The organism is Microbacterium sp. P5_E9 (assembly GCF_054049175.1).
Map to the genome: position 1 here is coordinate 1 of NZ_JBFUMV010000016.1, position 55,133 is coordinate 55,133.

56 protein-coding genes (1 of these 56 running past the window's edge) are annotated in these 55,133 nt (G+C 70.9%); 31 read left to right on the plus strand and 25 right to left on the minus strand.

What is annotated here, in order from left to right:
- The first annotated feature begins 167 nt into the window (after positions 1 to 167).
- Positions 168 to 1,394: a pyridoxal phosphate-dependent aminotransferase gene (locus ACXJ3V_RS15990; RefSeq protein WP_457101327.1), complete on the plus strand. Its 1,227-nt coding sequence runs from the start codon at positions 168 to 170 to the stop codon at positions 1,392 to 1,394.
- A 70-nt stretch (positions 1,395 to 1,464) separates the two neighbouring features.
- A complete protein-coding gene (locus ACXJ3V_RS15995) occupies positions 1,465 to 1,821 on the plus strand; it encodes a hypothetical protein (protein WP_457101328.1) in 357 nt (118 codons plus the stop codon).
- A gap of 63 nt (positions 1,822 to 1,884) precedes the next feature.
- Here the strand turns inward: ACXJ3V_RS15995 and ACXJ3V_RS16000 are convergent, their stop codons facing one another.
- A complete protein-coding gene (locus ACXJ3V_RS16000) occupies positions 1,885 to 2,319 on the minus strand; it encodes an Rv3235 family protein (RefSeq protein WP_457101329.1) in 435 nt (144 codons plus the stop codon).
- 128 nt (positions 2,320 to 2,447) lie between these two features.
- On the opposite strand from ACXJ3V_RS16000, the gene ACXJ3V_RS16005 reads away from it, so the two are divergent.
- Positions 2,448 to 3,053 (plus strand): hypothetical protein, encoded by a 606-nt coding sequence (locus tag ACXJ3V_RS16005; RefSeq protein WP_457101330.1) that lies wholly within the window; start codon positions 2,448 to 2,450, stop codon positions 3,051 to 3,053.
- Positions 3,054 to 3,069: 16 nt separating this feature from the next.
- On the opposite strand, the gene ACXJ3V_RS16010 is transcribed toward ACXJ3V_RS16005, so the two are convergent.
- On the minus strand, positions 3,070 to 3,351 hold the full coding sequence (locus ACXJ3V_RS16010) for a helix-turn-helix domain-containing protein (RefSeq protein WP_457101331.1): 282 nt from the start codon (positions 3,349 to 3,351) through the stop codon (positions 3,070 to 3,072).
- Positions 3,352 to 3,449: 98 nt separating this feature from the next.
- Between ACXJ3V_RS16010 and ACXJ3V_RS16015 the strand changes: the two genes are divergently transcribed.
- Genes ACXJ3V_RS16015 through ACXJ3V_RS16025 form a run of 3 tightly spaced genes read left to right on the plus strand, consistent with a single transcriptional unit; the run spans position 3,450 to position 6,850 of the window.
- The gene (locus tag ACXJ3V_RS16015; protein ID WP_457101332.1) at positions 3,450 to 4,076 is read left to right on the plus strand and encodes an SAF domain-containing protein; all 627 of its coding nucleotides are present in this window, start codon (positions 3,450 to 3,452) and stop codon (positions 4,074 to 4,076) included.
- A complete protein-coding gene (locus tag ACXJ3V_RS16020) occupies positions 4,073 to 5,335 on the plus strand; it encodes an AAA family ATPase (RefSeq protein ID WP_457101333.1) in 1,263 nt (420 codons plus the stop codon). The genes ACXJ3V_RS16015 and ACXJ3V_RS16020 overlap by 4 nt, the downstream gene beginning before the upstream one ends.
- A gap of 24 nt (positions 5,336 to 5,359) precedes the next feature.
- Entirely contained in the window at positions 5,360 to 6,850 is a 1,491-nt protein-coding gene (locus ACXJ3V_RS16025) for a sensor histidine kinase (RefSeq protein WP_457101334.1), read from the plus strand.
- A 74-nt stretch (positions 6,851 to 6,924) separates the two neighbouring features.
- Here ACXJ3V_RS16025 and ACXJ3V_RS16030 read toward each other — a convergent pair whose 3' ends face one another.
- Positions 6,925 to 7,173, minus strand: coding sequence for a WhiB family transcriptional regulator (locus ACXJ3V_RS16030; protein ID WP_018171995.1), 249 nt, complete (start codon positions 7,171 to 7,173; stop codon positions 6,925 to 6,927).
- A gap of 252 nt (positions 7,174 to 7,425) precedes the next feature.
- Here ACXJ3V_RS16030 and ACXJ3V_RS16035 point away from each other — a divergent pair, with 252 nt between their 5' ends.
- Positions 7,426 to 7,827: a histidine kinase gene (locus tag ACXJ3V_RS16035; protein ID WP_457101335.1), complete on the plus strand. Its 402-nt coding sequence runs from the start codon at positions 7,426 to 7,428 to the stop codon at positions 7,825 to 7,827.
- 13 nt (positions 7,828 to 7,840) lie between these two features.
- Here the strand turns inward: ACXJ3V_RS16035 and bcp are convergent, their stop codons facing one another.
- Genes bcp through aroA form a run of 3 tightly spaced genes read right to left on the minus strand, consistent with a single transcriptional unit; the run spans position 7,841 to position 10,751 of the window.
- Positions 7,841 to 8,314 (minus strand): thioredoxin-dependent thiol peroxidase, encoded by a 474-nt coding sequence (bcp, locus tag ACXJ3V_RS16040; RefSeq protein WP_457101336.1) that lies wholly within the window; start codon positions 8,312 to 8,314, stop codon positions 7,841 to 7,843.
- Positions 8,311 to 9,381, minus strand: coding sequence for a ribosome small subunit-dependent GTPase A (gene rsgA, locus ACXJ3V_RS16045; protein ID WP_457101337.1), 1,071 nt, complete (start codon positions 9,379 to 9,381; stop codon positions 8,311 to 8,313). The genes bcp and rsgA overlap by 4 nt, the downstream gene beginning before the upstream one ends.
- Positions 9,378 to 10,751, minus strand: a complete 1,374-nt coding sequence (gene aroA / locus ACXJ3V_RS16050; protein ID WP_457101338.1) for a 3-phosphoshikimate 1-carboxyvinyltransferase — start codon at positions 10,749 to 10,751, stop codon at positions 9,378 to 9,380. Before aroA ends, rsgA begins: the two co-directional genes overlap by 4 nt.
- 52 nt (positions 10,752 to 10,803) lie before the next feature.
- Here aroA and ACXJ3V_RS16055 point away from each other — a divergent pair, with 52 nt between their 5' ends.
- A complete protein-coding gene (locus ACXJ3V_RS16055) occupies positions 10,804 to 11,478 on the plus strand; it encodes a sigma-70 family RNA polymerase sigma factor (RefSeq protein ID WP_457101339.1) in 675 nt (224 codons plus the stop codon).
- Positions 11,475 to 11,717 carry an alpha-ketoglutarate decarboxylase gene (locus tag ACXJ3V_RS16060; RefSeq protein ID WP_457101340.1) on the plus strand — a complete coding sequence of 81 codons (243 nt, stop codon included), beginning with the start codon at positions 11,475 to 11,477 and terminating at the stop codon, positions 11,715 to 11,717. The genes ACXJ3V_RS16055 and ACXJ3V_RS16060 overlap by 4 nt, the downstream gene beginning before the upstream one ends.
- On the opposite strand, the gene ACXJ3V_RS16065 is transcribed toward ACXJ3V_RS16060, so the two are convergent.
- On the minus strand, positions 11,714 to 12,619 hold the full coding sequence (locus tag ACXJ3V_RS16065) for a diacylglycerol kinase (protein WP_457101341.1): 906 nt from the start codon (positions 12,617 to 12,619) through the stop codon (positions 11,714 to 11,716). The genes ACXJ3V_RS16060 and ACXJ3V_RS16065 overlap by 4 nt on opposite strands.
- Positions 12,616 to 14,256, minus strand: coding sequence for an FAD-binding oxidoreductase (locus ACXJ3V_RS16070; RefSeq protein WP_457101342.1), 1,641 nt, complete (start codon positions 14,254 to 14,256; stop codon positions 12,616 to 12,618). Before ACXJ3V_RS16070 ends, ACXJ3V_RS16065 begins: the two co-directional genes overlap by 4 nt.
- A 35-nt stretch (positions 14,257 to 14,291) precedes the next feature.
- On the opposite strand from ACXJ3V_RS16070, the gene ACXJ3V_RS16075 reads away from it, so the two are divergent.
- The 3 genes from ACXJ3V_RS16075 (at position 14,292) to ACXJ3V_RS16085 (ending at position 17,874) form a co-directional block, all read left to right on the plus strand.
- Positions 14,292 to 14,912, plus strand: coding sequence for a TetR/AcrR family transcriptional regulator (locus ACXJ3V_RS16075; RefSeq protein ID WP_457101343.1), 621 nt, complete (start codon positions 14,292 to 14,294; stop codon positions 14,910 to 14,912).
- Positions 14,909 to 16,465: a glycerol-3-phosphate dehydrogenase/oxidase gene (locus tag ACXJ3V_RS16080; protein WP_457101344.1), complete on the plus strand. Its 1,557-nt coding sequence runs from the start codon at positions 14,909 to 14,911 to the stop codon at positions 16,463 to 16,465. The genes ACXJ3V_RS16075 and ACXJ3V_RS16080 overlap by 4 nt, the downstream gene beginning before the upstream one ends.
- Before the next feature lie 74 nt (positions 16,466 to 16,539).
- On the plus strand, positions 16,540 to 17,874 hold the full coding sequence (locus ACXJ3V_RS16085; RefSeq protein ID WP_457101345.1) for an APC family permease: 1,335 nt from the start codon (positions 16,540 to 16,542) through the stop codon (positions 17,872 to 17,874).
- Here ACXJ3V_RS16085 and ACXJ3V_RS16090 read toward each other — a convergent pair.
- Positions 17,849 to 21,598 (minus strand): multifunctional oxoglutarate decarboxylase/oxoglutarate dehydrogenase thiamine pyrophosphate-binding subunit/dihydrolipoyllysine-residue succinyltransferase subunit, encoded by a 3,750-nt coding sequence (locus ACXJ3V_RS16090; protein ID WP_457101346.1) that lies wholly within the window; start codon positions 21,596 to 21,598, stop codon positions 17,849 to 17,851. The two genes, ACXJ3V_RS16085 and ACXJ3V_RS16090, sit on opposite strands and share 26 nt — an antisense overlap.
- A gap of 177 nt (positions 21,599 to 21,775) precedes the next feature.
- Between ACXJ3V_RS16090 and guaB1 the strand changes: the two genes are divergently transcribed.
- A complete protein-coding gene (guaB1, locus tag ACXJ3V_RS16095; RefSeq protein ID WP_457101347.1) occupies positions 21,776 to 23,230 on the plus strand; it encodes a GMP reductase in 1,455 nt (484 codons plus the stop codon).
- A 212-nt stretch (positions 23,231 to 23,442) separates the two neighbouring features.
- Here guaB1 and ACXJ3V_RS16100 read toward each other — a convergent pair whose 3' ends face one another.
- On the minus strand, positions 23,443 to 24,408 hold the full coding sequence (locus ACXJ3V_RS16100) for a hypothetical protein (RefSeq protein WP_457101348.1): 966 nt from the start codon (positions 24,406 to 24,408) through the stop codon (positions 23,443 to 23,445).
- A 325-nt stretch (positions 24,409 to 24,733) separates the two neighbouring features.
- On the opposite strand from ACXJ3V_RS16100, the gene ACXJ3V_RS16105 reads away from it, so the two are divergent.
- A complete protein-coding gene (locus ACXJ3V_RS16105) occupies positions 24,734 to 26,059 on the plus strand; it encodes a hemolysin family protein (protein WP_457101424.1) in 1,326 nt (441 codons plus the stop codon).
- On the plus strand, positions 26,056 to 27,114 hold the full coding sequence (locus ACXJ3V_RS16110; protein ID WP_457101349.1) for a hemolysin family protein: 1,059 nt from the start codon (positions 26,056 to 26,058) through the stop codon (positions 27,112 to 27,114). Before ACXJ3V_RS16105 ends, ACXJ3V_RS16110 begins: the two co-directional genes overlap by 4 nt.
- Before the next feature lie 11 nt (positions 27,115 to 27,125).
- Here the strand turns inward: ACXJ3V_RS16110 and ACXJ3V_RS16115 are convergent, their stop codons facing one another.
- A complete protein-coding gene (locus ACXJ3V_RS16115) occupies positions 27,126 to 28,199 on the minus strand; it encodes an NADH:flavin oxidoreductase/NADH oxidase (RefSeq protein WP_457101350.1) in 1,074 nt (357 codons plus the stop codon).
- Between the two features lie 70 nt (positions 28,200 to 28,269).
- On the opposite strand from ACXJ3V_RS16115, the gene ACXJ3V_RS16120 reads away from it, so the two are divergent.
- From ACXJ3V_RS16120 to ACXJ3V_RS16140, 5 genes are all read left to right on the plus strand, one after another.
- Positions 28,270 to 29,097 (plus strand): ADP-dependent NAD(P)H-hydrate dehydratase, encoded by an 828-nt coding sequence (locus ACXJ3V_RS16120; protein WP_457101351.1) that lies wholly within the window; start codon positions 28,270 to 28,272, stop codon positions 29,095 to 29,097.
- Between the two features lie 54 nt (positions 29,098 to 29,151).
- Entirely contained in the window at positions 29,152 to 30,375 is a 1,224-nt protein-coding gene (locus tag ACXJ3V_RS16125; RefSeq protein ID WP_457101352.1) for a hypothetical protein, read from the plus strand.
- A gap of 17 nt (positions 30,376 to 30,392) precedes the next feature.
- Positions 30,393 to 30,734: a thiamine-binding protein gene (locus tag ACXJ3V_RS16130; protein ID WP_457101353.1), complete on the plus strand. Its 342-nt coding sequence runs from the start codon at positions 30,393 to 30,395 to the stop codon at positions 30,732 to 30,734.
- 85 nt (positions 30,735 to 30,819) lie between these two features.
- On the plus strand, positions 30,820 to 32,037 hold the full coding sequence (locus ACXJ3V_RS16135) for an MFS transporter (protein WP_457101354.1): 1,218 nt from the start codon (positions 30,820 to 30,822) through the stop codon (positions 32,035 to 32,037).
- A gap of 57 nt (positions 32,038 to 32,094) precedes the next feature.
- Positions 32,095 to 32,874, plus strand: a complete 780-nt coding sequence (locus tag ACXJ3V_RS16140) for an NUDIX hydrolase (protein ID WP_457101355.1) — start codon at positions 32,095 to 32,097, stop codon at positions 32,872 to 32,874.
- Positions 32,875 to 32,880: 6 nt separating this feature from the next.
- Here the strand turns inward: ACXJ3V_RS16140 and metX are convergent, their stop codons facing one another.
- Entirely contained in the window at positions 32,881 to 34,095 is a 1,215-nt protein-coding gene (gene metX, locus ACXJ3V_RS16145; RefSeq protein ID WP_457101356.1) for a homoserine O-acetyltransferase MetX, read from the minus strand.
- 117 nt (positions 34,096 to 34,212) lie between these two features.
- Here metX and ACXJ3V_RS16150 point away from each other — a divergent pair, with 117 nt between their 5' ends.
- On the plus strand, positions 34,213 to 35,151 hold the full coding sequence (locus ACXJ3V_RS16150; RefSeq protein ID WP_457101357.1) for a hypothetical protein: 939 nt from the start codon (positions 34,213 to 34,215) through the stop codon (positions 35,149 to 35,151).
- A gap of 70 nt (positions 35,152 to 35,221) precedes the next feature.
- Here the strand turns inward: ACXJ3V_RS16150 and ACXJ3V_RS16155 are convergent, their stop codons facing one another.
- Positions 35,222 to 36,544, minus strand: a complete 1,323-nt coding sequence (locus ACXJ3V_RS16155) for a bifunctional o-acetylhomoserine/o-acetylserine sulfhydrylase (RefSeq protein WP_457101358.1) — start codon at positions 36,542 to 36,544, stop codon at positions 35,222 to 35,224.
- A gap of 180 nt (positions 36,545 to 36,724) precedes the next feature.
- Between ACXJ3V_RS16155 and ACXJ3V_RS16160 the strand changes: the two genes are divergently transcribed.
- The 3 genes from ACXJ3V_RS16160 to ACXJ3V_RS16170 are packed head-to-tail and all read left to right on the plus strand — an operon-like array spanning position 36,725 to position 38,832.
- On the plus strand, positions 36,725 to 37,501 hold the full coding sequence (locus tag ACXJ3V_RS16160) for an SDR family oxidoreductase (protein ID WP_457101359.1): 777 nt from the start codon (positions 36,725 to 36,727) through the stop codon (positions 37,499 to 37,501).
- Positions 37,502 to 37,507: 6 nt separating this feature from the next.
- On the plus strand, positions 37,508 to 38,200 hold the full coding sequence (locus ACXJ3V_RS16165) for a uracil-DNA glycosylase (protein WP_457101360.1): 693 nt from the start codon (positions 37,508 to 37,510) through the stop codon (positions 38,198 to 38,200).
- A gap of 20 nt (positions 38,201 to 38,220) precedes the next feature.
- Positions 38,221 to 38,832, plus strand: coding sequence for an N-acetyltransferase family protein (locus ACXJ3V_RS16170; RefSeq protein ID WP_457101361.1), 612 nt, complete (start codon positions 38,221 to 38,223; stop codon positions 38,830 to 38,832).
- Positions 38,833 to 38,834: 2 nt separating this feature from the next.
- On the opposite strand, the gene ACXJ3V_RS16175 is transcribed toward ACXJ3V_RS16170, so the two are convergent.
- The 8 genes from ACXJ3V_RS16175 to ACXJ3V_RS16210 form a co-directional block, all read right to left on the minus strand.
- Positions 38,835 to 39,272 (minus strand): protealysin inhibitor emfourin, encoded by a 438-nt coding sequence (locus ACXJ3V_RS16175; RefSeq protein ID WP_457101362.1) that lies wholly within the window; start codon positions 39,270 to 39,272, stop codon positions 38,835 to 38,837.
- Between the two features lie 64 nt (positions 39,273 to 39,336).
- Entirely contained in the window at positions 39,337 to 40,392 is a 1,056-nt protein-coding gene (locus ACXJ3V_RS16180; protein ID WP_457101363.1) for a M4 family metallopeptidase, read from the minus strand.
- Positions 40,393 to 40,441: 49 nt separating this feature from the next.
- Positions 40,442 to 41,248 (minus strand): ATP-binding cassette domain-containing protein, encoded by an 807-nt coding sequence (locus ACXJ3V_RS16185; protein WP_457101364.1) that lies wholly within the window; start codon positions 41,246 to 41,248, stop codon positions 40,442 to 40,444.
- Positions 41,245 to 42,033 carry an ATP-binding cassette domain-containing protein gene (locus ACXJ3V_RS16190; RefSeq protein ID WP_457101365.1) on the minus strand — a complete coding sequence of 263 codons (789 nt, stop codon included), beginning with the start codon at positions 42,031 to 42,033 and terminating at the stop codon, positions 41,245 to 41,247. Before ACXJ3V_RS16190 ends, ACXJ3V_RS16185 begins: the two co-directional genes overlap by 4 nt.
- Positions 42,030 to 42,977, minus strand: coding sequence for an ABC transporter permease (locus ACXJ3V_RS16195; protein ID WP_457101366.1), 948 nt, complete (start codon positions 42,975 to 42,977; stop codon positions 42,030 to 42,032). Before ACXJ3V_RS16195 ends, ACXJ3V_RS16190 begins: the two co-directional genes overlap by 4 nt.
- On the minus strand, positions 42,974 to 43,927 hold the full coding sequence (locus tag ACXJ3V_RS16200; RefSeq protein WP_457101367.1) for an ABC transporter permease: 954 nt from the start codon (positions 43,925 to 43,927) through the stop codon (positions 42,974 to 42,976). Before ACXJ3V_RS16200 ends, ACXJ3V_RS16195 begins: the two co-directional genes overlap by 4 nt.
- Complete coding sequence (locus ACXJ3V_RS16205; RefSeq protein ID WP_457101368.1) at positions 43,924 to 45,441, minus strand: ABC transporter substrate-binding protein; 1,518 nt, start codon at positions 45,439 to 45,441, stop codon at positions 43,924 to 43,926. The genes ACXJ3V_RS16200 and ACXJ3V_RS16205 overlap by 4 nt, the downstream gene beginning before the upstream one ends.
- A gap of 129 nt (positions 45,442 to 45,570) precedes the next feature.
- Positions 45,571 to 46,524 carry an alpha/beta fold hydrolase gene (locus ACXJ3V_RS16210; protein ID WP_457101369.1) on the minus strand — a complete coding sequence of 318 codons (954 nt, stop codon included), beginning with the start codon at positions 46,522 to 46,524 and terminating at the stop codon, positions 45,571 to 45,573.
- Positions 46,525 to 46,585: 61 nt separating this feature from the next.
- Between ACXJ3V_RS16210 and ACXJ3V_RS16215 the strand changes: the two genes are divergently transcribed.
- The 4 genes from ACXJ3V_RS16215 to ACXJ3V_RS16230 all read left to right on the plus strand — a co-directional run bounded on the left by ACXJ3V_RS16215 (position 46,586) and on the right by ACXJ3V_RS16230 (position 48,727).
- The gene (locus ACXJ3V_RS16215) at positions 46,586 to 47,062 is read left to right on the plus strand and encodes a carboxymuconolactone decarboxylase family protein (RefSeq protein ID WP_457101370.1); all 477 of its coding nucleotides are present in this window, start codon (positions 46,586 to 46,588) and stop codon (positions 47,060 to 47,062) included.
- On the plus strand, positions 47,059 to 47,775 hold the full coding sequence (locus tag ACXJ3V_RS16220) for a tyrosine-protein phosphatase (RefSeq protein ID WP_457101371.1): 717 nt from the start codon (positions 47,059 to 47,061) through the stop codon (positions 47,773 to 47,775). The genes ACXJ3V_RS16215 and ACXJ3V_RS16220 overlap by 4 nt, the downstream gene beginning before the upstream one ends.
- A 78-nt stretch (positions 47,776 to 47,853) precedes the next feature.
- Positions 47,854 to 48,318 (plus strand): SIP domain-containing protein, encoded by a 465-nt coding sequence (locus tag ACXJ3V_RS16225; protein ID WP_457101372.1) that lies wholly within the window; start codon positions 47,854 to 47,856, stop codon positions 48,316 to 48,318.
- Between the two features lie 109 nt (positions 48,319 to 48,427).
- Complete coding sequence (locus ACXJ3V_RS16230; RefSeq protein ID WP_457101373.1) at positions 48,428 to 48,727, plus strand: hypothetical protein; 300 nt, start codon at positions 48,428 to 48,430, stop codon at positions 48,725 to 48,727.
- A 46-nt stretch (positions 48,728 to 48,773) separates the two neighbouring features.
- Here the strand turns inward: ACXJ3V_RS16230 and ACXJ3V_RS16235 are convergent, their stop codons facing one another.
- The 4 genes from ACXJ3V_RS16235 to ACXJ3V_RS16250 all read right to left on the minus strand — a co-directional run bounded on the left by ACXJ3V_RS16235 (position 48,774) and on the right by ACXJ3V_RS16250 (position 53,066).
- Entirely contained in the window at positions 48,774 to 49,235 is a 462-nt protein-coding gene (locus ACXJ3V_RS16235) for a Fe-S oxidoreductase (protein WP_457101374.1), read from the minus strand.
- A complete protein-coding gene (locus ACXJ3V_RS16240; RefSeq protein WP_457101375.1) occupies positions 49,232 to 50,053 on the minus strand; it encodes an arginase family protein in 822 nt (273 codons plus the stop codon). The genes ACXJ3V_RS16235 and ACXJ3V_RS16240 overlap by 4 nt, the downstream gene beginning before the upstream one ends.
- 106 nt (positions 50,054 to 50,159) lie before the next feature.
- Positions 50,160 to 50,921: a PspA/IM30 family protein gene (locus tag ACXJ3V_RS16245; protein ID WP_457101376.1), complete on the minus strand. Its 762-nt coding sequence runs from the start codon at positions 50,919 to 50,921 to the stop codon at positions 50,160 to 50,162.
- 78 nt (positions 50,922 to 50,999) lie between these two features.
- Positions 51,000 to 53,066 carry a TPM domain-containing protein gene (locus ACXJ3V_RS16250; protein WP_457101377.1) on the minus strand — a complete coding sequence of 689 codons (2,067 nt, stop codon included), beginning with the start codon at positions 53,064 to 53,066 and terminating at the stop codon, positions 51,000 to 51,002.
- Between the two features lie 162 nt (positions 53,067 to 53,228).
- Between ACXJ3V_RS16250 and ACXJ3V_RS16255 the strand changes: the two genes are divergently transcribed.
- The 3 genes in view from ACXJ3V_RS16255 to ACXJ3V_RS16265 are tightly spaced (at most 38 nt apart) and all read left to right on the plus strand, a layout consistent with a single transcriptional unit that may run on beyond the window.
- A complete protein-coding gene (locus ACXJ3V_RS16255) occupies positions 53,229 to 54,074 on the plus strand; it encodes a DUF3097 family protein (protein ID WP_457101378.1) in 846 nt (281 codons plus the stop codon).
- Between the two features lie 32 nt (positions 54,075 to 54,106).
- A complete protein-coding gene (gene trmB / locus ACXJ3V_RS16260) occupies positions 54,107 to 54,844 on the plus strand; it encodes a tRNA (guanosine(46)-N7)-methyltransferase TrmB (protein WP_457101379.1) in 738 nt (245 codons plus the stop codon).
- Positions 54,845 to 54,882: 38 nt separating this feature from the next.
- A protein-coding gene (locus ACXJ3V_RS16265; protein ID WP_457101380.1) for a CPBP family glutamic-type intramembrane protease crosses the window boundary here: on the plus strand, positions 54,883 to 55,133 show its beginning. It continues 646 nt past the right edge of the window; 251 of the gene's 897 nt are visible here — the first part of the coding sequence; its start codon is at positions 54,883 to 54,885; its stop codon lies off the right edge, out of view.

Here is a 55,133-nt window from a genome sequence, read left to right on the forward strand (position 1 = left end):
GGTTCGAGGCGCCCCGCGGCGCGTTCGGTCAGCGCACCGATGCGCCGCCGGCGGGGGAGCCGGCGCCGCAGAACCGCGCCCAGCGTCGCGCGGCCGAACGCAAGTAGCCGGACGTCCGGGCCAGGCGTGGGCCATTGGCCTCCCGCCGGCCCGGATATCCTGAACCGATGAGCCCGATCCGCACCCTCGACCAGTCGAGCAAGCTGAAGAACGTCCTGTACGAGATCCGCGGACAGGCGCTCGTCGAGGCCGACCGGCTCGAGTCCGAGGGTCACAAGATCCTCAAGCTGAACACCGGCAACCCTGCGGTGTTCGGGTTCGAGGCGCCCTTCCAGATCGTGCGCGACATGATCGAGGCGATCCCGCACGCCCATGGCTACAGCGACAGCCGAGGCATCATGTCGGCGCGCCGCGCCGTCGTGTACCGCTATGAGCAGGATCCGACGTTCCCGCCGTTCGGTCCCGACGACGTCTTCCTCGGCAACGGCGTGTCGGAGCTCATCACCATGACGATGCAGGCGCTGCTGGATGAGGGCGACGAGGTCCTCATCCCCTCGCCGGACTATCCGCTCTGGACGGCGATGACCAGCCTCGGCGGCGGCACGCCGGTGCACTACGTCTGCGACAACGACGACGGCTGGCAGCCCGACCTCGAGGACATCCGCTCGAAGATCACGCCGCGCACCAAGGCGATCGTCGTCATCAACCCGAACAATCCGACCGGCGCCGTCTACTCGCGCGAGGTGCTCGAGGGCATCGCCGACATCGCCCGCGAGCACTCGCTGCTGCTGCTCGCCGACGAGATCTACGACCGGATCCTGTTCGACGACGCGGTGCACATCCCGATGGCGTCGATCGCCCCCGACCTGCTCTGCCTCACCTTCAACGGCCTCTCGAAGACGTATCGTGTGGCGGGCTACCGCTCCGGCTGGCTCGTCATCACCGGACCGAAGGCGCACGCCTCGGGCTTCCTCGAGGGGATCAACCTCCTCGCCTCGACGCGCCTCTGCCCCAACGTGCCGGCGCAGCACGCCGTGCAGGCCGCCCTCTCCGGCGTGCAGTCGATCGACGCGCTGATCGGCCCGGTTGGGCGACTGCACGAGCAGCGGGATGCCGCGTGGGAGGGTCTTCTCGCAATTCCCGGGGTGACCTGCATGAAGCCGCAGGGCGCGCTGTACGCGTTCCCGCGGTTCGACCCGGACGTCTACGAAATCCGCGACGACCAACGGCTCGTGCTCGACTTCCTCCTCGCCGAGCACGTCCTGCTGGTTCCGGGCACAGGCTTCAACTGGCCGACGCCCGACCACGTGCGCATCGTGACGCTGCCGGAGGCCCGGGTGCTCACCGAGGCGATCGAGCGCCTCGGCAACTTCCTGTCGTCCTACCGCCAGTAGCGGCGAGGACGGTGCCACGGCATCCGTCAACCCCCTCGTCGCACGCGGCGGCGGTGCCTATCGTGGCCGCATGTCCATTGAACTGAACGAGCCCGCGCTGCGTCACGCGCGGGCGCTGGTGCACGCGGGCGACGTCGTCCGCGACGAGCGCGACGACTGGTCGGAGGCGGCGCCCACCCCCGACGAGGAGAACGCCTTCATCGAACGGGACGGCTGGACGGAGTACTCGCACTGGCATCTCGGCGTCGACAGGGCGGAGAACCGGGAGACGAAGCAGGCGTACTCGTTCCCGTTCGGCGACTTTCGGAAGGTGCACCGCGGCGGTGTCATCGCGGGGGAGAGCCGAGCCGGCCAATACGACCACACCGAGATCCGCGACGCGCTCAAGGCGCTGCTCGAGCTCATCGACGCCGACAAGGACTCCTGACAACGCGGCAAGGAGACGATCGGGCCGCCACGACGCTGGGGTCGGCCCGTCGTCGGTCGGGGGTCAGAGCAGCGCGAGCGATGTCGCGCGCCAGCGGCCGTCCATGCCTTCGAGGCGCACGGCGACGGCACGGGTGCGCGCCGCACCGGTCACCACCAGGACGGCCTCGACGACGCCGTCGGCCGGCTCGGAGCAGTGCACGGACATGATCGTGTGCACAGGTCGCCGGGCCGCGTCCCCGCGGGCGCTCCGCGCCCGGGCCGCCAGGTTGGATCTGACGACGAGCTTGCGGAAGGCGTCTTCGGTGACCCAGCGAGCAAGCTGCTCGACCTCGCGCACCCCGGCGAGCACCTCGAAGACGCCCCGCGTCAGGTTGCGCAGGAAGGTCTCGGGATCGGGCAGAGCGGAGGTCGCGGTGCGCTGCGGCGCGAAGAACTGCGAGAGCTCGTACGCGTCGGGCGCAGCGCGGCGGGGGTTGCCGGCGGGCATCGTTGCCATGGTGCCTACTTCATCGGGGGGACGGGTAGGAAAGTAGTAGAACACGACAGGAACTCACAGGAAGAATTCATATCGCCCCTGTGGATAACTATCCGGACACGGTTTCCCGGTTGCCCTAATCTCGCTGGGTGCGCTGGGACCGGTTCTTCGACGACCTCGAAGATCAGCTCGCCTCCGAGTGGGAGGCCGAGCGCGCTGCGCTGGACACCGAGGCGGAGCGGCTCCGGCTTTCCCGAGTCACGATTCGCGATCGGTTCGGGGCGCTGATCGACCGGGAACGGTCGACTCCGGCTCCCTCATTCGAGTTCGCCGACGGCACGGTGATCCCGGCCGAGGTCACCGGCGTGGGCGCGGACTGGATCGCCCTGGAGCCGGCCGAATCCCGCGGTGGTGCGCTGCTGGCACCGCTGTCAGCCGTCGCATGCGTCGGGATACCGCATCCGGATCTCCTCCGCAGTGCCCGACCCGCACCGCCCCGCACGGTCATGGCCGACCGGATGACCCTGGGCTTCGTGCTGCGCGACCTCGTGCGCCGGCGGGTCGGAGTCGCGCTGCATCTGCGCAGCGGACGTGCGCTCGCCGGCACGATCGATCGTGCCGGCGCGGACCACCTCGACCTCGCGCTGCACGATCCGGGCGCACCGCGACGCGCCGGCGAGGTGACGGGGCACCGCCTGGTGTCGTTCGACGCGCTCGCGTGGATTCGTCTGGACGGCACCACGACCCCGCGATGAGCGGGACCAGGGGATGTCAGTCGCCGTGACGGACGATGCCCGTGCCCCACAGTTCGGGGAAGCTCGCCTCGTTGGACTGTCGCCACAGGGCGGAGAGCCTGGCCTCTTCGATCCGGTCATCGAGATACCCGGAGACGCTTGCGGCGTCGATGCGCCACGCCCCCGCTGTTCCGACCCGCATACCCCGCAGGCGCGCGCTGTGCACGAGCGCCATGATGTCGTCGATCGAGACTCCGAGCACCTCGGCGGCCTGAGACGGAGTCAGGAGACGCACGTCGGACGGGGGGCTGTCGGGCATGTCCCCATTATCCCGGCCACGGAGGGGTGCGACGGGCCGCTGGAGGCACTGTGGATAACCGAGAGGTCTCATCCGGACCGTGAGCGACCATGGGTGGCATGACCGCACTCGAGTCCCCCCGGCCGCGCCGGCGTGCCTTCTGGGTCGATGCCCGCTTCGCCCTCGGCCTCCTCCTCGTCGTCGCCTCCGTGGTCGGCGTCTGGTTCGTCATCTCGGCCGCACGCCAGACCGTCCCGGTCTTCGCCGCCGCCCACACGATCGTGCCAGGCCAGGTGCTCTCGGGCGACGATCTCCGACCGGTCGATGTGGCCCTGGGTCAGGTCGGCGACGCGTATCTCGCCGGCGGGGCGCTCGCAGAGGGTCTCGTCGCCACCCGCACCGTGCCGGCCGGGGAGCTCGTGCCGCAGAGCGCGGTCGGCCCGGCCGCGGCGTCGCGCACCACGAGCGTCGTGGTGCACAGTGCGATCGACGTGCCGGCGGTCATCGGTGAGGGCTCGGTTGTCGAGGTGTGGGCCGCACCGATCCAGGAGCGCGGCTACGACACGCCGCGCATCCTCATTCCGGACGCGACAGTCGTCTCGGTGACGCGCGACGAGTCGATGATCGGGGGCGGCTCGGCCGCGCTCGAACTCGTGATCCCGAGGTCGGAGGTCGCCGCGGTGCTCGCCGCGGTGGCCGCAGAATCCGCCCTCTCCGTCGTCCCGACGACAGGCGCGGGCCGGTGAAGGTCCTCATCGCGGCGGACGAGCCCGATGGCACCCGGCTCGCCGAGGGGTTCGAGCGCGAAGGGATCGAGGTGGTCGCGGTCGTGCCGGCCGGCGCCCTCGCAATCGCCGCCGACGACGGCTGGGCGGGGCTGGAGGCCGAGCGCATCGCGCACGCCGTCGCGGGGGCCGACACGGTCGTGCTGCACGCCCACCGCAGGTCGCTCACCGGTGCGGCCGTGTCGCTCTGCGACCGGCACGGCGTGCGCATCGTCCCGCTCATCGCGGACACCGCCGATGAGCGGCTCGTCGCCGCGTTCGGGCTGATCGGGCCGTGGCCGCTCGCCGCCGAGCCGTGGCGCCTCCTCGACGCCCTCGCCGTCGACCGCGCGCCCGCCGTCGAGCCGGCCGCGCCCCGACAGCCCAGGGTGATCGCCGTCTGGGGCCCCGCCGGCGCGCCTGGGCGGTCCACCCTCGCCATCGAGCTGGCGGCCGAGCTCGCTCGCGGTGGGAAGCGCGTGGGACTGGTGGATGCCGATACCCACGCACCGTCGATCGCGCTGCAGCTCGGGCTCGCCGACGAGGGCCCTGGCTTCCCGAGCGCCTGCCGTCAGGCCGAGCGCGGGGAACTGGATGTGCGGGAGCTGGACCGGATCAGCGTTCCCCTCGGCGGCACCGGCGTAGACGTCCTCACCGGGCTGAATCGGCCGTCGCGCTGGCCCGAGCTCACCGCGGGGCGAGTCGCGTCGGCCCTCGCCGTGTGCCGGGAGTGGACCGACTTCACCGTCGTCGATGTCGCGGCATCCCTGGAGCGGGACGAGGAGATCGTGAGCGACCTCGAGGGCCCTCGTCGCAACGCCGCCACGCTCGCGGTCCTCGCTGCGGCCGACCTGGTCGTCGCCGTCGCGGCCGCCGATCCGGTCGGCATCTCCCGACTGCTGCGGGCGCATGCCGAGCTGCGCGCCGCCATCGGCGCCACGCCGGTCGCGGTCATCGCGAACCGGCTGCGCCCCGGCACGCTCGGCATCGACGCCCGCGGGCAGGTGCGGCGCACGCTCGATCGGTTCGGCGGCATCGACGACGTCTGGTTCGTCCCTGCGGATCCGCGGTCGGCGGATGCCGCGATCCTCGCCGCGCGACCGATCGCCGAGGTCGCCCCGCGGTCGCCGCTGACGCTCGCTGTCCGGCGGTTCGTCGGAGAGGTCGTCGTCCCGGCGCCGGCGGTCTCCGCTCCCGCGGTGCGCCGCGGCATCCGTCGCCCCCGTCGCGACGCCGCCTGACCGGTTGCCTCTACGCTGGAGGGCGTGTCGACCCTCAGCGATCTCGTCTACGCCCAAGGGCGATCCAATGAAGCCTCCGTCGAGTGGCTCCACCGTCTGGCCGGCGACGGGCAGCTGCTCGCGGACCTCGCGTTCGCCGACATCGTGATCTGGGTGCCGACCGAGGACGACTCGTTCATCGCCGTCGCGCACACGCGGCCGAGCGGCGCAGCGACCCTGTTCTATCGCGACATCGTCTCCGACCGGGTGCGGCCGCAGTGGCGCACGCAGGTGCGGGATGCCTTCCAATCCGGGCAGATCGTCGATTCGGCGTCGCCGGACTGGTTCGAAGAGACGCCCACCCGCGTGCGTGCGGTGCCCATCGTGCGTGCCGGCCACAACGGCGAGCCGTCGCAGACCATCGGGGTGCTCACTCGGCACACGAATCTCGGCGACTCGCGTACCCCGTCACGGCAGCAGATCACGTTCAACGACTGCGCCGACGACGTGTTCGGGATGATCGCCTTCGGGGAGTTCCCCGATCTGTCCGCGCCGACATCGCCTCGGCGCGGCGCGCCGCGCGCCTCGGACGGCCTCATCCGTCTCGACGTCGACGGCACCACGACCTTCGCAAGCCCGAACGCGCTGTCGGCCTTCAACCGGCTGGGCTTCGAGGACGAGCTGGAGGGCGAGTCGCTCGTCGAGGTGGTGACACGCATCCTGCCGGCGAAGCGCCAGTTCGACGAGTCGCTTCCCGTCGTGGTGAGCGGGCGGGCGCCGTGGCGCGCCGACATCGAGTCCCGCGGCGTGACGGTGAGCCTGCGCACCATCCCGCTGCGGGATCACGGCACCCGCATCGGCGCGATCGTGCTCTGCCGCGATGTGACCGAGATCCGCCATCAGGAGCAGGAGCTCATCACCAAGGACGCGACGATCCGCGAGATCCACCACCGGGTGAAGAACAACCTCCAGACCGTCGCCTCGCTGCTGCGCATCCAGTCCCGCCGCTCGCACACCGACGAGGCGCGTGAGGCGCTCACCCAGGCGATGCGCCGGGTCTCGGCGATCGCGGTCGTCCACGACACCCTCTCCGAGGGCCTTGCGCAGAACGTCGACTTCGACGCAGTCTTCGCCCGCGTGCTCAAGCTCGTCGCCGAGGTCGCCGCCGCGCCGAACACGCGCGCTCGCACGCGGTCGACCGGGAAGTTCGGCATCCTGCCGAGCGAGTACGCGACACCGCTCGCCCTCGCGCTCACCGAGCTCGTGACCAACGCCGTCGAGCACGGGCTCGCCGGTCAAGAGGGCGACGTCGAGATCATCGCCGAGCGCGGCGACGAGAGCCTCGAGGTGCGCGTGCGCGACACCGGGTCGGGCCTTCCAGAGGGTCAGGTCGGCCGGGGTCTGGGCACGCAGATCGTCCGCACCCTCATCCAGGGGGAATTGGGCGGAACCATCGACTGGCACACCATCACGGGCAGCGGCACGGAGGTCACGATCGACATCCCGCTCCGCCACCTCGAGCGCGTCAGGTCCTGACCCCTACTGCCGAGAGGGCAGGTCCACGCCGCGGCGTGGACCTGCCCTCTCGGCAGTTCTGTGGGACTTAGTTGTCAGGACGCGCGGCGGGCGCGGGCGGCGCGGCGCTTGAGGGCGCGGCGCTCATCCTCGGACAGTCCTCCCCACACACCGGAGTCCTGTCCGGTCTCGAGGGCGTACTGGAGGCAGATCTCGGTCACTGTGCAACGTGCGCACACCGACTTGGCCTTCTCGATCTGATCGACGGCCGGCCCGGTGTTCCCCACAGGGAAGAACAGTTCGGGGTCGACGGTCAGGCAGGCGGCCTTGTCGCGCCAATCCATGGGGGTGCTCCTTGTTGCGAAAGCGATAGATGATCAGAGCCCGGATTCGGGTCCGGTACTCTGTGTGGGAAGTGCGAGCGGTTGCTCGCCCCACGTCGCTGTGGGAGCACACGGCTTCCTCTATGATCCCATGGCGCGCGCCGTGGGATCAAGACTTCAGCCCGGGTGATTCTGTCGAAGATGCTGGGCATTCCCTCAATGGCATGGAGGGTTCGCACAATCCAGCCGTACCAGAGCGAGGATTTGTCAGGAATGCAGACAAATGTGGCCAGTCGCGCCGCCGCCGTCATCGTGGGACTCGAAGCCGTGGGACTGATCGTCATCGTCGTGCGCGAACTGCTCTCACTCCTCTCGGGTGATGCCGCGTCGGCGCCCAGCGGAATCGCTCTGCTCGTGCTGACCGCCGTCGGGGCGGCGGCCGTCGCCGCCTTCGCGCTCGCGCTGTGGCACGGCCGATCCTGGGGGAGATCCGGGTCGATCGTCGTGCAGCTGCTCATCCTCGCGGTGGCGCTGGGCGCGGCCACCGGGGCCTATGCGGAGCCGATCGTGGGCCTGGCCATTGCGGCACCTGCGGTGGTGGCGCTGATCCTGCTGATCCTCGGCGCTCGGCGTGCGGCATCAGATCCGGACATCGACGACACGACCTCGGGCTGACGGACGGCTCGGCTCAGCCGACGTGCAGAAGCGTGCGCATGCGGCCCACGTGGCCCGTGGCCCGCACGTTGTACAGGGCATGCTCGATCCGGCCCTTGGCGTCGATCACGAACGTCGAGCGGATGACGCCCTGGATCACCTTGCCGTAGTTCAGCTTGTCGCCCCACACGCCGTATCGGCGATGCACCCGGCGATCCGGGTCGCTCAGCAGGTCGTAGGTCAGAGCGTCCCGTTCCCGGAACCTGCGCAGCTTCTCCGGGTCGTCGCGCGACACGCCGAGCACGACGTACCCCGCCGCCTGCAGCGGCGCGAGGCTGTCCCGGAAGTCGCACGCCTCCTTGGTGCACCCCGGGGTCATCGCCTCCGGGTAGAAGAACAGGATGACCCGCCGTCCGCGCAGAGCGCGCAGTTCCACCGGTCGCTCGTCCTGATCCAGCAGGGTGAACGTGGGGGCCATACGCCCCACCTCGAGTCGCGCGGCGGTCATCGGTCTCCCTTGGATTCGACGGTGCGGCCCTTCTCGGCGAAGGTCTCCAGCAGTCGCTGCAGGGAGTCCAGCCGCGCCGCGCCGGTCGGCCCGAGCCGGCCCTCGTCACGCGCCTCGATCATCGCGCAGTCCGGGGCATCCGGAAGATGCGTGCAGCCGCGCGGGCAGTCCTCGGCGATCTCCGCGAGTTCGGTGTAGGCGCGCAGGATGTTCGCGGGATCCACATGGCCGAGGCCGAACGAGCGCACCCCGGGGGTGTCGATCACCCAGCCGCTGCCTTCGGCGCCGCGGTAGCGCATCGAGACGGTCGAACTGGAGGTGTGGCGTCCGCGCCCCGTCACTTCGTTGACGTGGCCGGTGGCCCGCCGGGCTTCGGGAACGAGCGCGTTGACGAGGGTCGACTTGCCGACACCGGAGTGCCCGACGAAGACCGTGGAATGCCCGACCAGCGCCGCGCCGATGCGTTCGAGCGGCATCTCATCCTGCGCACTCGTGAACACCTCCAGGTCGAGTCCCTCGAAGTGCGTCAGGAATTCGGCCGGGTCGGCGAGGTCGACTTTGGTCACCACKAGCAGGGGACGGATGCCGGCATCCAGCGCCGCGACGAGGTAGCGGTCGACGAGCCGCGCCCGTGGCTCGGGGTCGGCGGCGGCGACGACCACCAGCATCTGGTCGGCGTTGGCCACCACGACCCGCTCGACCTGGTCGGTGTCGTCGGCGCTGCGGCGCAGCAGCGAGGTGCGCTCCTGGATGCCGACGATCCGGCTCAGCGTCCCCTCGGACCCGGAGCTGTCTCCCACGACCTTGGCGAAGTCGCCCGTGACGATCTGCTGACGGCGCAGCTCTCGCGCGCGCATCGCGACGGCTTCGTGCTCGTCCGGCGTGTTCTCGCCCATGAGCACCGCGTAGCGGCCGCGGTCCACGCCGAGGATCCGTCCGAGCTGGGCGTCGGAATGCGCAGGGCGGCGCTTCGTGCGCGGCCGGTTGGCTTTGGGGTTGGGGCGGACCCGAATGTCGGCTTCGTCGAACTCGGGTTCGTCGTCGTCGTCATCCTCGAGCCAGCTCACGATGCCTGCAGCGCCTCCGAGCGCGGGGTCGCGTCGTCGGAGCCGCCGGTGACGAGCCGCTCCCACAGCTGAGGGAACTCGGGCATCGTCTTGGCGGTCGTCGAGATGTCGTCGATCTCCACGCCGGGCACCGCGAGCCCGACGAGCGCGCCGGTCGTCGCCAGGCGGTGATCGTGGTGCGCGCGCCAGCGTCCGCCGTGCAGCGGCTGCGGGATGATGCGGATGCCGTCGGGCAGTTCGTGCGCTTCGCCGCCGAGCGCGCGCAGCTCTCCGATGAGGGCGGCGATCCGGTCGGTCTCGTGCCCGCGGATGTGCCCGATGCCGTAGAGGGTCGTCGGCCCGTCCGCGAACGCGGCCAGCCCGAAGATCGTCGGTGTCAGCTCGCCCGCAGCCGACAGATCGAGGTCGACGCCGGTGATGTGCTGGCCGGCCGCCACGGTGAGCGCGCCGCCCCGACGCGAGACGCGTCCGCCCATGAGCGAGAGGATGTCGGCGAGCAGTGCGCCGGGCTGGGTGGAGTGCGCCGGCCAGCCGGCGACCGACACCGAGCCTCCGGTGATCATGGCCGCGGCGAGGAACGGTGCGGCGTTGGAGAGATCGGGCTCGATCGCGAGGTCCTTGCCGCGCAGCGCTCCCGCTGGGACGACCCATTCGCCGGCGGCCGGTCGTTCCACGTGCACGCCGCGGTGCGCGAGCGCCTCGATCGTCATGTCGATGTGCGGCATGCTCGGCAGGCGTTCGCCGCGGTGGATGAGGTGCAGCCCGACGTCGAAGCGGGGTGCCGCCAGGAGCAGCCCGGAGACGAACTGACTCGACGCGCTGGCATCGATCACGACCTCGCCGCCGCGCACGTGGCCGTGCCCGCGGACGGTGAAGGGGAGCGCCCAGTGCCCGCCGTCGTCGATGTCGACCCCGACGTCGCGGAGCGCCTTGATCATGGCGCCCATCGGGCGGTGCAGCGCGCTCTCATGCGCGGTCATGGTGACTTCGCCCTCGGCGAAGCCGGCGAGTGCGGCGACGAACCGCATGACCGTGCCCGCCTGTCCGCAGTCGACCTGGACGCCACCCTGCAGCGGCCACCGCGGCGTCACGACGAGGTCGTCGCCGAAGGCGCCTGTGCCGGGGACGGCCTCGATCGTGACTCCGAGGGTGCGGAGCGTGTCGATCATCCGTGCCGAGTCTTCGGAGTGGAGGGGGGCGGAGAGATGGCTCGGGCCGTCTGCCAGCGCCGCGAGGATCAGCTCGCGATTCGTCAGCGACTTGGAGCCGGGAATGGTCACCGAGGCGTTGAGCGGGCCGGGCGCGACAGGCGCGCTCCAGGCGCCGCGCACACCTGGCGCGGACTGTGGGGAATACCCGTCGACGGTCATCGGGTTCTACCCTACTGAACCGCTGGATCCAACCAGCGCAAGAAGGAGCCGGATGATCGTCACACTTGATCGCCCTGTCGTGGACGTCCAGGAAGCCTGGGACAGACACGAAGTAGACTGGCGTGTGATGAACGAGGAGCCGGATGCCGTGACCGACCGGCGCACGCAGTTCGAAGAGCAGGCTCTGCCGTTCATGGACCAGCTGTACGCCGCGGCGATGCGCATGACGCGCAACCCGGCCGACGCCGCTGATCTGGTGCAGGAGACGTTCGTCAAGGCGTTCGCGTCGTGGCACACCTTCACGCAGGGGACCAACCTGAAGGCGTGGCTGTACCGCATCCTCACGAATGCGTACATCAACACCTATCGCAAGAAGCAGCGTGAGCCCTACCAGGGGACGATCGACGATCTCGAGGACTGGCAGCTCGGCGGTGCCGAGTCCACGACCGCGTCGAGCACGCGCTCTGCGGAGGCGGAGGCGATCGATCGGATGCCGGCATCCGTCGTCAAAGACGCGCTGCAGGCGATCCCGGAGGACTTCCGGCTCGCGGTGTATCTTGCGGACGTCGAGGGGTTCGCGTATCAAGAGATCGCCGACATCATGAAAACACCGATCGGCACCGTGATGAGCCGTCTGCATCGTGGCAGGCGCATGCTTCGCGAACTGCTCGCCGATTACGCCAAGGAGCGCGGCATCAAGGCCGCCGCCACAGGGAGCGCCAAATGACCGATTGCGGATGCGACAAGGCCCGTCGCGATCTCGAAGAGTACATGCGCAACGAGATGTGCCGGACGGAGCACTCGGACATCGCGGAGCATCTGGAGCAGTGCGCGGAATGCCGTGACGAGGCGCTCGTCGCCAAGACTCTGACTGATGTCGTGGCGCGGGCGTGCAAAGAGACCGCGCCCGAGGAGCTGCGCGATCAGGTGCTGATCCGGCTGCGCGAGGCGCAGGCGACGCACTAGACCGCCGGCGCGAAGATCTTCAGCGCCGCGGGCATGACGTCGATCGTGATCGGGAGTGTGGCGATCGGGTCGCCGTCCGCATAGGCGGTGACACCGGGCGAGACGAGTCGCACCGACCGCACGCGACGCATCGAGACCTCGGGCGATGAGCCGTGCGTGCCGCGGTAGGCGCGCGCGAGCAGGCGCAGCAGGGCGAGGCGTCCGGAGGGCCGGATGAGGGTGACATCCAGCAGGCCGTCCGCCGGATCCGCGTCCGGGCAGATCGGGATGCCGCCGCCGTAGCTCGTCGTGTTGCCGACGGTCGCCATCAACAGGTCACCCGCGATGCGCTCGACGGAGTCATCGGCGAGCCGCAGCTCGACTTCGAATGGCATGCCGCGCAGGCGCAGGAACTCCACCAGGATCGCGATCGTGTACCTGGACTGGCCGCGCGGCCAGGTCATGGCGTTCGCGCGATCGTTCACGAGTGAGTCGAACCCGCTGGCGAGCACCGACCCGAACAGCTGCGTCGATCCGTCCGCCCTGGTGACGCGGGCGAGGTCGACCGTGCGCGTCGCACCGGCGGAGATGAGCTCGGCCGCGGCGGCGACATCCAGCGCCCGAAGGCCGAGCGCACCGGCGAAGTCGTTGCCGGTGCCGGCGGGCACGATGCCGAGGGGGATGTCGGTGCCGGCGAGTTCCTGCAGCGCCAGGCTCACTGTGCCGTCGCCGCCGGCGACCACGACGGCGTCGACGCCGAGACCGATCGCGGTGTGCAGCAGCCGACTGGACTCCGCCGCGCTCCCGCCGCTGATGACCGTCGTGGCGAGTCCGCGTTCGCGCAGTCGGTGCGCGGCGTCCATCGCCGCGCCGGTGTGCGCGCCGGACCGGGCGGTCGGGTTGACGAGCAGTGCGATGGTCATCGTGCGGGTGTCCCTTGCGGCGGTCCGGCGGCGCTCACCAGCACGCCCGGGTTCATGATGCCATGCGGGTCGAGCACCGCCTTCGTCGCACGCAGCAGGGCCATGCCGAGCGGGCCGATCTCCGCTTCGAGATACGGCAGGTGGTCGCGACCGACGGCGTGGTGGTGGGTGATCGTCCCGCCCGACGCCAGGATCGCGCGGGACGCGGCATCCTTCGCTCCCCGCCACTGCTGCACCGGATCGGCGGTGAGCGCGGCGACGACCGTGAAGTAGAGCGATGCGCCGGCCGGGTAGACGTGCGAGATGTGGCACAGCACGATGGGCTTCGTACCGGTGGCAGTGAGCGTCTCACGCAGCGCCTCGGTGACCGCCGCCTTGAGAGTCGGAAGCTTCGCCCAGGTCGTCGCGGTCTCGAGCGTCTCGGCGAGCACGCCGATGTCGAGGAGCGTGTCGCGGAGGGCGGGGGACGCGAACCGGCCGCGCTCCCAGGAGCGGGCCGGCTCCTCGCCGCGCGAGGCGGCGCCGTGCGCGCGGAACAGGGCATCCAGCGCCGTCCTCGTCGCCTCCGCCTCGGCGGCGGTGGCGCCTTCGAACGTCGCCACGGCGAGGCATCCGCGCATCCGCGTGAAATGCCCGCCGAGGGCGGCGTTCGTGCGGGTCTCGGCATCATCGCTCACCCGCAGGACCGTCGGACGGATGCCGCGCTGCGTCGCCTCGCGGAAGGCCGCGGTGGCGGCGGCGAAGGTCGGGAAGGTCCACGAGCCGTACGAGGTGACGGCGGGCACCGGGCGAATCCGCACGGTGACCTCGGTCAGCACGCCGAAGGCGCCTTCCGAGCCGAGGAACAGCTCCCGCAGATCGGGACCGGCGGCGCTCGAAGGCGCGCGCCCGAGCTGCAGCTCGCCGGCGGGGGTGGCCACGCGCATGGCGTGCACGAGGTCGTCGAACCGGCCATATCCGCGCGAGGCCTGGCCGCTCGACCGCGTCGCCGCGTACCCGCCGAGCGAGGCGTACTGGAAGCTCTGCGGGAAATGCCCGAGGGTGTAGCCGCGCGGGCCGAGGAGCTCCTCGGCCTGCGGCCCGGTCGTTCCCGCGCCGAAGGTCGCCAGCAGCGACGTCTCGTCGAGATCGATGAGGGCCGCGGTGGCGGCGAGGTCGAGCGCGATCACCCGCGCGAATCCCAGCCCGCCGGGGTCGACGCCGCCCACGACGCTCGTGCCGCCGCCGAACGGGACGACGGCGATGCGGCGTTCGTCGCACACGGCGAGGACGGCCAGCACCTCGTCATGCGACGACGGGATGACGACGGCATCAGGGGCGGTCTGTGGCTCGCCCTGTCGCCGGGCGAGGAGGTCGGGCGTGCTCTTGCCACCGAGGTGCAGCATCCGGATGTCATCGTCGCGGGTGACCGCGTCGGCGCCGACGACGGCGACCAGGCGCGCGAGCTCGTCGTCGGACAGCCGCGAGGCGGTGAGTACCGGGCGCGGGAGCCGCGGCACGGGGTGCGCCTTGCCGGGGAGGAGCGCCGACACGATCGCGCGGGCGCCGGCCGGGAGTGCGGCGGTCTCGTCGCCCCAGGCGTCCCACCGGGAGCGCGGCGCGGGGGCGGGGCGGGCCACGGGTGTCGGCGATGACATGGACGACAGTATGACACATTATGTATGGTTGTCACATGGCATCGAAGCCGGTCGGAGGCGCGTCCGCAGCGGTCGCGGTCGCCGCGGTGCCCCGCCCGTCCTCGGCCCCCGACACCGAGACCGCGCTGCTGGACGCGGCGCTCGCCGAAGTGCTCGAGCACGGCATCCGTCGCACCACCGCGTCCGACATCGCCCGCCGTGCCCGGGTCTCGCGCCAGACCCTCTATCGCTACTGGCCGGATGCGCAGGCGGTGTTCGCGGCGCTCGTGACCCGCGAACTGCTCGCCGCCCTGCCGGAGGCGCCCCCCGCCCCCCAGGAGGTCGGCGATCTCGTGGACGTCGTGGTCGACACCGCGGACCGGATCAGGCGGATGCCGCTGCTCCAGCGGCTGCGCGACACCGACCCTGAGCTGCTGAGCCGGTACGTCCTGGAGCGGCTCGGCACGAGCCAGCGCGCGATCCACGCCGATCTGGCCCGCCGGATCGCGGCCGCCGGTCTCGGGGCTGCGGACTCCGAGGCCACCGCGGCGATGGTGCTGCTCATCGTGCAGTCCGCGGTGCAGTCCGCGCCGCTCGTGGCCGAGTGGCTCCCGGACGATCGATGGCGCGCCGAGCTGCGGCGCGCGCTGGCCGGTTACCTCGGCGGCGCCCCTTGACCGTCCGGATCCTCGGGCGCACCCCGATCTCATCGGCCCTGAACGCGGCCCGGCGCACCCGGGAGCTCGCGGCGCTCGCCGACCACCCTGTGGTCGACGTCGTCGTGATCGGCGGCGGCATCACCGGGGCGGGATTGGCGCTGGATGCCGCGAGCCGGGGTCTGCGCACGATCCTGGTGGAACGCCACGACCTCGCCCACGGCACGAGCCGGTGGAGCTCGAAGCTCGTCCATGGCGGACTGCGCTACCTGGCGTCGGGCCAGCTCGGCATCGCCCACGAGAGCGCCGCCGAGCGGCACCTGCTCCTCACTCGGATCGCTCCGCATCTGACCCGTCCCCTGGCCCAGGTCGTCCCGCTGTACGCGCCCGACCACCGGTCGCGCGGCGCGGTGGTCGCCGCCGGGTACGGCATGGGCGACGGCCTGCGCCGATTCGTCGGCACGCCGGCTGCGGTGCTCGATGCGCCTCGCCGGATCGGCTCGGCCGAGGCTCTCCGGCTCGCCCCGGCGCTGCGGGCCGAGCACCTGCGCGGCGCGATCCACGGCTGGGACGGACAGCTCATCGACGACGCCCGGCTCGTCGTCGCGGTGGCGCGCACGGCGGCGGGGTACGGGGCATCCGTCCTCACCCGCGTCGAAGCGCTGAACGCGACGGGTGCCGGCGTGCGCCTCCGCGACACGCTCACGGGCGAGGAGTTCGACGTGTCCGCCCGCGCGGTGATCAGCGCGACCGGGGTCTGGGCCGGCGAACTCGACCCTGAAGTGCGGCTTCGGCCAAGCCGTGGCACGCACCTCGTGATCGATGCCGCCCGGTTCGGGCTGTCCGACGTGTCCCTCACCGTGCCGGTGCCCGGCTCGCGCAGTCGATTCATCTTCACTCTTCCCGCACCGCACGGACGTACCTACGTGGGCCTCACCGACGTGCCCGCCGAAACACCGATCCCGGACGTGCCCGAAGCCACCGAGGCGGAGATCGATCTCCTCCTCACGGTCATGAGCACCGTGCTGGCCGAGCCGCTCACTCGCGCCGATGTGATCGGCACCTATGCGGGGCTGCGGCCGCTCGTCACCTCGGCCCACGGCGAGGTCGACACGGGCGATCTGTCCCGCCGGCACGCGATCCTCGAGTCCGCCGACGGCGTGCTGACGGTCGTCGGCGGAAAGCTCACCACCTACCGGCGCATGGCGCAGGACGGGATCGACGAGGCCGTGCGCCGCCGCGCACTGCCGACTGCCCAGCCCTCGCGCACACGGGAGCTGCCTCTCGTAGGTGCGTGGCCGCGCGAGCGACTCGCCGAGATCGGCGCGCCGCCCCGGCTGCGCCGGCGCTACGGGGCGGAGGCGCCGTTCGTCGCCGCACTGCCCGACGGCCCCGCCGCGGCGCGCGGCGTCACGGCGCAGGAGCTCGAGTGGGGCGTTCGTGTCGAGGGGGCCCTGACGGCCGATGACCTGCTCGATCGCCGCACGCGTCTCGGGCTGGTCGCCGCGGACCGGGAGGCGTCGACGGATGCCGCGACCGCCGCCTTCGCCCGCGCCGGGGTCGAGCCGGCCTGAGGTTGGCAGAAACCCTTCGCACGACGACTGACAGCCACAACGGCCGTGTGGGCGGGGTGGACGACACTGGAGCGGTGACTTCGCAACCGGCCTCCGCCCCCGCCAGAGGGAGCCTCGGGCTCGTCCAGGGCACGGCCCTCTACATCGCGTCGGTCCTCGGCACCGGGCTGCTCGTGCTGCCCGGGCTCGCCGCCGAGGTGGCGGGGCCGGCGAGCATCGTCGCGGTCATCGCGGTGCTGGGGCTCTCGGTGCCGCTGGCCGGCACTTTCGCGGTGCTCGCGGCGCGCTATCCCGACCCTGGCGGGGTCGCCAGCTACGTGCGGCGGGCGCTCGGCGACACCGCGGCGCGGATGACGGGCTATTGGTTCATGTTCGGCGTGTGCGCCGGGGCGCCCGTGGTCGCGGTGCTCGGCGGCGAGTATGTCGCGGCGGTCGCGGGCATCGACCGCTCCGCCGTCCCGATCATCGCCGCGGCGATCTTCATCCCGCCGTTCGCCTCCAACGCGTTCGGCGTGCGGATCGCAGGCTGGGTGCAGTTCGTGCTCACCGCGCTGCTCCTCGCCGTCGTGGTCGGGGTCGTCGCGGTCGCCGCCCCGGCCGTCGAGCCGCAGCACTTCACGCCGTTCCTGCCGCACGGGTGGGCGGGAGTGGGCACCGCGATCAGCCTCTTCATCTGGGCCTTCGCCGGCTGGGAGGTCGGCACGCACATCTCCGGCGAATTCCGCAATCCGCGTCGGTTCATCCCGCTCGCGACCGCGATCGCCCTGGTCGTGACGGGCGCGTGCTATCTCGTCCTCCAGGTGATCACCGTGGGCGCGCTCGGCGACACCGCGGGCGACGGCCAGGTGCCGCTGCTCGAGCTCGCCCGGCTGCGATCGCCCGGTGCGGGCGCGATCGCGGTGGGGGTCATCGCCGGCATCGTCGCACTCGGGGTCCTCAACGCCTACCTCGCCGCCTTCGCGAAGCTGGGCGCCTCGCTCGCCACCGCGGGCGACCTGCCTCGCTGGTTCGCCAAGGGCGTCGCCGCGGGCGAGGTGCCCCGGCGCGCACTCGGGCTCACCGCAGTCGTCGCGATGACCTACTTCGCGCTGATGGTGTGGTCGGGGCTCGACCTCACCCCGTTCATCCTCGTGCACACGAGCAGCATGGTCGCGATCTACGCCCTCGGCATGGTCGCGGCGGTCCGCCTGCTGCGCCGAGGCACCTTCGGGTGGTGGCTCGCCGTCGTCGCGGCGGTGCTGTGCGAGGGGATGCTGGTGCTCGCGGTGCGGTCGCTGCTGCCGGCCGCGGTGCTCGCGATGGTTGCGCTCATCGTCACGATCGTGCGCAGACAACTCGGGCCGCAGTTGAAGGAACGACCACGGCCCGAGGTGACGGATGACGTCAGAGCGTCAGCGCCTTCTGCATGAGCTGAGCGTGCTCGACCGCGTGCACCTTGGGTGAACCGGTCGCGGGCGACGCCGCAGCCTTGCGCGAGACGCGGCGGATGGTCCGGCCGTGCAGGTGCTTGACGACCTCGAGCGCGATGAACGGCCACGCGCCCTGGTTCTCCGGTTCGTCCTGCACCCAGACCAGCTCCGCGTTCGGGTAGCTGTCGATCACGGCGTTGAGCTCGACCACGGGGGCCGGGTAGTACTGCTCCATGCGGACGAGGGCGATCTCCGGATTCGGGTTCTTCTCGAGCTCGGCCTTGAGGTCCCAGTGGATCTTTCCCGCGTGCAGCAGGACGCGCTTGACGGCGCCCTTGTCCTGGATGCGGACATCATCCAGCACCGGCTCGAACTTGCCGGTGACGAAGTCCTCGACCGGGCTGGTCGCGCCGCGCAGGCGCAGCATCGCCTTGGGGGAGAAGACCACGAGCGGCTTGCGCGGCCGGGCGTAGGCCTGGCGACGCAGCAGGTGGAAGTACGACGCCGGAGTCGACGGGCGGGCGACGATCATGTTCTCCTGCGCGCACAGCTGCAGGTAGCGCTCGATGCGTGCCGACGAGTGGTCGGGTCCCTGGCCCTCGTAGCCGTGCGGGAGCAGCAGCACGACGCTCGACTGCTGGCCCCACTTCTGGTCGGCCGACGAGATGAACTCGTCGATGATCGACTGCGCCCCGTTGCCGAAGTCGCCGAACTGGGCCTCCCAGAGCACCAGCGCATCCGGCCGCTCCACCGAGTAGCCGTACTCGAAGCCCATCGCCGCGTATTCGCTGAGCAGCGAGTCGTAGACCCAGAACCTGGCCTGGTTGTCCGACAGGTTCGCGAGCGGGATCCACTCCTGACCGTTGATCCGGTCGTGCAGAACGGAGTGGCGCTGCACGAACGTGCCACGGCGCGAGTCCTGACCGGCGAGGCGGACGTAGGTGCCCTCGACCAGCAGCGATCCGAAGGCGAGGAGCTCGCCGAAGGCCCAGTCCACGCCGCCGTTGCGGCTCATGTCGCGGCGCTTTTCGAGCAGCTGCTGGAGCTTGGGGTGGACGGTGAAGCCGTCGGGCTTGTTCACGAACGCGTCGCCGATGAGGTGGACGAGCTCGGTCGACACGGCGGTCGTCTCCGGTGCACCCTCGACGGTGGCCACGTGCGCGGCATCCGCGATCACCGGCGATGTGCCGGTCTCGGCGGCGTGCGTCTCGGCGAAGGCGATCTCGAGGCCGTTCTGGAAGTCCTGCTTCGCCTTCTCGTACTCCTCTTCGGTGATGTCACCGCGTCCGACGAGCGCCTCGGTGTAGAGGCGGCGCACCGAGCGCTTGGCCTCGATGAGGTTCGTCATGAGCGGCTGCGTCATCGAGGGGTCGTCGCCCTCGTTGTGACCGCGGCGGCGGTAGCAGACGAGATCGATGACGATGTCGCGGTGGAAGCGCTCGCGGTACGCGAACGCGACCTGGGCCACCCGCACGACCGCCTCGGGGTCGTCGCCGTTCACGTGCAGGATCGGCGCCTGGATGGTCTTGGCGACGTCGGTGGAGTACACCGAGCTGCGACCGTCCTGCGGAACCGTCGTGAAGCCGACCTGGTTGTTGACGACGACGTGGATCGTGCCGCCGGTGCGGTAGCCGCGCAGCTGCGACATCTGGAGTGTCTCGACGACGACGCCCTGGCCCGCGAAGGCCGCGTCGCCGTGGACGATGAGCGGCAGCCACGAGAACGAGCCGATCGGCTTGCGGTCCTGCTTCGCGCGGACGATGCCCTCGAGCACGCCGTCGACGGTCTCGAGGTGCGAGGGGTTCGCCGCCAGGAGCACGGGGATCTCGTCGCCGCGGTCGTCGACGAAGGTGCCCTCGGTGCCGAGGTGGTACTTGACGTCGCCCGATCCGCTCTTGCTGCCGACGGCGACGGCGCCCTCGAACTCGCGGAACACCTGGCCGTACGTCTTGCCGGCGATGTTCGTGAGGACGTTCAGGCGGCCGCGGTGCGCCATGCCGATGGCGACGCCGTCGAGCCGGGCCTGGGCGGCGCCCTGGAGGATCTCGTCGAGCAGGGGGATCAGGGACTCGCCGCCCTCCAAGCTGAACCGCTTCTGGCCGACGTACTTGGTCTGCAGGAACGTCTCGAACGCCTCGCCCTGGTTGAGCTTGCTCAGGATGCGGAGCTGCTCGTCGTGGCCGGGCTTCTGGTACTTGACCTCGACGTTCTCCTGGAACCAGGCGCGCTGCTCAGGGTCCTGGATGTGCATGTACTCGATGCCGCTGGTGCGGCAGTACGAGTCGCGCAGCACGCCGAGGATGTCGCGGAGCTTGAGCAGCCGCTTGCCGCCGAAGCCGCCGGTGACGAATTCGCGGTCGAGGTCCCAGAAGGTGAGGCCGTGGTTCTCGATCTCGAGGTCGGGGTGGGTGCGCTGCCGGTACTCGAGCGGGTCGATGTCGGCCATGAGGTGGCCGCGCACGCGGAACGCGTTGATGAGCTCCTGCACGCGCGCGGTCTTGTCGACGCGCTCGGCGATGTCGACGTTGATGTCGTTGGCCCAGTGGATGGGGGCATACGGGATGCGCAGCGCCGCGAAGATGTCGTCGTAGAAGTGTCGCTGGCCGATGAGCAGCTCGTGCACCTTCTTGAGGAACTCGCCCGAGCCGGCGCCCTGGATGACGCGGTGGTCGTAGGTGCTGGTGAGGGTGATGGTCTTGCCGATGCCCAGCTCGACGAGCGTCTTCTCGCTGGAGCCCTGGAACTCGGCAGGGTACTCGAGAGCGCCGGCGCCGACGATGCAGCCCTGGCCCTTCATGAGCCGAGGCACCGAGTGCACGGTGCCGATGCCGCCGGGGTTGGTGAGCGAAATCGTCGTGCCCTGGAAGTCCGCGGCCGTGAGCTTGTTGCCGCGGGCGCGGGTGACCAGGTCCTCGTAGGAGGCGAGGAACTCGCCGAAGGTCAGCGTGTCGGCGCGCTTGATGCTCGGCACCATGAGTGCACGGGTGCCGTCGGGCTTGGGCAGGTCGATCGCGATGCCGAGGTTGATGTGCGCTGGGGCGACCACCGACGGCTTGCCCTCGATCTCGGCGTAGAACACGTTCTGGCTCGGGAACTCCTTGAGCGCCTGGATGATCGCCCAGCCGATCAGGTGCGTGAAGCTGATCTTGCCGCCGCGGGTGCGGGCCATGTGATTGTTGATCACGATGCGGTTGTCGATCATCAGCTTCGCCGGCACGGTGCGCACGCTGGTGGCGGTGGGCACGGTGAGCGACTCGTCCATGTTCGCCGCGAGGGCCTTCGTCATGCCGCGCAGCGCGGTGACCCGGTCCTCTTCGCTCGAGGCTTCGCCGGTCGACGGCGTCACGGTGGGTGCCTGCGCCGGGATCGGCTGGCTCGCCGCGGGCCGCGTGGTCGTGCGGGCAACCGGCTGTGCGCCGATCACCGGGATGGGGGCCGTCACCGGGTGGCGATCGGATGCCGCGGCCTCGGGTGCGGCGGGCGCCGCCGGTGGGGCGGCCGGGGCTGCCTGCGGCGCGGCCGCCTGCGGCGCGGCGTCGGGCTGTGGTGCCGCCGGGGCGGTCGCCTCGTCCACGGGATGATAGGCCTCGAGGATGGGCCACCACGACTTGTCGACGGAGTTCCGGTCGAGCTTGAACTGCTCGTACATCTCGTCTACGAGCCACTCGTTGGCGCCGAACTCGCCCTCGCTCGAAACCCCGACGCCTGTCACCTGGCTGGACACGGTCGATCGCCTGCTTTCATCGGTGAAGATTGGTGAACATGCGGGGCTGAAATCCGCCCACACGCACGACTGTTAAGCCTAACCCAGTCTGCCGGGGGCAATCTTGGCCGCGTAAGGGCTTGACCGGAACGATCCGGCATCATTATTCGCACAGGTAAGAATCACTAACCTTGACATGTGGAGTTCTATGGAGAGCGGCCCGATGTCGATCTGACCTATTCCGATGTCTTCCTGGTGCCGCGACGATCGGCCGTCACGAGCCGCCTCGAGGTCGACCTCGCACCGGGCGACGGCACGCCCGCGACCATCCCGCTGATCTCGGCGAACATGAACTCGGTCACCGGCACGAGGCTCGCCGCCACCCTCGCCCGTCGCGGCGGACTTGGTGTGCTGCCGCAGGACATGCCGCTGCAGGAGCTCGACGCCGCGATCCGCTGGGTCAAGGCCCAGCCGGTGCTGTGGGACACGCCCCTCGTCCTTCCCCCTGATGCCACGGTCGCCGACGCGGCGCGCCTGCTGCCGGCCACCGAGGGCCACGGCATCGTCGTCGCCACCGCCGGCGCGACGCTGCACATCGACGACATCCTGGGGGTGGTGCCGGCGCTGCGGCTCGGAACCGCCCTGCCCGATGCCCGCCTGGGCGATCTCGCACGCGGGCACGCGGCATCCATCGACGCAGACGATGTCGAGAGCGCCCGGCACGCGTTCGATCTGATCGTCGCCTCGAACGCCGAGACGGTGTGCGTGCTGCACCACGGCCTCCTCGTCGGCACCCTGTCGCGCCGCAGCGCCTTGCGCTCGAACCTGTACCGCCCGGCGGTCGACGCCGGYGGACGACTCAGCGTCGCCGCCGCGGTCGGCATCAACGGCGACGTGGCAGCCAAAGCGCGTGCGCTCGCCGCCGCCGGGGTCGACGTCCTCGTCCTCGACACCGCGCACGGCCACCAGGAGGGCATGCTCGAAGCCCTCCGCACGGTGTCGAAGCTGGATCTCGGCATCCCGATCGCCGCAGGCAACATCGTCACCGCCGAAGGCGTGCACGATCTGGTCCAGGCGGGCGCGAACATCCTGAAGGTCGGTGTGGGTCCCGGTGCGATGTGCACGACCCGCATGATGACGGCCGTCGGGCGGCCGCAGTTCTCCGCCGTCCTGGAGACCGCCGAAGCCGCGCGGATCATGGGCGCCCACGTCTGGGCCGACGGTGGCGTGCGCTACCCCCGCGACGTCGCGCTCGCGCTCGCGGCCGGCGCGTCGTCGGTCATGATCGGCTCGTGGTTCGCCGGCACGATCGAGGCGCCCGGCGAGCTGCAGCTCGACGCGAGCGGTCGCGCCTACAAGGAGTCGTGGGGCATGGCCTCGACCAAGGCCGTGCACGAGCGCTTCGGCCGCTTGGACCCTTACGACCTCGCCCGCAAGGAGCTGTTCGCCGAGGGGATCTCGTCGTCGAAGATCTACCTCGACCCGCTTCGTCCGGGTCTCGAGGACCTCATCGACATGATCACCTCGGGGGTGCGCTCCTCGTTCACCTACGCCGGCTCGTCCACGGTCGCCGAATTCCACGAGCACGCGCGGGTGGGCCTGCAGTCCGCCGCCGGCTACGAAGAAGGCAAGGCGCTCCCCGTCAGCTGGTAGCCGCGGAGCTGGTCCCGGCCGGGTCGCGGCATCCGTCGCGTGATCGTTCGCGCGGTCGAAACCGCCATCCGCGGTCACTTCGGCCAAGACGCTATGCTTCGCGCTACCGAAACCGCCATCCGCGGTTGATGCGTTCGGGCGCGTGTGGCGGTTTCGACCGCGCGAGCATCGACGTCTCGCGCTGTCGATCGTGGAGGCTTCGGATGCCGCTGTCAGGGCCGCGGCTTGGAACTGGGAAGCCCGTCGGCGGTCAGGACGTCGTACACCCGGCGTGGATAGTCGAAGTCCGTCGCCTCGAGGCGGGAGAACCCGCGCACCTCGCGCCGGATCTCGTTCTCGCGGTTCTTCTCGTCGACGACGATCTCGCCGGGGTCGCGATCCGGGCCGAACTCGGGGCTGAGGTACTTGCCGCGGCCGTCGATCTCGAGCCAGTGGTCGTACTCGGGGAAGTAGCGGTCGCCGAACACGACTCGGCCGCTGCGAAGCTCACGACGCTCCTGCGGGTGAGACGCAGGGAAGCCGAGCTGATGGATCACGACGCGCCCCTGCGTCTCTCGGACGTTTGCGGCAAGCGTCTCGGCGCTTTCGATCACGCGCCGGGCGCGGACGTCTCCGCGGCGGGGTGGGCTCGCCTCGATGAGGGCGATGATCTCCTCACGCGTCGTCAGCGCTCCGCCCTCTCGTCCGACCCACAGTGCCTGATCGACGGCGCTCGCAGCCCGCACGAAGGGAAGAGATCGCGCCAGGTCGAGCGCGGTCTGAGCCGGAGTGGTGATCTCGTGCATTCCGAACGGGACGCGTTCGACTCCCTCCAGCCCGAGCGCGTGACGCCGCACGGACCCGCCCGAGCGCCCGCCGCTCGCACGGTCGATGGTGAGGTCGATCGATGTCGGCCACGCTCCGAGCACGTCGATGCCCCACTCCGCGGCGGCGGCCAGGTGTGACACGATCGCGCCTGCATCGAGCCGGCGGGCGACCTCCTGGAGACGGACCCGGTGCCGTTCGATGGGGCGGAGTCGCTTCCACTCCGCGGTCAGAACGTAGGCGCCGGGAATCACCCGGGTCCAGGTTCCGTCGGCGACGAGCCGCCGTCGGCGCTTGTCGTCGACCGGATCAAGCTGCTCGCACCGTCGCGACACGACGATCAGGTCGTGCGCCGCTGTCTGGGTCGATTCCACGGACCCACCCTGGGCGCTCGTGCCGGAGCATCCGTGTCGTGCGCTCGATTCGAGACAGACCCCGCGCGCACGTGTCGGCTGTGGAGGAGGCGGGCGCAAGCCGAGGCCGAGACCCCTTGCGCGGTCGAAACCGGTATCCGCTGTCGTCATAGTCGGGCGCGTTTGGCGGTATCGACAGCGCGAGGCACGGACGGGTGCTGATGCCCGGAGCGGCCGGGTCGCGGCATCCGGCCACGCCGTAGACTGGCGCAACGATGGACGACCCCCCCAGTTGCAGACGTTCGCCCCACCGACCCGCCTCCCGCACCCGCGGGGGTGATGCGTGATGGAGTACATCATGCTGGGCGTGGGGCTCCTGCTCATCGTGGGGACCGGCCTGTTCGTGGCGAGCGAGTTCGCGCTCGTCAACCTCGACCGGGCCGACCTCGAAGCCCGTCGGGAGAAGGGCGAGACCCGCCTCTCGCTCACGATCAACGCGCTGCGGATCACCTCCACGCACCTCTCCAGCGCACAGCTCGGCATCACGCTCACGACCTTGCTGACCGGCTACGCGATGGAGCCGGCGATCTCGAGCCTGCTGAGTCCGGTGCTGGTGTCGTGGGGCGTGCCGACGGCCTGGGTGTCGCCGATCGCGGTGCTCGTCGGAGTGTCGATCGCGACGATCCTGTCGATGATCCTCGGCGAGCTCGTGCCCAAGAACTTCGCGCTCGCCCTGCCGCGGCAGACCGCAAAGGTCGTCCTGCCGTTCCAGGTCGGGTTCACCAAGGTCTTCCGTCCGGTGATCACCGTGCTCAACGGCAGCGCCAACGCGACCCTCCGGCTCATCGGCGTCGAGCCGAAGGAGGAGCTCTCCGGCGCGCGCACGGCCGAAGAGCTCTCCAGCCTCGTCCGCCGCTCCGCGAGCGCCGGCGTGCTCGAAGAGGACACGGCATCCCTCCTCGATCGCAGCCTGACCTTCGCGCGGCTCAGCGCCGCCGACGTCATGACCCCGCGCCCGAGCGTGCACGCGCTCGCCGCGAGCGACTCGGCCGAGGGCATCATCCAGCTGGCCCGGCGCACCKGGCACAGCCGCTTCCCGGTCTATGGCGAGTCGATGGACGACATCGTCGGTATCGTCCACCTCAAGGCCGCCATCGGCGTGCCGCGCGATCGACGAGCGGATGTCCCGGCAGCCGCCCTCGCGACCGAGCCGCTGCGCGTCCCCGAAGCCGTGCACCTCGACGCGCTGGTCTCAGAACTGCGCGCCCGCGGGTATCAGATGGCCATCGTCGTGGACGAGTACGGCGGCACGGCGGGCGTGGCCACCCTGGAGGACCTCGTCGAGGAGATCGTCGGCGAGGTGCTCGACGAGCACGACCTCCGCCGCGCCGGGATCATCCGGTCCGAGGGCGCCGTCGTCTTCCCCGCGGAACTGCGACCGGACGAGCTGCTCGACCGCACCGGCATCCGCGTTCCCGAGGGCGAGGTGTACGACACGGTCGGGGGCTTCCTCATGAGCGAGCTCGAGCGCATCCCCGCGGTCGGCGACGAGGTCGAGGTCGAGGACGGCACGCTCGCGGTGGAGCGGATGGACGGGCGTCGCGTGGACCGGGTCAGATTCACGGCCACGCCGATGCCGACCGGTGCGGACGAGAACGGGGGCACCCGATGAGCGACTGGGCCGGGATCGCCTGGCTGTTCGTGCTCCTCGCCTTCAACGCCTTCTTCGTGGGCGCCGAATTCGCCGTCATCTCCGCACGCCGGTCGCAGATCGAGCCGCTCGCCGAAAAGGGCTCGCGCGCGGCGCGCACCGCGCTGTACGCCATGGAGCACGCGACGCTCATGCTGGCGACGAGTCAGCTCGGCATCACGATCTGCTCGCTCCTGATCCTGAACGTGTCCGAGCCCGCGATCCACCACCTGATCGCGGTGCCGCTCGAGGCCCTCGGCCTGACCGAGGCGATGGTCGACGTCATCGCCTTCATCGTGGCGCTCGTCCTGGTCTCGTACCTGCACGTCGTCTTCGGCGAGATGGTGCCGAAGAACCTCGCGTTCACGCTGCCCGATCGGGCTGTGCTCCTGCTCGCCACGCCCCTCGTGGGCGTCTCGAAGGTCTTCCACCCGATCATCGTGTCGCTGAACTGGATCTCGAACAGCATCCTGCGGCTGTTCCGGGTGGAGCCCAAAGACGAGGCCACCTCGACGTTCACCCTGGAAGAGGTCGCGACCATCGTCAACCAGTCGCGGATCGAGGGCGTGCTCGACGACCTGGCCGGCACGGTGACCGCCGCGGTCGAGTTCACCGAGAAGAAGGCGAAGGACATCGCGGTGCCGTTCGCCGACCTGGTCACCCTTCCCGAGCAGACGACCGCCGACGCCATCGAGCGTGCGGTCGCCAAGCACGGCTACTCGCGCTACGTCATCGTCGACGGCGGGGGCGACCCGCTCGGCTACGTGCACCTCAAGGACGTGCTGCGCACCGCGGAGGAGTCGGATGCCGAGACCGGCGCCGCGCGTCCGATCGAGGCGTCGCGCATCCGCCACATGGTGCCCGTGCTCGAGTCGACCGACCTCGAGGACGCCCTCGCGCTCATGCGCAGCGCCGGGCGGCACCTCGCCCAGGTGCGCGACGACGACGGCCGGACCACCGCGGTGCTGTTCCTCGAGGACATCATCGAGGAGCTGATCGGCGAGATCCAGGACGCCACCCGCCGCCGCGGCCGCTGACCCCGCGGGAGTCAGCGGCGCTGGCGGCGCGCGCGCACGTACTGCTTGGGCCAGTAGTCGATGTCGGCGCCGAGCTCGGACGCGGCACGGAGCGCGAAGTGCGGGTCGCGCAGCCACTCGCGCGCGGCCATGACCGCGTCGGCCTGGTCGTCCTGCAGGATCGCCTCGGCGTGCGGGCCGTCGGAGATCAGCCCGACCGCGCTCACCAGGACACCGGCCTCCCGGCGCACGTGGGCCGCGAGCTCCACCTGGTAGCCCGGGCCGATCGTCAGCTTCTGGTGCTCGACGAGACCACCGCTGGAGATGTCGAAGAAATCGACCCCGCGGTCGGCGCACCAGCGCGCCACGGTCGCGGTCTGCTCGACGTCCCAGCCGCCCTCGGCCCAGTCCGTGCCCGAGAACCGCACCAGCAGCGGCACGTCTGGCGCGGCATCCCGCACCGCATCGACCACGCGCAGCAGCAGCCGGGCGCGGTTCTCGAGCGAGCCGCCGTACTCGTCGTCACGGAGGTTCGACAGCGGCGAGAGGAACTCGTGCAGCAGGTAGCCGTGGGCCGCGTGGATTTCGAGCAACTCGAATCCGGCGGCCAGGGAGCGGAGGGCGGCCGCGGTGAAGTCGGCGACCACGGCGTCGATGCCGGCGAGGTCGAGCGCGACCGGCTCGGCGTAGCCTTCGAACGCGATCGCCGTCGGCGCGACGGCGGTCCAGCCGCCCTCGGCGGCGGGCACGCTGCCGTGGTGGCCGGAGAACGGCGACCAGGTCGAAGCCTTGCGGCCCGCGTGCGCGAGCTGGATCCCGGCGATGGCGCCGCGGGAGCGGATGGCCGCCACGATCGGAGTCCACGCCTCCCGCTGCGCGTCGTTCCAGATGCCGGTGTCCTCGGGGGAGATGCGCCCCTCGGGCGAGACCGCGGTCGCCTCCGCGATGACGATCCCGGCGCCGCCGTTTGCGAACTGGGCGAGGTGGGTGTGGTGCCATTCCTGCGGCACGCCGTCGACGGCGCTGTACTGGCACATCGGTGCCACCCAGAGGCGGTTGCGGGCGGTCAGCCCGCGGATCGTCAGGGGGGAGAACAACGCGGGCATAGGGGCTCCTGTGCGGATCGGATGCGGCGGCGAGGTGCGGCAGCGAGGGTGGGGCGGTTAGGGTCTGGCCATGGCCGGATTGTGGATACCCGAAGACACCGCCCGGGCTCTCCGGAAGCCAACAGCCGCCGACGACAAGTATTCCCGGGGTGTGCTGGGGATCCGAACCGGGTCGACGGAGTATCCGGGCGCCGCGGTGCTCGGGGTCGAAGCGGCGTGGCGGACGGGTCTGGGCATGGTCCGCTACCTCGGCGCCGCGCGCGACCTCGTGCTGCAGCGCCGCCCAGAGACGGTGACGATCAACGGTCGCGTGCAGGCGTGGCTGATCGGATCGGGAACGGATGCCGCGACCCGGCCGGCCACCGAGACCGCGGCGCTGCGCGACCTCCTCGCCGGGGACCTTCCCGTGGTGGTCGATGCCGGCGCGCTGGCGCTCGCCGTCGGGGCGACGGCGCGGCGCATCGTGACGCCCCATGACCGCGAGCACGAGCGCCTGCGCCGGGAACTCGGCCTGGCACCGACCGGCGCGGACCGCGTGCAGGCGGCGCGGGAGACGGCGGCGGCGCTCGGCGCCGTGATCGTGCTCAAGGGCGCGCGCACGATCGTCGCCGATCCGCACGGCTGGGCGACGGCCGTCGAGTCCGGCACGCCGTGGCTCGCGACGGCAGGCACCGGGGACGTGCTCGCCGGCGCCATCGGCGCGCTGGTCGCCGGCGCGGCGGCGGATGACCCGGCGATCGATGAGCACGGGCTCGCCCGCGTCGCCGCAGCCGCGGTATGGCTGCACGGCCGGGCCGGCGCGCTCGCCAGTGCGGCGCAGGGCGGCGGGCCGATCACCGCGCTCGACGTGGCCGAGGCCCTGCCGCGGGCGGTGGCCGAAGCGCTCGCGATCGCCTGACGGTCGCGGCTGCGGCATCCGTCTCCGCGAATACCGCCGCCTAGGATGGGGAGGGTGTCGAGGCGGGCGGTGCTCTGGGTCGCGTTCGCCCTTGTGCACATCGCCGTCGCGGTGCTCGGGTTCGTCCTGCCCAACGAGCCGATGGGCGACGTGTACCGGGTGTACGAGCCGTGGTCGCTGCAGGCGCTGGACGGCCGAGGGATCGTCGGGATCACCGAGGCCTGGGTCTACCCCCAGCTCGCCCTCGTGCCGATGGTGCTCGCCCACGGTTTCGCCTGGATCGCCGGCTACGAAGTCGGCTGGGCGATCCTCATCACCCTGTGCGACGCGCTGGCGTTCGCGATGCTCGTCGGACGCGCGCGTTCGACGGGTCGCTGGGTCGGCGCGTGGTTCTGGCTCGCCTTCGTCGCGATGCTCGGACCGATCGGGATGTACCGGCTCGACGGACTCACCGTGCCGCTCACCCTCGCCGGCAGTCTCTGGCTGATCGGCCGCCCGTGGATCGGCTCGGCCCTGCTCGCCGCGGCCACCTGGATCAAGGTCTGGCCCGCCGCCATCCTCCTCGCCGCCGTCATCGCGGTGCGCCGCCGGCTGGCCGTGGTCGCGAGCGCTGCGCTCGTCTCGGCGGCGATCATCCTCGTCGTGGTCGTCGCGGGCGGCGGCGCCCACGTCTTCGGCTTCGTCATGGATCAGACCGGGCGCGGGCTGCAGCTGGAGGCGCCGGTGAGCACCTTCTACCTCTGGCGAGCGGTCGCCCACATCCCTGGGTCGTTCATCTACTACGACGACAAGCTGCTGACCTTCCAGGTGACGGGCCCGCAGGTGAACCCGCTCATCGCGGTGATGACGCCGCTGCTCGCCGTCGCCGTCCTCGCGGTCGCGGGGCTGGGCGCGTACAAGGCGTGGCGCGGGGCCAGCTTCGCCGCGCTGTTCCCGCCGCTCGGGCTGGGGCTCGTGCTCGCGTTCATCCTGTTCAACAAGGTCGGCTCGCCGCAGTACATGACGTGGCTGGCCGCACCGCTCGTGGTCGCGCTGGTCATCGATCGGCATCGCTGGTGGAGGCCCGCGACGCTCGGACTCGTGACCGCGATCCTCACCTTTGCGGTCTATCCGCTGGCCTACTGGGGACTGCTGCTCGCCGAGCCGTTCCCGGCGGCGCTGCTGACCACCCGCAACGCACTGCTCGCAGTTCTCTTCGCGTGGGTCGTCGTCCGGCTCGCGCGCGTCCGCATCCATCCGCACGTGCACGCCCGCCGCACCGGCGCGGCGGTGCGCTGACCCTCCAGGAGGACTCCATGCTCGTCGCCTTCTCGGTCGCCCCCAGCGGCACCGGCCGCTCGGACGGCTCGGTTCACGACGCGGTCGCCGCCGCCGTGCGCGTCGTCCGCGACAGCGGCCTGCCATCGCGCACCACGTCGATGTTCACCGAGATCGAGGGGGAGTGGGACGAGGTGATGGATGTCGTCAAGCGGGCGACCGAGGCCGTGGCGCCGTTCGGCTCGCGCGTCTCGCTCGTCCTCAAGGCCGACATCCGTCCAGGCTGGACGGGCGAGCTGGACGCGAAGATCGACCGCCTCGAAACGGCCCTCGCGTCCGCCGGTGCTGACGGCGATGGTCCGGCCGACGACGACGAGTAGCGGCATCCATCCCTCCGCGCAGGGGGTGCGGGGGATCGCTCGAATCGATTCGACAGGATGCCGCGTCCCGGGCTAGCATGACCGGATGACCTCCTCGACTCTCTCGAGGGGGGCGGCGATGGGGGCGCTCCTCTCGCTCGCCGTCGGCAGCTTCGGCATCGGCATGACCGAATTCGTGGTCATGGGCCTGCTGCCGGACATCGCGCAGGATCTGCTGCCGAGCCAGTGGGCGACCGACCCCGAGTCGGCGATCGCGCAGACCGGGTGGCTCATCTCGCTGTATGCGCTCGGCGTGGTCATCGGAGCCCCCACGATCGCCGCCGTGGTGGCGAAGTACCCACGGCACCGCGTGATGGTCGGGCTCGGGGTCGCGCTCACGCTCTTCAACGCGCTCACCTTCGTGCTGCCGACGTTCGAACTGGTCGCCGCGTCCCGCTTCCTCGCGGGCCTCCCGCACGGCGCGTACTTCGGCATCGGCGCCCTCGTCGCGGCCGATGTGCTGGGGCCGGGCAAACGGGCGAAGGGTGTCGCCTTCGTGCTCACCGGCCTGACCGTGGCCAACGTCGTGGGCGTGCCGCTCGGCACCTACCTCGGCCAGCAGACCGGCTGGCGCACGGCCTTCATGATCGTCGCAGGCATCTTCGCAGCCGCCACCGTGTGCATCGCGATCTTCGTCCCCGCCCACGCCGGCGATCCGGTGCGCACCATTCGCGAGGAGCTCAAGGTCTTCCGCGTCGGGCAGGTCTGGCTCACCCTCGGCATCGGCGCGATCGGGTTCGGCGGCTTCTTCGCGGTCTACAGCTATGTCGCACCGATGATCACCGAAGTGTCGGGATCTGCGGCATGGGTGGTGCCGATCATCCTCGTGCTGATGGGCATCGGCATGACCATCGGCAACCTGGCCGGCGGATACCTCGCCGACCTGGACCTCCGCCGCACGATGATCGGGGGGCTCATCGCGCTCGCGATCGTGCTCGCCGTGCTCGCCGTGACGGCGCAGTGGATCTGGGCGATCGGATTCTTCGTCTTCCTGACCGGGCTGGTCTCGTCGGTGCTGAGCCCCAGCATCCAGACGCGGCTGATGGATGTCGCGGGCGACAACCAGTCGATCGCCGCGGCCCTCAACCACTCGGCGCTGAACATGGGCAACAGCCTCGGCGCCTTCCTCGGCGGCATGGTCATCGCGATCGGGTGGGGCTACGTCGCCCCCGCCTGGATCGGGGTCGCCCTCGCACTCGCCGGGCTCGGCATCGCGGTGCTCAGCTTCTCGTTCGACCGGCGCCCGGCCCTCGTCCTCGCCTGAGCCGGATCGGGCTTGCTGCGCGACCGGGCGCCTTCAACCCGTGCGTAGGCTGGGGCGATGCCGGAGATCCCCTCGTCCGCAGACCGTGCGGTGCGCGCCCTCGCCGACGCGGTCGGCGACTCGCGACCCCGCCTCCCCGGTGACGGCACCGACCCGGACATCCCGGTCGCCGCGACCGTCGTGATCGTGCGGGACGGACCGGCCGGCCCCGAGGTGCTCATGATCGAGCGCCCMGACCGCGGCTCGTTCGCCGGCGCGTGGGTGTTCCCCGGCGGCAAGCTGGATCCCGCGGATGCGGGCGATGAGGACGAAACCGAAGAGCAGGTCGCCCGCCGCGCGGGCGTCCGCGAGACCTGGGAGGAGACCGGCCTCACCCTCGACGAGGGCGGCCTGGTGACCCTCTCCTGCTGGGACCCGCCGCCAGGACTGCCCCTGCGGATCCGCACCTGGTTCTTCGCCGCGCCCGCGCCCGTGGGGGAGCTCGCCCTTTCGGCCGACGAAGCCGTCGCCGCCGACTGGGTGCGGCCCGGCGAGCTCCTCGAGCGGCACGCCCGCGACGAGCTGACGCTGTACCCGCCGACCTGGATCACCCTCCACGGTCTCAGCACGCAGCCGGATGCCGCCGCGCTGCTCGGCGCGATCCGTCTCGCCGGCGTGCACCGCTTCGAGACCGTGGCGCGGCGCGTGCCGACCGGTCCGATGCTGCTCTGGCAGGAAGACGCGGAATACGACACGGATGCCGCGGCCGAGGCATCCGAGATTCCCGGCGTCGAATCATCCGCACGCCATCGGCTGGAGGTCGGCGCACTGCCTTGGATCTACACCCGCACGAGCTGAGCGCGGTCAGCCCGCGGGTGCGGCGAGGAGCCTGCGGAGGTGCATGCCGACCGCGAGGGTCTCGATGAGGAACCCGTCGTGGCCGAAGTCGCTCGCGAGCACGACGGCGCGGTCGCCGTCGAGGGCCCGAGGGATGCTGCGCGCGATGCGGTGCTGCCCGTCGATGGGGAACAGGCGGTCGCTGTCGATGCCGAGCACGAGCGCCGTCGCCGTCACCCGGGCGAGGGCATCCTCGACTCCGCCGCGATCCCTGCCGACATCGTGCGAGTTCATCGCCTCGACGAGGGTGAGGTAGGTGTTCGCGTCGAAGCGGCGGGTGAAGCGGTTGCCGTGGAAGTCGAGGTACGACGCGACGGCGAAGCGGCCGCCGTGTCCGAGCGGGCTTACGCCGGACTGCCAGGAGCGCTGGAACCGCTGATTGAGCTCGGTCGGGCTGCGGTAGTTCAGCAGCGCCATGCGCCGTGCGAGCGCGAGGCCGCGGTGCGGGCCGTCGCCGTCGCCGGAGTCGTAGTACTCGCCGCCCTGGAAGCGCGGATCGATCTGGATCGCTTCGAGCTGCACGGAGTTGAGGGCGATCTGGTCGGCCGTGTTCACCGGCGGCGCCGAGAGCACGCCCACCCGCGCGACCCGGTCGGGCAGTCCGACGGCCCACTCGAGGGCGTGCATGCCGCCCATCGAGCCGCCGAGCACCGCGGCCCACACGTCGATGCCGAGCGCGTCCGCGAGGCGCACCTGTGCGGCGACCTGATCGCGGATCGTCAGATAGGGGAAGCGCGACGCCCACTCGTAGCCGTCGGGCGCGATGCTCGCCGCACCGGTCGAGCCCTGGCATCCGCCCAGCATGTTGGGAGCAACGACGAACCACTGATCGGTGTCGATGGGCGCGCCCGGTCCGACGATGTCATCCCACCAGCCGGCGGTCGGATGCCCCGGCCCGGCCGGTCCGCGCACATGACTGTCGCCCGTGAGGGCGTGCAGGACCAGCACGGCGTTGTCGCGGGCGGCATTGAGCTCGCCCCAGGTCTCGTACGCGAGCCGGTAGGCGGGCAGCTCACGGCCGCCTTCGGTGCGGAACGGGCCGAAGGCCGCGAACTGGCGGTCGCCGACCGGGTCGCCGTCACGCCATGCGCCGGTGGCGGGCGGGCGGCCCAGGAGCAGGCGCGCGTCGGCCTCCGTCACCGGTGCCGACGGCACGGTGTCTTCGGAAGTCTGCCAGTCCATTCGCCCATTCTCGCCGGTCGGACTGAGCGGTCGCCCACTGTTACGGCTGCGAGGGGTTCCACCGCACCACCCTAAGAGCCGGTGCCGCTGTCCGAGCACCGGTCTAGCATGCGTGGCATGGACGTCATCGACTATCTCCTCCAGGGCGACCCCGCCATCCGCTGGCAGGTGCTGCGCGATCTTACGGATGCCGCACCCGACGAGGTCGCGGCCGAGCGGGCGCGGGTCGCCACCGAGGGGTGGGGCGCCCGGATGCTCGCCGAGCAGGCCGACGACGGCCGCTGGGACGGCGGCACCTACCGGCCAGGCTGGGCAGATGAGGAGCGGCCCTTCTTCGACGCGTGGACGGCCACGCACTTCTCGCTGCAGTCGCTGTGGGAGTACGGCCTGCCCCCCGACAGTCCGCAGGCTCAGCGCGCGATCGGGCTCGTGCGCGACAACGTCCGCTGGGAGTACAACGACGCGCCGTACTTCGACGGCGAGGCCGAGCCGTGCATCAACGGCATCGCCCTTGCGATCGGCGCCTACTTCGGGCAGCCGGTCGATCGGATCGTCGGGACCATCCTGGCCGGCCGGCTCAACGACGGCGGGTGGAACTGCTGGACGGACCAGTCGACAGTCTCGTCCTTCCACTCCACCATCTGCGTGCTCGAGGGCCTCCGCGAGTGGGAGGCGGCGACCGGTGGAACGGATGCCTCGCACGCCGCGCGCGCGACCGCCGAGGAGTACCTGCTCGAGCGCGGGCTCTACCGCCGTCGATCGACGGGCGAGATCGCCGACCCGCGGATGACGATGCTGTCGTATCCGACGCGCTGGTTCCACGACATCCTCCGTGGCCTCGACTACTTCCGCGCAGCGGACCGCCGCGATGAGCGACTCGCCGACGCGATCGAGCTGCTGCGGTCGAAGGCCGATGCCAACGGGATGTTCGTCTATGAGAACGCGCACGGGGGACCGGTGCTGTTCGAGCTGGAGGCCGAGGGCGAAGGGTTCCCCAGTCGCTGGGTCACCCTGCGTGCGCTCCGCGTGCTGCGCTGGTGGGACTCCGCAGGCTGACCAACGACGGATGCCCCGGCTCAGCGTCTCGATGACGCTGGGCCGGGGCATCCGTTCCCTTGCAGGGGAGTTACGCGCGCGCAGCCTCGCTGACGCGACGGGCGGCCGCGAGCGCCTGCTCGAGGTCGGCCTTKAGGTCTTCGATGTTCTCGAGCCCGACCGAGAGGCGCACGAGACCGGGGGTCACACCCGTCGTGAGCTGCTGCTCGGGGGTCAGCTGCGAGTGGGTCGTCGACGCGGGGTGGATGACGAGCGAGCGCACGTCGCCGATGTTCGCCAGGTGGCTGAACAGCGTCAGGCTGTTGACGAACTCGCGTCCGGCCTCGACTCCGCCCTTCAGCTCGAACGACACGACCGCGCCGACGCCCTTCGGGGCGTACTTGTTGGCGGCCGCGTACCAGGGCGAACTGGGCAGGCCCGAGTAGTTCACCGAGGCGATGTCGTCGTGGTTCTCGAGCCACTCGGCGATCTCCTGGGTGTTCTGCACGTGGCGCTCGATGCGCAGCGACAGGGTCTCGAGGCCCTGGATGAGCAGCCACGCGCTGTGCGGCGCGATGGCGGCGCCGAAGTCGCGCAGCAGCTGGACGCGGGCCTTGATGATGTAGGCCAGTCCGTCGCCGACCGCGGCGGTGTAGCTCGCGCCGTGGTACGAGGGGTCGGGCACCGTGAGGCCGGGGAACTTGTCGACGTTCTCGGACCACTTGAACGTGCCGCCGTCGACGATGATGCCGCCGATGACCGTGCCGTGACCGCCGAGGAACTTCGTCGCCGAGTGGACGACGATGTCGGCGCCGTGCTCGAACGGCTTGATGAGGTACGGGGTGGCGATCGTGTTGTCGACGATGAGCGGGATGCCGGCGGCGTGCGCGACGTCGGCGACGCTGCGGATGTCGAGGACGTTGATCTTCGGGTTGCCGATGGTCTCGGCGAAGAAGAGCTTCGTGTTCGGTCGCACCGCGCGGCGCCACTCGTCGGGGTCGTCCTGGTTCTCGACGAACGTCGTCTCGATGCCCAGCTTCGCGAGGGTGTACTTGAAGAGGTTGTAGGTGCCGCCGTAGATGGAGCTCGACGAGACGATGTGGTCGCCGGCCTGGGCGATGTTCAGCACCGCGAAGGTCTCAGCGGCCTGGCCGGACGCGACCAGGAGCGCGCCGGTGCCGCCCTCGAGCGCGGCGAGGCGCTGCTCGACGACATCCTGGGTCGGGTTCTGGATGCGGGTGTAGATGTTGCCGAACTCCGCCAGCGCGAAGAGGTTCGCGGCGTGGTCGGTGTTGTCGAAGACGTAGGACGTCGTCTGGTAGATCGGCGTCGCGCGCGCCTTGGTCACCGGATCGGGCTGGGCGCCCGAGTGGATCTGCTTGGTCTCGAAACGCCAGTTCTCGGGTGCGGACATGAAGGCTCCTGCAGTAGTCGGGGGTGCCGCGCAGATCGCGGCCAGTTCGAGGGTACGGAGGTCGGGCGCGCTCGACAACGAGAGGGAAATGCGACGTAACCTCGGGTTCCCTGCGCCGGCCGTGGGAACCGCACCGAACCAGGGCGAGCCGAGTGGCGCCGCGGCGGTACCGTGGAGCACATGGCTGATCGACGCGCAGTGGTGACCGGGGCGAGCTCAGGAATCGGAGAGGCGACCGCGAGGGCGCTGCGGGCGAGCGGCTGGGACGTCGTCGCGGTCGCACGGCGGGCCGACCGGCTCGAGGCTCTCCAGGCGGAGACGGGTGTCGTCGCGTTCGCCGCCGATCTGACCAGCAGCGCGGACGTCGACGCGCTCGCCGCCTGGCTCGACGAGTCCGGCCCCGTCCATGCGCTCGTGCAGGTCGCGGGCGGCGCCCGCGGCGCGGATCGGGTCGAAGACGGCGACCCCGAGGACTGGCGGTGGATGTTCGAGGTCAACGTCCTCGCCGCACAGCGGCTGGTCGCCGCCCTCCTGCCCCGGCTGCGGGCCGCGGCGTCCGACGGCCACGCCGACATCCTCTTCGTCACCTCGACCGCGGCCCAGACTGCCTACCCGGGCGGGGCGGGGTACAACGCGGCCAAGGCCGGCGAGGCGATGCTGGCGCACGCCCTGCGGCTCGAGCTCAACGGCGAGCCCATCCGGGTCGTCGAGGTCGCCCCGGGGATGGTCTTCACCGAGGAGTTCACCCTCAACCGGCTCGGCGGTGACCAGAACGCGGTCGACAAGGTCTACGAGGACGTCGAAGCGCCGCTCACCGCCGGGGACGTTGCCGATGTGATCGCGTACGCCCTCAACGCCCCCGGACACGTCAACCTCGACCTCATCACGATGCGGCCGGTCGCGCAGTCGGCCCAGCACCTGCTCGCACGCGGACCGCTGCACCCGCGCGGCATGTAATCCGCCATGCCCATGTCACTGCCCGAGCTCGCCGAGGCGGGGATGATGGATGCCGGCTGGGCGGACGCGCTCGCCCCGGTCGCGCCGGACCTCGCAGCCCTCGGCGATCGCCTGCGCGCCGAGGTGGCCGAGGGCCGGGGCTACCTGCCGGCCGGCGACGTCGTGCTGCGCGCCTTCCAGCGTCCCCTCGCCGACGTCAAGGTGCTGATCGTCGGGCAGGATCCGTATCCGACGCCGGGGCATCCGATCGGGCTGTCGTTCGCCGTCGACCGGCACGTGCGTCCGCTCCCGCGGAGCCTCTCGAACATCTACCAGGAGCTCGACGCAGATCTCGGCATCCCTCGTGCCTCCCACGGCGACCTCTCGGCGTGGAGCGATCAGGGCGTCATGCTGCTGAACCGAGTGCTCACCGTGGCGCCCGGGCTGCCGGCATCCCATCGCGGCTGGGGGTGGGAGAAGGTCACCGAGCATGCGATCCGCACGCTCGTCGCGCGCGGCGGGCCGCTCGTGGCGATTCTGTGGGGGAGGGATGCCGCGAACCTGCGGCCGATGCTCGGCACGGTGCCGATCATCGAGTCGGCGCACCCGTCGCCGCTGTCCGCGAGCCGCGGCTTCTTCGGCTCGCGCCCGTTCTCACGGGCAGGCGAGCTGCTCGCAGCGCAGGGCGCCGAAGCCGTCGACTGGCGGCTCCCGGACTGACCCCGCGTAGGCTTGTCGGCATGCTGGAGGAGGAGTACGAGAAGACCAAACGGCTGCTGCCGTGGCACCTGCGCAAGGCCCCCGAGCCTGAGCGCCCGTTCTCGTTCACCATCCGCCCGGTGCAGGACCGCGACATCCCGGACATCCGCGAGATCTACAACTACTACGTGACGAACTCGGTGGTCACGTTCGACGAGAAGCGCTGGACGCTCGCGCAGTGGCGCGACAAGGTCGAGCACCTGGCGAAGCTCAAGATGCCGTTCATCGTCGCCGAGTCGCCGAGCGGCCAGATCCTCGGGTACGCCCTGGTGCAGCCCATGTCGTCGAAGTCGGCGTATCGCTATTCGGTGGAGAACTCGATCTACCTCGGCCAGGCGGCGACCGGAAAAGGTCTGGGCCGCGCCCTGCTCGAGGCGCTCATCGCCACGTGCGAAGAGGCCGGCATCCGCGAGATGGTCGCTGTCATCAGCGACAAGGGGGCCGAGGCATCCGTCGCCCTGCACGAACGGCTGGGCTTCGTCGAGGTCGGCCGCATGGGCAAGGTCGGCTTCAAGTTCGGTCGCTGGCTCGGCACGATCTACCTGCAGAAGCACCTCAAGCCCGTCAAGAAGCGCGGCTTCTTCGGGCGCTGACGTCACTCCGTCCGCTCAGCAGGCCCTTCCGGCTCTTCCGGCTCTGCGGGCGAAGGCGCGGGCGAAGGTGTGGGTCGCGGCGCGGGGCGGACCGGCGCGCCGCGGGTGCGCACGGCCTCGACCAGGATCGCCCACGGCCCGTCGATCTGATCGTCGGAGAGTTCGGCGTCGTGCCGATCCGGCCCGAGCAGCGCGACGATCGACCACGCGAAGCGGTCGGCGCCTGATGCGCGCGATGCCGCGCGCGGCCAGGGGCACTCCTCGATCAGCGCGACCCATTCGGATGCCTCGTCGCCGCGCGAGTCGACCTGCCACTGGCGCCGCAGCCCCGCGATGCCGCCCGTCCGTGTGACGACGACGGTGACGTGGACGGGATCGTCCATGCTGTCGCTGTCCATCGTCAGTCCTCGCTCGCGCCGGGTCGGGTGGCGGTCGCTCATCGTGACGATACCAAGCCGTTCTGCGCGGGGACAGGCGTCGCGCGGGCGGCGCCCCGGGAGTCCGTCACCCAGCCGGGGTGACCCCGACGGTCTTCCAGCCCGAGCGCACGGCGGACACCTCGGCGGATGTGGCGCCGAACTCCGCCCCGGCGGCGCGGATCGTGGCTGCGGCGAAGGCTGCGAAGTTGGCGGTGCGCGACAGTGAGCCGGACGTGAGCGTGCGGTACCAGACCAGTCCGGCCCGCTCCCAGGCGCGACCGCCCAGCTCAACGGCGGCGAGGGCGAAGGCGCGGTTCGGGATGCCGGAGTTGATGTGCACACCCCCGTTGTCGCCGTCCGTCACGACATAGCCGCTCATGTTCGCCGGCTGCGGGTCGCGGCCGAGCACGTCGTCGTCGTAGGCCGTGCCCGGCTCGATCATCGAGCGCAGGGCCCGGCCCTGCACGGCATCCGTGAAGATCCCGGCGCCGACCAGCCAGCTGGCCTCATCGGCGGTCTGTCCGAGCTGATGCTGCTCGGTGAGGCAGCCGAAGACGTCGGAGAGGGATTCGTTGAGGGCGCCGGACTGGCCCTGGTAGACGAGGCCGCCCTCGTGCTCGGTGACTCCATGGGTGAGCTCATGTGCGATCACCGTGAGCGACTTCGTGAAACCGGTGAAGACCTCGTCGTCGCCGTCGCCGAACACCATCCGCTCGCCGTTCCAGAAGGCGTTGTCGTAGTCCTTGCCGTAGTGCACCGTCGCCAGCAGCGCGCCGCCGGCGCCGTCGATCCCATTGCGCTGGTAGGCGTCCCAGTAGAAGTCGAAGGTCGCGCCCAGCCCGTTGAAGGCCTCATCGACCGAGGCGTCGCCGCTCGCGGGGTCGTCTTCGCCGCGTACCCGCACGCCCGGAAGGGTCTCGCGGTTCTTCGCGTCGAAGATCGTGCGGTCGGGGGCAGGCACCGCTTCTGCCACAAGCGCGCCGGACTCGTCGATCGACAGCTCCAGGTTGCTGCGCCCCGGATGGTAGGGGCGAGGGGCTGCGAGCGTGGCCCGCGCCGCCGCGGCCGCATGCTGGAATTCCGGCTCGCGGACGGCAGCGATCCGGGCCAGGAGGTACGGAGGGACGAACGCGTGCATCATGGTCCGAGGCTAATGCCGCACCGCGACATCGGGCCGGAGGCGTGTCGCCTCAGCCGGCGGCGCCGCCATCGATGGCCGGGATCGACGCGAGCAGTCGTCTCGTGTACGCGACCTGGGGCTCGAGCAGCACCTTCTCGGTCGGACCCTCTTCGACGATGCGTCCGTCCTTCATGACGATCACCTGATCGCACAGGTTCTGCACCACGCCGATGTCATGCGAGACAAGCAGGAGCGTCAGCCCATCCCGCGCGCGCAGCTCGGCGAGCAGCTCGAGGATCTGCGCCCGCACGGTGACGTCCAGCGCCGACAGCGGCTCGTCGCCCACGAGCATCCGCGGCCGGTGCGCGATCGCCCGAGCGATCGCGATGCGCTGGCGCTGGCCACCGGAGAACTCGTGCKGGAACCGGTTCGCCATCTCGGGCTCCAGACCCACCTCGACGAGCACCTCGCGCACCCGCGCCCGCCGGTCGCCCTCGATCCCCAGTGCCCACAGCGGCTCGCCGACGATCCTTCCGACGCTCATGCGGGGGTCGAGCGACGCGTACGGGTCCTGGAACACCATCCCGGTGTCGCGGCGCAGCCAGTGCAGGTCGCGGGCCGCGGCCGCGGCATCCACCCGCCGTCCGTCGAATTCGACGGTGCCCGCGGTCGGGGTGTCCAGGGCGAGGAGCAGTCGCACCAGCGTCGACTTGCCGGATCCCGACTCGCCGATGATGCCCACGGCCGAGCCGGCCGCGATGTCGATGTCGGCATCCTGGAGGGCGGTGAGCGAGCGGCGGCGCTCGAACATGGTGGTCTTGGGGATGGGGTAGCTGCGGGTGAGTCCGCGACCGCGCAGCAGCGGGGTGGCACTCATGCGACACCCCCCGGGCGCCACAGGGTGGCGGTCGCATCGCGCAGCAGCTCCCGGGTCACCGGCGACTCCGGAGCGGTCAGCAGGGTCGCGACGGGAGCCTCCTCGACGACGCGGCCGTCGGCCAGCACGACGCCGTGCGTCGCGATCCGCGCGAGCACCGCGAGGTCGTGCGTGATGAAGACGAGCGACATGCCGTCCTCGTCGACCAGGGAGCGAAGCAGGTCGAGGATCTCGGACTGGATGGTCACGTCGAGCGCCGTCGTGGGCTCGTCGGCGATCAGGAGGCGCGGGCGGCAGGCGAGCGCCATCGCGATCGCGACCCGCTGCCGCTGCCCGCCGGAGAGCTGGTGGGGATAGCTCGCGACGATGCGCTCGGGGTCGGGGAGGGCGACGCGCGCGGCCTCGGCGACGGCGCGCTGCCTGGCCTGCGCGCGGCTGACCCGCTCGTGGATCCGCACCGATTCGGCGATCTGCCGGCCGACCGTGCGGATGGGATTGAGTGCGGTCTGCGGTTCCTGGAAGACGATGCCGATCTCGTCGCCGCGCAGCTGAGCCAGCTCGCGATCGGGCATTCCGAGCAGCTCGCGCCCGTTCCAGCGGATGGACCCGTCGGCCGTCGCGCCGTCGGGGAGCAGGCCGAGCACCGCGAGGGCCGTCAGTGACTTGCCCGAGCCGGATTCGCCGATGAGGCCCACCCGTGCGCCGTCGGGCACCGAGAACGAGACGCCGTCCACGACGCGGCGGCCATCGATCTCGACGATGAGGTTGTCCACCTCGAGGGTCACGAGACCACCTCCGGCAGGTGCCGGATCGCCGCGCGTGGGCGATGCAGTGGGTCCCGGCCGTGCGACAGGGTCGGGTCGGTCGCCTCGCGGAGCGCATCGCCCAGCAGGTTCAGCGCCAGCACCGTCACGGTGATCGCGACTCCCGGAGGCACGACCGAGAGCGGGTAGATCGCGATGTACTGCTGCAGCTCGGCCAGGAGGAGTCCCCACGAGGGTTCGGTGACGGGGGCGCCGAAGCCGAGGTAGGACAGGCCCGCCTCGGCGAGGACCGCGACGGCCATGGCCCAGGAGAGCTGCACGATGAACACCGGCGCGACGTTCGGGAGCAGGTGCCGCAGGAGGTTCTGGGACGGGGTCAGGCCCGACGCGCGGCCGGCCAGCACGAAGTCGCTGTGCAGCACGCGGCGCAGCTCGGGGCGCGTGACGCGCGCGATGTTGACGCCGAAGCCGATCCCGACCGACCAGATGACGACGAGGAGGGAGCCGCCCCACACCGCGGAGATCATCATCGCGATGATGAGCACCGGAAAGGCGATGAGGATGTCCACGAACACGGCGACCGACTCGCGCACCCAGCGGGCGGTGAGGGCCCCGAGCGCGGCGAGCGAGATGCCCACGACTGTCGCGATGATCCCCGCCCCGACGGCGACGATGATCGTCGTGCGAGAACCCGCGATGATCAGGCTCAGGATGTCGCGGCCCGTCCCGTCGGTTCCGAGCGCGTGCGGCCACCCAGGCCCCTGCCAGCGGTTGCGGATGTCGACCGACTTGGGGTCGAAGGGCGTCCAGAACAGCGAGACGAGCGCGGTCAGGATGATGACCGCGATCACGATGAGCCCGAAGCGACCCGTCGAGATCGCCCACAGTCGGCGCAGCCAGCTCCTGCGCCGCTGAACTGAGGCGCCCGCGGGCGGCGGGGCCGCGGCATCCGCTCGTCCGCTCATTGCGCCACCTCTCGTTGCCGCGGATCGATCACGCGGTGCAGCAGGTCGACGAAGAACCCCACGAAGAGCACGAAGCCGGTGAGGACGAGCAGCTCGCCCTGCACTTTGGGAAGGTCGCGTGAGCCGACGTCGGCGACGAGCATCCGCCCGATCCCGGGCAACGAGAACAGCTGTTCGATCACGACGGCCCCCACGATGATGCCCGCGACCTGAAGCCCGAGCACGGTGATGACCGACAGTCCGACGCCGGGCAGGCCGTGGCGGACGAGAGCCGCATTCCGCGTGAGGCCCTTCGCGGCCGCGGTGCGCACATAGTCCTGACCGACCGCCTGGAGCGTCGCGCTGCGGACGAACCGCATCAGCATCGCACCTTCGACGATTCCGATCGTGATCGCGGGCAGCAGCAGAGAGCGCAGCGCGAGCCACGGGGTCGACCAGCCGGTGCGCGGAAATCCCTGGGCCGGGAGCCAGCCGAGCCACACGGCGAACACGACGACGAGCATCATTCCCGCCCACACGACCGGCACGGCGGCGAGGGTCTGCGACGTGACGCTGATGCCCGTTCCGACGGCGTGCCGGCGCCGCATCGCCGACACGACCCCGAGCGGGACCGCGAACACGACGGCGATCGTCAGCGCGAGGATGCCCAGGGGCACCGTGACCCGCGCCTTGTCCGCGATCTCGGATGCCACGGGCGAGCCGGTGATGAGCGACGTGCCGAGGTCACCCCGCAGCACACCGCCGATCCAGTCCAGGTACTGCGCGATCAGGGGGCGGTTGAGGCCCATCTCCTCGCGGATGGCCGCGACCTGCCCCGGGGTGCCCTCGGTGCCGGCGATCAGCTGGGCGACATCCCCGGGCAGCACGCGCAGCGTGAGGAAGATCAGGACGCTGGCGACGAGCAGCCCCACCAGCAGCAGGGCCAGTCGTGTCAGCGCATAGCGGATCACCCGTTCGACGAGGCCACGTCAGTGAGGTCGAGTCGCACGTTGACCGAGTCCTTCGGGAAGCCGGTGATGCCGGTGCCGACCGCGGTGATGGTGACCCCGTTGTAGAGCCAATCGGCGGCCATGTCCTCGGACACGATGCGAGCGGCCTCCTTGAGCAGACTGTCCGACTTGTCCTCGTCGGTGCTGGTCATCGCCTGCTTGTACAGAGTCTGCACCTCGGGATTGTCGTACTGGAAGTAGTAGTCGGGGTTCGCGAAGTTGTCGAAGTCACGCGCCTCGACGTGGAGCACGAAGCTCAGCTCGTAGTCGTGGTTGGTGTAGACGTCATCGAGCCAGGTCGAGAACTCCACTGGTTCGACCTTGAGCGTCACTCCGATGTCGTTGAAGGCCGAGACCAGGAACGTCGCGGTGGTCGTGGGATAGAACGACGGGATCGTCAGCGTCAGTTCGAGATCCTCCTGGCCGGCCTCCTTCAGCAGCGCCTTCGCCTTCTCCGGGTCGTAGCTGATGACATCCGAGAGGTCCTCGTAGCCGGGGTCGAGCTCGGGGATCGGGCCGTAGAGCGTCGTGGCCCCGCCGACGGCCTCGATGAGCGCGTCGTGGTCGATCGCGAGACGAAGCGCCTCACGCACACGGATGTCGTCGAGCGGCGCACGCGTGTTGTTGAACGCGAGCGTGCCCTTGTCGGTGGTGCGGCCCTCGGTGAGGGTGAAGCCGCTCTCCTCGTCGAGCTGCGACGCCAGGTTCGGCTCGACGGCGGTGAGCACGTCGAGCGTGCCGTCGAGCGCCGCGTTCACGCCGGCCGTGAAGTCGGGGATGTACTGGAGCACGATCTCCTTGGCGGCGGCCTTGTCTCCCCAGTAGTCGTCGTTGCGCTCCAGGACGACGCTGTCGCCCTGGTTCCACTCACTCAGCAGGAACGGACCGGTGCCGTTCTCCGCGGTCTTCAGATCGGTGGTGTCGCCCGTCTTGAAGACCAGGCCGGCGCGACCGGTGAGGGCGAACAGGAAGTTGATGTTCGGCTCGGTGAGCGTGATGACGATGGTCGAGGCATCCGGGCTCGCGATCGACGTGACCCCGGCGAAGTCGGCGTGCCCCTGCAGGGTCTCGTCATCCTTGACCTGCGTGTACGACGTCACCACGTCGTTCGCGGTCAGCGCGGTGCCGTCGTGGAACGTGACGCCCTCATTGAGCGTGAAGGTGTAGGTCAGCCCGTCGTCGGAGACGCTCCACTCCGATGCGAGCGCGGACACGATCGCGTTGTCCTTCGCAGAGTCCCGTGTGACGAGTCCCTGGTAGATGTTGTCGATCAGGAGCTGTTCGAGGGCCGCACCGCTCGTGTGGCGGATATCGAGGTTCTCCGGCTCGAGCACGAGACCTACCGTCACGGTGGCGTTCGGATCGGGCTCGCCGGTTGCGCTGGGGCTGGCGCTCGGGCTGCCGCTGCAGGCGGTGAGCACGAGCGCGCCGGCGGCGAGCAGGGCCGAGGCGGCGAGGGCGGTACGGCGGAGCATGGGGGTCCTTTCGGAGGGGCACACGATGGAGGAGGTCCGGCGGGCGGCGGACGCGATCCGGTGCGTCAGCCAGCCTAGGGAAGGCGGACCGTGGGTGACGCCTGCGCTACGCAGAACGAAACACAAGTGTTAACCCTTCCCGGCGAGGTCTCCGAGCAGTTTCCCCAGTTCGGTGGGGATCTCCTCCTGGACGTTGTGACCGGACGGCACGTCGATGACGGATGCCGCGGGCACTCGCTCCTGGAACTGCTCGGCGTCCGCCACCGTCACATAGCCGCGCGTGCCGCGCAGCAGCGTCGTCGGCGCCTGGACGCCGGCGAGGTCGGTCCACCCGCTCTCGGAAAGCACCGATCGGAGGGCGTCCTGCTGCGCAGCGGCGGCGGCGGCCAGTTCGGGCGCCGCGGCCATCGCGTTCGCGAGCCGGGCGAAGTGGTGCTTCCACTCGACGCGGCCGTCTTCGCGGACACGGGAGTTGTGGAAGACCCCTCGCTCGGCGGCGGTGCGCGATCCGCCGAGTCCGAACGCGAGCGCCCGATCGACGAGTTCGTCGCGCGATGCCCAATCCGTGGGGCCGGAGAAGAAGGCGCCGAGTTCGGCGGGACCGCCGTTCGGGTCGATGCCCGGGGTGATGTCGACGATGACGAGCTCTCGCACGAGATCGGGACGGGATGCCGCGACCGCCGCAGCGGTGAGGCCGCCCAGGGACTGACCGACGAGCAGCTGCGGGCGGTCGGTCCACGCCTCGATGCCGGCGATGACGTCCGGGGCGAGCGTCCCGCCGGTGTACGCGAGGTCGTCGCGCCACGACGAGTCGCCGTGCCCGGGCAGGTCGATCGCCAGCGCCGGCACCCCGGCGGCGAGGATCGTCGTGTCCCAGGTGTGGGCGTTGAGCCCGGCGCCGTGCAGCAGCGTCACGGTCGGAGCGGCGGACTCCGCGCCCGCCGGCGCGTACCGCAGGGCGCTCAGGGTCCGCCCGTCGGGGAGGGTGAGGAAGAGGCGCTCGCCCTGGAGGAGGGGGCCGGGGATCCCGGCGTCGGCGGCCTGCGCGGGCAGGAAGGAGAACTCGTCGGTGGCGTCACTCACCCGGCTATTCTGCCTCGTCCGCGCGAGCCCCCCGCGCCGGGCCCCTGGATAGGCTGGCGGGATGAGCGAAGAACGACGCGTGCACCTCTCCCGCTCCGCCCCGGAGGCCTACCAGACGCTCGACGTCTTCTCGAAGTCCGTGGGCGCCATCGCGGCCGAGGCCGGCATCGACGCGAGGCTGAAGGAGCTCGTGCAGATCCACGCGTCGCAGCTCAACGGCTGCGCCTTCTGCGTGCGGGTTCATGTCGACCGTGCGGTGAAGGTCGGCCTGGACGCCGACGTCATCGCCCAGCTGCCCACGTGGCAGGAGTCGGGCGTGTTCACCGAGCGCGAGCGGGCGGCGCTCGAGCTGACCGAGGCGTTCACGTTCATCCACGACGGCGGGGTGGCCGACGAGGTCTACGACCACGTCGGCGGGGTGCTCACCGAGCAGGAGTACGTCGCCCTGAGCTGGATCCTGGTCTCGATCAACGCCTTCAACCGGATCGCGATCGCGGGCCGGTATCCGGTGCCGCCTCGGCGGGCGCCCGAGGCATGATCGCCGATCCGCTCGTTCCGGGCGCGGTCAACCTGCGTGACGTCGGCGGCCTGCCGGCGGGACCCCGGAGCACGCGCTTCGGTGTGCTGTTCCGCTCGGGGAATCTGGCCCGGCTCGAAGATTCGGGCACCGCGGCCCTCGGAGACCTCGGTGTGCGGCGGATCATCGACCTGCGCGCCGATGACGAAGTCGCGCATGCGCCCAGCCGGATCGACGGGCTGGCGATCCAGGTGCAGCGCGTGCCGCTGTTCCTCGGCTCGGTGGGGTCATTCTTCGCGGACGATCTGACCCTCGACGAGATGTACGCGCGGATCCTCGAGGAATCCGCGCCGGCGGTGGTCTCCGTCATCCGAGGAATCCTGGTCGACCAGCCGGTGCTGGTGCACTGCACCGTGGGCAAGGACCGCACCGGAGTGACGGTGGGGCTCGCGCTCGCCGCCGCTGGAGTGGACCCGGGCGCCGTCGTCGCCGACTACGCCCGCACCGAGTCGCTGCTGCCCGAACAGCGCAACCGCGACGTGCTCGCCCGGCTGCGCAMCCTGCATCCGGAGGCGCGGAACCTCGAGGATCTCGCCTGCCGGTCGCCTGCGCCGGTGATGGAGCGGATGCTGGCCGGCCTCATCGGGAGCTACGGCTCGGCTGCCGACTACCTGCGCGCGCACGGGGTGACGGACGACGAGATCGTCGAATTGCGCCGCGTGCTCATCGCGTGATCGTCCGTCCGTTTGAGGGAGGACGCACAGGTTCACAAAGGTTAGGCAACCCTACCTTCGCGCTATAGTGGTGACGACATGTCCCACACCACCGAGCACAATGCATCCGCATGCCGCGCCTCGCGGCACACGCGGGTGCAGCACCTGATCACGGCAGACGAGTCGTCGCTCGCCGACCTCGAGGCGCTGCTGGCGACCCTGCCGATCTGCTCGACCGGTCGCGTGTTCATCGAGATTCCGGATGCCTCGTGGCACGGGGTCGTCCAGGCTCCGGCGCGCATGGTCGTCACCTGGCTCGACCGCTCGGTGCGCAGCGGCGACCCGGGCACGGGCCGCGCGTGCGCCCCCGGTCAGGCGCTGGCACGTGCCGTGACGGCGTGGGCCGACGAGATGCTCTGCGCCCCGGACGACGAGACGCGCATCCATCTGCTGGGCGGATACCTCGGCACCGCCGACATCGTCGACCACCTCACGACGCGCAACGGCGTAGCGGCCTCGTCGATCCACGCCCCTGAGCAGTACGGACTCGCGACCGCGCGCTGAGCGGCCCGACCTTCCCCACTCCACGCAGCCCCTTGTGCTCGGACCCCTGTGGGAGTTCGATGTGTGCCGACGGGCAATGGGGCTCGTCTGCTATGCAAGGGGGAAGAAAATGCGGAAGAACATTCTGCTGGGGGCGGCTGTGGGGGCCGTTCTGGTATTCGGATCGGCGGGCGGCGCGTTCGCAGGCGAGATCGGGKGCCATGGACAGGACACCCACGGCCCAGCGAACTCGAATTCGCCGTGCGCGTTCTCGGGACTTCAGGACGAGCCCTTCAACCCGGGCACCGTCCAGAACTGGGGACACACCAAGGACGTCGAAGGCGTGGTGAGCACGCATGGCGCGTCCTCGGCATTGACCCCGGAGGGCGTGTGGGGGTGCAACGCGCACACCTACGGGATGAAGCACTGACGTTTCGGGCGTGGTCGGAACTCGTTCCGGCCACGCCTTCACGCGGTCAGAGCTCGAGCCCGCGCGGGATGTAGTTGCCGTCCTCGAGTCCGGCTTCGATCTCGAAGCGGTTGCGCAGCGGATTGCGCCCGGCCAGCAGATAGAGCACGGGCATGAGGAAGCCGTAGTGCTCCCATTGACGCTTGTGCACCGCTTCGTGGCGCAGCAGCCGGTCGGTGACCGGGTCGTCGCCGGTGAGGAAGCACCCGCCCGTGCACGTCCCGCCGCGCGGGAACGCCCAGCCCGGCATGCCGCGGAAGATCCACAGTCCCGCGCGCTTCTCGACCCGCCCGGTGCTCCAGATGGACCCCCAGATCCACCCGACGGTCGTGCCGTAGAGGTACCCGGCGTGACTGAGAGGGGAGTCCAGGAGAAAGCTCGGAATGATGCGGTCGATGCGTCGGCCGCGCGCGAGGGCGCGGTCGGCTTCGGCCCGCCAGCCCGGCGGGGGCATCCGGATGGGACTCATGCGAGCGCCCCGATGATCCGCAGGATGGCTCCCAGGTCGTCGTCCGCGGCGCTTGCAGATGCCGGCGAGTAGCCGGCCAGCGAGGCGCCCACGAGGGGGAGGTCGGCGCGCAGTCGGGCGATGGCGGCGGTGAGATCGGCGAGGGCGAAGCCGAAGGGCTCCGGGTGCGCGTTGCCGGCGAGCTCGGCCGGATCCAGCGCGTCGACGTCGACGTGGATGTAGATGCTGTCCGCTCCGGTCGCCCGCACGGCCGCCGCCAGAGCATCGGGATCCCGGAGGTCCTCGACCGACACCGTAGCGATGCCCATCGCTTGGACCGCCTCGTCTTCGGCGTCGTCGAACGAGCGCGCTCCCACGACGATCACCCGACCAGGCGCCACCGCTCCCGTCTCGAGTGACAGCCCCGGGTCGCCGTCACCCAGGACGGCCCGCAGCACCATGCCCGAGAAGGCTCCGGACGGCGACGACTCCGGCGTGTTGAGGTCGGGATGCGCGTCGATCCACACCACCGCGAGCTCGGGGGAGCGCCGCACCGCCCACGCGATCGGTGCCAGCGCGATCCCGCAGTCGCCACCGACGGTGAGGACCGCCTCGTCATGCTCGGAGAGCGCCGCCTCGACGAGCGTGTAGGTGTGCTGCAGGGCGCTGAGGCGATGGATGCCGGTGCCCAGCGACTCGCCGGCCTCCATCGGCACCTCGAGGATCGTGGTAGCCGACCGCGGCAGGTCGCCGGCAATGGCCTGCGCTCCGTCGATGAGCTGCATCGCCCGCGATGAGGGACTGCCCTGCCATTGCGGAACCACGAGATAACGGGTCATTCCCTMATCTTCCTCCCGCGACCGAGCGGTCGCATACGCACCCACGGATAAGTGGTCGGGCGCCGCACCCGGGGGAGCGGCGCCCGATCAGCGAAGGCATCCCCCGCTACGGCGTGTACGGGACGCTCGGCGCGTCGATCGCCGCCTGCGCGGGCGTCGCCCCCGACTTGAGGGCGGCGAGGCGCGCTTCGACCTCGGTGAGCTCACCCATGTCGTCGAGCGAGTTGAACTGCGCATCGAGGCTCGACGCCGCCAGCTCCTGCTTGCCCTGGGCGAGCGCCTCCTGGCGGCGGATCTTGTCTTCGAAGCGCCCGAGCTCGCTGGTGGGATCCAGGACGTCGATCGACTTGACGGCGTCGTGGACCTTGATCTGCGCTTCGGCCGTCTTCGCACGGGCCAGCAGCTCGGACCGCTTCGACTTCAGCTGGTCGAGCTTGACCTTCATGCCGTTCAGGCCGCTCTTGAGCTGATCGACGACCTGCGTCTGCGAGGCGATCGTCGGCTCCGCGGTCTTCGCCTGCTTCTCGGCCTCGATCTGCCGCTGAATGGCGATCTTGGCGAGGTTGTCGAACTTGTCGGCGTCCGCAGTGCTCCCGGACCCGCGCAGCTGGTCGGCCTTGCGGCTCGCCGCGATCGCCTTGCTGCCCCAGTCGGAGGCGGACTGCATGTCCTCCTGGTGGTCGCGTTCGAGCAGTCGCAGGTTGCCGATGGTCTCGGCGATCGCCGACTCCGCTTCGGCGATGCTGTTCGTGTAGTCGCGCACGAGCTGGTCGAGCAGCTTCTGGGGATCCTCGGCGGAATCCAGGAGCGCGTTGATGTTCGCGCGGACGAGGGTCGAGATGCGACCCAGGATGGACTGTTTGGCCATCGGTTCTTCCTTCCTATCGGAGTCGTGGTGAAGCGGGATGGTGAAGTGGTGGAGCGGGGGGATGCGCGATCGGGGTGGTCAGAACCGACCACCCCCTCGGCGGGACCGGGTGCCGCCGCCGCCGAAGCTGCCCGGGCTGAAACCGGGGTTGAAGGTCGCGCCGGAGCGACCGCCCCCGCCGAATCCGCCGCCGGGGAAGCCGCCGCCGGACGAGCCGCCGCCGAGGACGGAGTTCAGGACGATGCCTCCGAGGATGGCGCCGAGCATCCCGCCGCCGGACGACCCACCCTGGCCCCCGCCCGGGCCGAATCCGGCGGTGCCGCCCCCGAACGAGCCCACATCGTCCTGTGCGAGACGGATGGCCTCGGCGGAGAGCTGGTCGGCGCGCTGCGCGTACTGCAGCGCGCGCGCCGGATCCGTGGCCTGCAGCTGGGTGGCCTGCACGAGGGATGCCCCGGCCTCCGCCAATCGCGTCCGCGCGGTCGCGCCGACCCCGCCCCGGCGGGCCGTGATGTAGTCCTCGGCGGCGGAGACCTGCGCCTGCGCTCGCATCATCACCTGGCCGAGCATCTCCTGCGCGCGCTGCGCCTGGGCCGCGGCATCCCGCACTCCGGCGATCACCGCGTCGATCTGGGTGTTGGCGGCCTCGAGCCCCTGCAGAGCAGCGAGCGGGCGCTTGCCGGTGCCGGACAGCAGCCCGTCGGCCTCGGCGAGCTGCTGGCGGACGGCGGTGACGGCAGCGGCCACGCGGCCGTCGGGATCGGGAAGCGCGGCGGCCGCGGCCAGATCCTGCTGGAGCTCGGCGATGAGTGCGCGAGCGCGGGTCTCGCCGGCCGTCAGGTCGGCGCCGAGCTTGTCGATCGCCTGCTCGAGCAGCCCTGCCTGCGCGACGGCGTCTTCGGCGGCGCGGATGCTGACGGCCGCGGCGCCGCCATCGCCCGCGCCGATCGCGGTCTGGGCGGCGGCGAGCTGGGCGTCCGCGAAGGTCAGGCGATCGGCCGCCTGGGCGGGATTGTCCGCGATCGTCGTGAGCGCCTCGGGGGCGTAGCCCTGCGCGAGCGCCCGAAGGCGGCCGGCGGCCGATGCCACCCCCGGCGCGGCGGCGGCGCGCTCCTGCTGCACCCGGGCGAAGGCCTCCGGCGCGTTGCGCTCGAGCTTGCGCAGCTCATCGAACGCCTCGGACTTCTCGTCGAGCCCGTGGTTGGCGCCCTCGAGCAGCCGGATGATCTGGGTGTTCCACGCCCGCACCTGCTCCTCGGTGTCGGGCGTCGCGTCGTCGAGCTGCTGCTGGAGGAGGAAGGCCTTGCCGAGGCTGTCCTTCGCCGCGGCGAGAGCCTGCGCGAATTCCACGGTGGCGGCATCCCCGAACTGGGCCTTCGCGAACCCCAGCTCCTGCTCGCTCGTCTTCACCGCATCGTCGGTCTCGACGAGCGCCGAGGCGGCCTGGCGCTCGAGCTGCTTCGTGTCGAGCTGGGTGAGCGGGTCGACGCTTCCCGCCGGCGGCACCGCCGACGGATTCGCGGCGACCCCCTTGCGGCGACGACGGATGACGATCCAGACGATGACGCCGAGCGCCGCCGCGATGAGGACGAAGAGGAGCAGGCCGTTGGAGAAGAGTCCGCCGGCTGCTCCGCTGGACTCGTTGCCGGTGCCGCCGGGCTCGCTCCCCGCGCCGCCGCTCGTGCCGGCCGTTGCGGCGGTGAGTCCGTCCGCGGCCGCATCGATCGCGCCGCCCCAGTCTTCCGCGGCGAGCTGCGGCTGGATCTGCTGCTGTTCGATGGAGGTGAGCTGTTCGTCGGTCACGGGGCCGGACGAATCACCGGACAGATAGAACTGACGCGAATCCACCGCCACCGCGAGCAGGTATTGGTTGGAGGCGAGGTTGTTCGCCGTCGCCGTCTCGTTCGCCCAGTCGGCCGCACTCGACGGGTTCGTGAACTCGTCGACGAACACGACCCAGAGATCGACATCCGTCTCATCCGAGAGCTGGGCCAGGCGGTTCTCCGCCGCATCCACCTCTGCGGGGGTGAGCGCACCGGCGTCGTCGAGCACATGGCTCGACCCGAGGGTGACGGGGTCGGTCGCCGAGGCCGCGGAAACCGAGCCGGCCAGCAGCGCCGTGAGCGTCACAGTGAGTGCCAGCACCCATCGCGCCCGCATCCGAACCCCCCGTCGCTGGGCCCTCAGCGGCCCCGGAGCCGAGTCTATGCAAGCCCGGGCATGCCGAGGTAGGGCTTGCGCGGGTCGCGGGTCGCTGCGTAGTGGATGCGCGATCCGCCGGTACGCTGGCCGCTCCGAGGAGGGTACGTGGACGATCGCTATGGCACTGATGTGCTCGCAGCCGGCTGGCGCCAGCGCGGGCAGACCGAGGTGCCGCGCGTGCCTGCCACGGCCGATCTCGTCGTCGAGGTGGCCGAAGACGGGTACTGCGGGGCTGTCGTGAAAGTGGCGTCCGGCATCGTCGAGCTCGAGGATCGCCTGGGTCGCCGACGATTGTTCCCCCTCGGGCCCGGATTCCTGATCGACGGCGCGGATGTCGTGCTCGTCGCCCCGTCCGCGGCTGCGGCACCTGCCCCCGCGCGGACGGCGTCGGGCTCGTTCGCCGCGCCGGAAGCGCGTGCCCGGGTGGCGCGTGCGAGTCGCATCCTTGTGGAGGGTCGCCACGACGCCGAACTCGTGGAGAAGGTCTGGGGCGACGACCTGCGCGCCGAAGGCGTCGTCGTCGAGTACCTCCAGGGTGTCGACCTGCTCGCGGAGATGCTCGACGAGGAGCCGCCATCCGCGACTCGCCGTTACGGAGTGCTCGTCGATCACCTCGTGCCCGGCTCCAAGGAATCGCGCATCGCGCAGGCGATCGCCGCCGGTCCGCACGGGGCGCACCTCCGGATCGTCGGCCACCCGTACATCGACGTGTGGCAGTGCGTCACGCCGCGCGCTCTCGGCATCCGGAGCTGGCCGGAAGTGCCGCGCGGCATCGACTTCAAGGTGGGCATCTGCCGAGGCCTCGGCTGGCCGTCGGCGACGCAGGCCGACCTCGCGCGCGCCTGGCAGCGGATCCTCGCCGCGGTCGGCAGCTACCGCGACCTCGAGCCGACGTTCCTCGGGCGGGTCGAGGAGCTCATCGACTACGTCACGGTCGACCCCGGCCGCTGAACGCCGGCGCCCCGGCTGGGTAGCCTGGTGCAGTGCCCGACATCCCCGCCGAACCCCGCACCTTCCGCGACCGCCCTGTCTCGTTCGTGCGCCGCAGCGGTCGGGTGTCCGAGGCGCAGGAGCGCGCCTGGGTCGAGCTGGCGCCCCGGTTCGTGCTGTCGGTGCAGCGCGATGCCGCGGAAACCAGCATCCGCTCCGGCACGGCGATCGCCCCGCACGAGATCTGGGGCCGCGCAGCGCCGCTGATCGTCGAGGTGGGATCGGGCCAGGGGCACGCGATCGTGCACGCGGCGACCTCTCGTCCCGACGACGACTTCCTCGCCGTCGAGGTGTTCCGCGCCGGGATCGCCCGCACGATGCTCGACGCCGAGCGCGCCGGGGCCGAGAATCTCCGTCTCGTCGAGGCGAACGCACCCGAGGTGCTCGAGCACCTGCTGCCCCCGGCATCCGTCGCCGAACTGTGGGTGTTCTTCCCGGATCCATGGCACAAGAACAAGCACACCAAGCGCCGGCTCGTAACCAGCGAATTCGCGGGCATCGCCGCCCGCGCGCTGCGACCGGACGGCGTGCTGCGGCTCGCGACGGACTGGGAGGACTACGCGCTGCAGATGCGGGCGGTGCTCGACGACGAGAAGGCACTCGCCCGCGACTTCACGGGCGAGTGGGCCGAGCGCTTCGACGGGCGGGTGCTGACCTCGTTCGAACGCAAGGGGCAGCGCGCGGGCCGGGCGATCCGCGACCTCGCCTATCGCCGGACGGCCGGCGCCTGATGAGCCCGGCCGGCGCCGCCGTCGTGCGGGGACGCTGAATGCCCGCCCACCCGGCAGCAACGGAGGTCGTGCATCCCGCCTGGTCGTGGGGGCTCGCGCCCGCGCTCCTGGCGTGCCTCTCCGCGCCGGCCTTCTTCGTGCTCCGCGTGCCGTGGGTGGGCTGGGCGCTGCTGGCGGCGGCGCTCGCCGGCGCCTGGTCGGTCGAGCGCCGCGCCGTGCGGACGACGGATGCCGCGGCATCCGCGCTGCGTGGGGCCGAGGCATCCGTCCGACCGCCGAGTCTCGTGCG

Bases quoted from the DNA above. Each gene is read 5' to 3' on its own strand.
- ACXJ3V_RS15990 (WP_457101327.1), top strand. From the start codon at position 168: ATGAGCCCGATCCGCACCCTCGACCAGTCGAGCAAGCTGAAGAACGTC.
- ACXJ3V_RS15995 (WP_457101328.1), top strand. From the start codon at position 1,465: ATGTCCATTGAACTGAACGAGCCCGCGCTGCGTCACGCGCGGGCGCTG.
- ACXJ3V_RS16000 (WP_457101329.1), bottom strand. From the start codon at position 2,319: ATGGCAACGATGCCCGCCGGCAACCCCCGCCGCGCTGCGCCCGACGCG.
- ACXJ3V_RS16010 (WP_457101331.1), bottom strand. From the start codon at position 3,351: ATGCCCGACAGCCCCCCGTCCGACGTGCGTCTCCTGACTCCGTCTCAG.
- ACXJ3V_RS16015 (WP_457101332.1), top strand. From the start codon at position 3,450: ATGACCGCACTCGAGTCCCCCCGGCCGCGCCGGCGTGCCTTCTGGGTC.
- ACXJ3V_RS16030 (WP_018171995.1), bottom strand. From the start codon at position 7,173: ATGGATTGGCGCGACAAGGCCGCCTGCCTGACCGTCGACCCCGAACTG.
- ACXJ3V_RS16035 (WP_457101335.1), top strand. From the start codon at position 7,426: ATGCAGACAAATGTGGCCAGTCGCGCCGCCGCCGTCATCGTGGGACTC.
- bcp (WP_457101336.1), bottom strand. From the start codon at position 8,314: ATGACCGCCGCGCGACTCGAGGTGGGGCGTATGGCCCCCACGTTCACC.
- aroA (WP_457101338.1), bottom strand. From the start codon at position 10,751: ATGACCGTCGACGGGTATTCCCCACAGTCCGCGCCAGGTGTGCGCGGC.
- ACXJ3V_RS16055 (WP_457101339.1), top strand. From the start codon at position 10,804: ATGATCGTCACACTTGATCGCCCTGTCGTGGACGTCCAGGAAGCCTGG.
- ACXJ3V_RS16060 (WP_457101340.1), top strand. From the start codon at position 11,475: ATGACCGATTGCGGATGCGACAAGGCCCGTCGCGATCTCGAAGAGTAC.
- ACXJ3V_RS16065 (WP_457101341.1), bottom strand. From the start codon at position 12,619: ATGACCATCGCACTGCTCGTCAACCCGACCGCCCGGTCCGGCGCGCAC.
- ACXJ3V_RS16070 (WP_457101342.1), bottom strand. From the start codon at position 14,256: ATGTCATCGCCGACACCCGTGGCCCGCCCCGCCCCCGCGCCGCGCTCC.
- ACXJ3V_RS16075 (WP_457101343.1), top strand. From the start codon at position 14,292: ATGGCATCGAAGCCGGTCGGAGGCGCGTCCGCAGCGGTCGCGGTCGCC.
- ACXJ3V_RS16110 (WP_457101349.1), top strand. From the start codon at position 26,056: ATGAGCGACTGGGCCGGGATCGCCTGGCTGTTCGTGCTCCTCGCCTTC.
- ACXJ3V_RS16115 (WP_457101350.1), bottom strand. From the start codon at position 28,199: ATGCCCGCGTTGTTCTCCCCCCTGACGATCCGCGGGCTGACCGCCCGC.
- ACXJ3V_RS16120 (WP_457101351.1), top strand. From the start codon at position 28,270: ATGGCCGGATTGTGGATACCCGAAGACACCGCCCGGGCTCTCCGGAAG.
- ACXJ3V_RS16130 (WP_457101353.1), top strand. From the start codon at position 30,393: ATGCTCGTCGCCTTCTCGGTCGCCCCCAGCGGCACCGGCCGCTCGGAC.
- ACXJ3V_RS16135 (WP_457101354.1), top strand. From the start codon at position 30,820: ATGACCTCCTCGACTCTCTCGAGGGGGGCGGCGATGGGGGCGCTCCTC.
- metX (WP_457101356.1), bottom strand. From the start codon at position 34,095: ATGGACTGGCAGACTTCCGAAGACACCGTGCCGTCGGCACCGGTGACG.
- ACXJ3V_RS16150 (WP_457101357.1), top strand. From the start codon at position 34,213: ATGGACGTCATCGACTATCTCCTCCAGGGCGACCCCGCCATCCGCTGG.
- ACXJ3V_RS16160 (WP_457101359.1), top strand. From the start codon at position 36,725: ATGGCTGATCGACGCGCAGTGGTGACCGGGGCGAGCTCAGGAATCGGA.
- ACXJ3V_RS16165 (WP_457101360.1), top strand. From the start codon at position 37,508: ATGCCCATGTCACTGCCCGAGCTCGCCGAGGCGGGGATGATGGATGCC.
- ACXJ3V_RS16170 (WP_457101361.1), top strand. From the start codon at position 38,221: ATGCTGGAGGAGGAGTACGAGAAGACCAAACGGCTGCTGCCGTGGCAC.
- ACXJ3V_RS16175 (WP_457101362.1), bottom strand. From the start codon at position 39,272: ATGAGCGACCGCCACCCGACCCGGCGCGAGCGAGGACTGACGATGGAC.
- ACXJ3V_RS16180 (WP_457101363.1), bottom strand. From the start codon at position 40,392: ATGATGCACGCGTTCGTCCCTCCGTACCTCCTGGCCCGGATCGCTGCC.
- ACXJ3V_RS16195 (WP_457101366.1), bottom strand. From the start codon at position 42,977: ATGAGCGGACGAGCGGATGCCGCGGCCCCGCCGCCCGCGGGCGCCTCA.
- ACXJ3V_RS16205 (WP_457101368.1), bottom strand. From the start codon at position 45,441: ATGCTCCGCCGTACCGCCCTCGCCGCCTCGGCCCTGCTCGCCGCCGGC.
- ACXJ3V_RS16215 (WP_457101370.1), top strand. From the start codon at position 46,586: ATGAGCGAAGAACGACGCGTGCACCTCTCCCGCTCCGCCCCGGAGGCC.
- ACXJ3V_RS16225 (WP_457101372.1), top strand. From the start codon at position 47,854: ATGTCCCACACCACCGAGCACAATGCATCCGCATGCCGCGCCTCGCGG.
- ACXJ3V_RS16235 (WP_457101374.1), bottom strand. From the start codon at position 49,235: ATGAGTCCCATCCGGATGCCCCCGCCGGGCTGGCGGGCCGAAGCCGAC.
- ACXJ3V_RS16240 (WP_457101375.1), bottom strand. From the start codon at position 50,053: ATGACCCGTTATCTCGTGGTTCCGCAATGGCAGGGCAGTCCCTCATCG.
- ACXJ3V_RS16245 (WP_457101376.1), bottom strand. From the start codon at position 50,921: ATGGCCAAACAGTCCATCCTGGGTCGCATCTCGACCCTCGTCCGCGCG.